Consider the following 54,389-nt stretch of genomic DNA (forward strand, 5'->3'; position numbering starts at 1 on the left):
ATATTTCTTTGGATTTGAGGGGGATAGAAGTCTCTCCAGGTAATAACGCAAACTCCCATTCTTGGATGGGCTTATCTGAGAATTTTACGCGTGCAAATGCGACCCTTCGATCCTTATTGGCATTAATATTGGCCATTGCCAATTCGACTGGAAACTCTCCAACAGGAAAATTTTCACTAAAAGCTGCCGCATCCCTTAAGGTAACGGGATCAGTTGCGATAATCTGGCCTGATGATACCTTTAGATTTCCTAAAGCTATCTTATCAAAAGTTATTTCCGTACCGAATTGCGCTACTTTTGTGGCCTTCGTGAAACTTCCCTCAAATATCTGTGGGAATGTGAGCGATGTATCCTTAATGGTTATTTTCGGTATGGTATCCGTCAGGTCAAATTTGGCTGTTTGTACAATGACATCGTTAGTATTACGTGGAACTTTGTTTCTTGAAATGTATAAAAATAGCACAACGGCCATCAGACATATTGTTATTGTTATTTTGTGCATGGGAAATAATTTTCTTTATTTAGTTCATATCTCTATAGGATGAGAAACATCCTGAAAAAACTTTCTGAGCATTTCATATGTGCTGCAATCAGCGACAACCTGATTGGAGCTATCTATTGCCATTGCTTCACAACTTAAACAGATATTCAGTGCTGATACAATTTCGCCCGAACTATTATAGAGTACGATAGCATCCCTGTAAATGGGGGCACACATCCAGTTGGGCACGTCAGTTGTTTTCGTAAGTAAAATATTCTTTAGTAGACCGACTACCTCATTATCATACTGAAAAGTATTGATTCTTTGACTCGAAAAATGAAACTGCCCTGTATCATCAATTAAATATTGTGTTACACCTAATAGCTTGTCCAATTCGCTCAGTCGAATTTCTTCGATTTCGGTCAGATTGTTTCGTTTCTCCTTTCTCACTTTTAACCCATTACGTTCTGGTTTTAGCATTTGGATCACCGCATTGTATTCCTCTCCGCGCTGGAGGGAATAGGTCTCAACCTGGTCAAATGCAAAACTCTGTATATAATGAGAAGATGTGATTGAATTCGTGATCCTTTTCATCTTTGAAAGTGAACGGTTATTTCTCTAAATCCTAACGATAAAAGTATAAAAAATAGATTGTAGTAGCTAATAAGAATCTTAATACGCTTCTTCAAATAGAACTTTTAAAAAATCGCTAAGAAATTTTCTGTCTTACTTTTGGTGCTATCCCAGATCATAACTCTTAGCGTTTTTTTAACTTATTTTCTCATTTAAAAAGAGATCGAGCTTATCAGTCATTTGCAATCAAATTTGCAGCGTCACTTTTTAGATTGGTGGATAAATTTAGCTCGAACCATCTAAGAGCTCAAAAGTAATCCCTCCAGCATGATGCTTTCTTAATTGGTCGATTAATGGAATACAAGACGCATCATAAGCAATATGAGTTAGGTTTTTGTAAGTTAATAGCTCAATTAGAAGGTTTGGAATATCAATAATATGAGCATTTTTAAGAACCAGTGTTTTTAGGTTTTTTATCCTTAGGTTGGTCAAACCAATTAAATCAAAATGATCCAAATACAACAAACTTATATTTTCAAGGTCATTTATCCATAACGGGATATCATATGGACTGTTTTCTTTTACCCTTCTACTGCTATAATCACCTGTTAGAAATAGTTTTTCAAGCTGGTCAAGGTGTTTAACATGTTCATTTGGCAAGGTATTTCTGTCAAACCGAGTTGTTGTGTATAAAGCAAAGGGAACATTACAAATTCCTAATAAGATCGTTTCCCCCTGAAAAAATAGTACTGATCCATTTTTTTCATCACCCCAATTGACATGGAGCATACCACTTCCTCTAATGATACTTCTTCCTTCATTGTTGTCTTTTTCCATGATGACTAAATGTGGGACCCTACAACTACCAGGTCACAGTTTAACTTTTCCTGCAATTCAACTATAAATTCAGGTTTCAATTCAGGCCAGTTCCAAAATGTAAATCCAAGATTGCTGAATCCCGACTGTGGTTCGAAAACATATTGATGGATGTCACTTTCAGTGCCGCATATCGGAGACACAACAAGTTATCGGTAAAACCCTGGTACCAGGGATCCAGATCCCATTCATTGTCTACAATATTTCCAGTACAATTGGGGCATACTATACGATCGATACCATTTTGTCCGGTATTAAATATAGTACGCTCAGTTGTTATTTCCAGACCATTTACATCAAGTTGGTGTGGAAGGAAATGAGGCTCAAATACAATGTATTGAGCACCGTCAGAAAATGCATATCCAAGGTTGCCCAGTGTGCATTCCGATAATTCAGCTTTGACGATATCTTTCGAAACTAACCACTTTAAAATATCATCTACAGCAATTTCAGCGAAAGCGTACCTGGACACTCTTGGCACAAGCGAAATAGTATAATCACTCATAGTCTAAAAATAAAGAATAATGGGAATATTGTTCCAACGGTTTTATACAAATTTTTACGAAATAACTGGATCTGTTCCAGTACTCGAAAAGCGTAGTAGGGATTAAGCAATGGATTTTGATTAATTCAAATTGAATTGGCGTCAGGAAATACTTTTCAGCAGACTTGGTGCAAATCCAAACTGCTTCTTAAAGGCGAATGAAAAATGGGAAAGGTTTTCAAAGCCTACCTCATAGCAAACTTCCAGAGGCTTTTTTTTCTTTGCTGTTAGTTGATAATAGGCAAGCTCCAAACGTTTATAAGTTAACCATCGTTGTGGGGTCATGGTAAATGCTTTTTTGAAATCCCGTTTAAATGTTGTGAGGCTTCTGCCAGTGAGGTAACCAAACTTTTCCAGCGGAAGATTGAACATAAAATTCTTCTCCATATAATCGACTAGGTTGATCTTTCCGGGTTCTTCAAAATTAGCAAGTAATTGATCGATCCTTTTATCCAGGGTTCTGAGAATGCTGATGGCTTCGGTAATTTTAATCGCAGCAATATCCTCAGGGATATCTTTCATGTCAAAATAAGGGATAAGCGAAGCTAGACAGCTTTCTAGGAGAGGATGATTATTGAAACAAAAAATCTTCGGTGAATTTTGTGCTTGGGGATCTATGGTCTTACCAGCATAAAAATTTTTTAATGTTTCTAATGATAAATGCATGACTACCGTCTTGTGAGGTTCGCCATCTTTAGGGTAATTAATTATTGTAGCCAATTGGTTTCTGGGAATTAAAAAGATATCCCCTTTTCCAAATAGATAGGTGGCATCAGCCTGTACAATCTTGGTTTCTCCGGAAAGAAACCAGACCAACATATGTTGGTCAAACATAATGTCCGATTTAAAAAATTGGTCTTCGTAGCTGGAAAGCTTTATATCTTCGGTGATGTATCGGGCTTGGTATTCCATGATTTTTGCTTTTTTATGAAAGAAATCAATGAGGTAAATATAAGAAATAACATAATTTACTTTGTTTAAAAGTTCATTGCTGAAAATAGAGAGGCAGAAGGGCCATCTTGCCTCTCTTTTATGCTTGAAAGTAATAAATGGATTTATGGATTGAAACGGATACCTGTCATCTCTTCGATGAGTTTCCAAAGTCTTTTGGCGTTAGTTTCATCCAGTGAATAGGGATGTACCCCTTTTTGGACAGTAATATCTGATGAGACTACTGCGATATCTCCGTCTTCACAATAAACGCCGCCAATATGATCAAGCATAGGGCTTGTTGCACACCATACCGTTGTGGCAGCTCCTTGTGGGATCGTTTTTAGCGATGCAGCTACTTCGGGTAACATATTACCGTCTGCATCCACAAACCCCATTTTGTGGAATAGCTCCAATGGGACTTCTCTGCCCAATTCTGTGTCGCCGATAGAACCGGGATGAACCGCATAACTTCTGATATGAACAGATTGTCCTCGAGCGTCCAATTCCATTGAAAAAAGATTGACTGCGGTCTTGGATTGTCCATAGCCCTGTAATGTTTCATATTCTCTGTGCAGGAAATTAGGATCATCAAAATTAAAAGGTGCGAAATAGTGGCCATGAGAGGAAACATTAACCACTCGCGCTCCGTTGGCTTTTTTAAGGGAAAGCCATAATCTGGAGCTGAGCTGAAACAAGGCTAAATAGTTGGTAGCGAGTTGTGATTCTATACCCCGTTCATCTCTACGCAAAGGGACCCACATAATACCTGCATTGTTAATGAGTAAATGTAAAGGTCTTCCTGAAGCGACAAAATTTTCTGCGAAAACATCAATAGAGGCGGGAGACATTAGATCCATTGCTGCAATTTCAATATTGGATATTCCTTCCAGATTTTTCTTTGCTTTGTCGATATCACGTGCAGCGACAATTACGGTAGCTCCGGCTGCGGCGAGTATTCTTGTGGTTTCCAGTCCAATCCCTGTGTTGCCGCCTGTTACGATAGCTGTTTTGCCGGTAAGATCGATGTTTTGAATCACATCATTAGCCGTTGATTTTACATTGAAGCCCGAACCTATAGGTTGTTGTTGAGCTCCCTGATAATTATTCTTTTCCATTTTGGATACATTTAATTGTTATTACTGAGACAAAATTAGGACGGATCAATGTGTTCTGTTTTGTTCAAAAGGCCTAATTAACTTTGTTCAAAAGGGCAGGGGATCTTGATCAGGATATAAGCAGAAAAAAGGCAGGATCTTCAAAATTCTGCCTTCTATTTCGATGTTTTGGGCAAGTGTTACATTACTCCCAAGCCATGAATCCTCATAAGCAAAATACATCAGTTTTAATGATTAGAAAGTTGAGGATCCATAATCGTATATACATTACTGATTGTAGCAAGCCACATTTCAACGACTTCAGGAGTGGCCCGGTCAGCTTTATCAAAAAAGAGATGCTCTTTGATCTGAAAACCGCAGTACGTATAGATACCTTTATCAGATGTCAGTAATAATGCTTTATCCATACCGATAGCGGTATATTCTTCGTGGGATTTTCCGTGGGTATTGAGAATTATAGCCTGTTTTCCGGCTAATAATCCTTTTTGTATTCCCTGATCATAACGATAGGCAAACCCGTAGCTGAATACCCTGTCGATATACCCTTTCATAATGGCCGGCATGCCGGTCCACCAAATCGGATAGATAAAGGTGACCACATCTGCCCAGGAAATATACTCCTGTTCTTGTCTGATAAGTTCATTAACGTAGCCTTTTCGTTGTCCGTCCATATCTTCCAATGATAATACAGGGTCAAATCCCAGTTGATACAGGTCTCTGGTAATTACTTTATGCTTCTGTTGTTGCAGAACGTTTTCAATAGATTGTTTAAACTGAGCATTCAGACTTTCCTGATTGGGATGGGCGTAAATAATAAGATGTTTCATACCGTTACTTTTAATTGATTGAACAGTACAAAAGTAAAATAGGGAACACCTCAAAAATTGTAAGAAAACGAAACGGGTTATTCATTAGCCCGGCAAATATCCTGCTGGAATTTTAGGTAATTCTTAGGCGAAAGATTAATGAAATGTTTAAAGTCGTGAATAAGCTGGCTTTGATCATAATAACCACATTGATCGATGATTTCAAACCAGTTGACTTTTTCTTTAGAAAAATCTGTCTGCTGAATCAATTCAATGGCTTTAACAAAACGATGGTATCGATTCACTTCCTTTGCACTGAAGCCAAAGTGCCTTTTATGGATCAATTGGATGTTTCTTTCACTTTGTCTAGCTTCTTCAGCAATGGATTTGATGGAGTTCATCGTATCCGATCTGAAATTAGCCAATAGCGTAGAGGTGGCATTCTGCTGATTAAGATAGGGTTTGCAGAAATTAAGAATATGGTCTACCTTTTCTTCTGTGGCGGAAATACTATCTAATTGAAACCATAAACGGGTAAAACAATTTTCTTCCATAGCTTCATCTGGGTGAACAGGCAAATGATCAGATAGAAATGCTTTGCCAAAAAAACGATAAAATGCATCAGCCTTGAAATTAGCAACTAGGATAATGGAATCGGGGGGAAGGCTGTATTCAAATGCTGATTTAATAGGTCCCAAAACGATACATTTGTCAACTTCAATTTTTGTTTTTTGCTTGGAAACCAAAAATGCCTGAACTCCGAAATTAAAAACCATAATGGTTTGAAAAGAAGGGAGAAGGGTTTTGGTTATGGTATGTTCAGACTTATTTTCAGCATAATAGAAATGAGAGAACACTGTTTCAAACTCTTTAGGAGCAGAAATTCTGAAACTACGATATGTTTCTTCCTTTGGTTTCATTTATAACTACCAATATAAGAAAAATCTATGTTTTTGATCCTCATAGTTTGGATTATTTAAAAGCTCTTTATTCCTTTATAACCCGCCCAGTATTTTTCCTACCACAGGGAGACAAAGCCGGAAACTCCACTTTTGACTATCTGAACAGTGCATTCTTATTTGTCCTTCACAGCGGCTTAATAATGATAAAAATCGACAAAAAATTGAGACAGAAAGGCTACTAAAATTTTTGCTTTTAATGTATTTTTCTATAATTGTAAAACTTTAAACGATATCTCAAAATATTTGAGAAAACATCAGATAACCAATGAAGATTTTAAAGCAAGCTGTTCCATTTTGTTACTTTCGCACATCAAAGTTTTTGTCTGCCACGTGGAAGGTCAATTAATCAAAAATACGTTAATTATGAAAAGGATGCACTTTATTTTAGTCATGCTAATATCCACAGCGGTTATTTTTCATGCGAAGGCTCAAACAAATAATAACAACAACAACAACAACAACAATTACGATTTTTTTGATACTGTTGTAAACAACCACAATCAAATCTTTCCGGCTTCAGGTATCCCTTCGGCGATCGAAATGGTGCTAAAGTATTGCAAAGTGGTGGATTTTAATTTTTATGACTTGCAAATTAAATGGCAAAATAAAACGGATGGTTCTTTTCGCGACTTTGATAAAAAGGAATTATACGGAATTACTTTTTCCCAGAAATTTAATTTGCCACGGGATGAAAGTTTTCCGGTGGACAGTCTTTTTCAAGCGATAGAGAATGAATTGAAATCTGGGAAAAAGGTAATTATCGCACTTCAGGTGGAAACAGGTTGGTCCATTTTTGTCGTCTATAAACAAACTCCGGATGGCGAATTTGTTTCTTACAGCAAGTACGGCAGCCATACAACGATATTTCGAAATACAAAAGAAATTGTGAAAAAGTCTAACGGTACAGAAATCATGACGTACAGCATTGCACCTCATTTGTAGTGAAGTATTATCTTATCTTACAATCAAAAGTAATTTAAATTATGAAAAAAGTTCTCTTAAGTTTAGTTGTGTTAATGTCCACATCTTTTGTTTTTCATTCGAACGCTCAAACACATAAAGACGATAATTTTGAGTTTTTTGATACTGTCATAAATAACCACAATCAACTCTTTCAAATGTCTTGCATTCCATCTGCTATCGAAATGATCTTAAAGTATTACAAAGTGGTGGATTTTGATTTTTACGGCTTACAAATTAAATGGCAAAACAAAGCAGATGGTTCTTTCCGGGATTTTGACAATAAAGAATTATACGGTATTACTTTTACTCAAAAATTTGTTTTACCCCGAGATTCTAGCTTTCCTGTGGACAGCCTTTTTCAAACGATAGAAAATGAATTGAAGTCTGGGAAAAAGGTTATTATCTCCCTTCCGGCAGATGGTGGCTGGCATATGTTTGTTATATGCAAACAAACTCCGGATGGAGACTTTGTATCATATAGCAAACTTGGAAGTCATACATTAATACTTAGAAATACAAAGGAGATTGTGAAAAAGTCTAATGGTACGGAAATCATGACCTATCGCACTCCTCCTGGTATGTAGCCTTTGCGAGAAAGCCCTTTTAAGAATAGTTCCCTATCATTTTGCCAAACTGTTATTTGGTCCCAATAAGTCTGGAAAAATCTACAGGATTCTGATCAGTCAAAATCAAATTTAAAGTTTATATCTAATAAACTATTTAGTTCATCCGCAAGTTGGATTTGCACTAGTTCCCTTAATTTTGGTCCCAACAAGCATTAAAATCAAGGTTAGTATTGACATCTCCTTATAGCGGATTGACAGAAATGAATCTGCACATTTTGAAGACTATCCTTAACAGATAACTTCCTTTCCAATTGTCCTCTTTTTTATCGTATTGAAGTAGCTAGGTTTCTGGAGAGATTTTCTCTCCTTTATCGGTTGAATGTTCACCAAGCGTAATCGTGATCTCTGAAGGAAGTGCGGGAATAATTTTGGCATAGGCTTTTTCGCCACCAAGGAATTCGATTATTGCTGACATCGCCTTGTAACCAATTCCCGGCTGAATAAGAACTCAGCTATGCCGCCATAATGAATCTCGGTGCCATGAAAAATAATACCATTCAGCAATAAAATTGTTTAAATCTGTAAAATACGCTACCCAGTGGATTTCGTTATTTTTTTTGCGTTTTTTGTAGGTTGAATACCGTCCCGGCTGGGTCAGTAATCCAATGCATATTTTCCGGTAATTCTTCAATTTCATCACAGGTTTCCACCCCGTTGGATAGTAAATATGCTGTCGCCATTTCTACGTCAGGAACCATAAGCTGTAACCAAGTTTCAGAATGTGTGTAATTGTCCACACAGTCAAGCCATATAATATTATTGCCGAATTTTACTTCACATGTCCTCGACACAGTTGGGTTGTTAATCGGCTTTTCCTCCACGTTAAACTTTAAAACATCCCTATAAAAAACGACTGTCTTTTCATATTTGCTTTTGGGAATTTTTAGGGCAATATTAATTCCTGCCTCAAATTTTGTGTTCATATTTTGTGACTTTAGGTACTATACAAAGTAATCAAAATGCTAAATCAATACTCTTATCTTATGGCAAGATTTGCACATTTTATACTGAACATTATCATTTTATTCTTTTTTAGTCGAAATGGCTTTTTATCTTTCCTTTTTTATAAATTTAAAAGATAATAAAAGGCTGTTGCTTAGGTTCTTGAAAGATTGAAGGATTTCTAATCCGCGGCTATCGCCAATACGCGACCCGTTGGCTGTAATTTTAAACCAAAGCTCAACCAAAATAAATAATATCTTCACAATTTAAATCTAAAAAACTATGGGACATTATTATAATTACGTCAATGTGCTTTCTTTAACAGAAAGAGAGTTTAGTGATAAATCAACCAAGAAGTTGATTTAAAGAATCTAGAAAATTTACTAAATCGAATTCTGATGAAATAGAATAGTATTGCCAAAAGCGGGGAGGACTTGGGGGCAGAAACTTTTCGGCTCTAAAAGAACTTATGTCGTAGCTTGACATGTTGGTGCTGCGAAAGGGCCGTCTTCACCAAGCTGCCGAACCGTTACAAGCAACCGTGAAAATGACGTCAAACAAATAACAGGACTGAAATGAAACTTTCACATAAATTAGAAAATATACTGACAAAGATCACTGAAAAGAACACGAAACTTGGAGACTTACGAATTGTTGCCAAGGATATTAAAAAAGACCACGAATTGGCAATGGAACTTTGGTCATCCAAGCTTTTTTTTGCTCGTCAATTGGCAATCTTGATTATGGACAAGAAACTTTTAACCGAAGAAGTGATTGATCAATTAATTGCGGACATTAAGCAACATAACGAAAACGAGAAACTTCAAATGATTGATTGGCTCATGGCGAACCAACTAACAAAAGACAAAAAGACAATTGCTTTAATAGAAAGTTGGGCAGATAACCAGTCCTCGCTAAAAAGACGAATTTATTGGTATTTTCAAGGCCGTTTGCGCTGGACTGGACAACCACAACCCAACAGCGAAGAATTACTTACTAAAATTGAAAGTAAAATTGAAAAAGAAGAGCCGGAAGTGCAATGGGCAATGAATTTCACAACAGGTTGGATTGGAGTTTATGAAAAAAAATATCGAAATCGTTGTATAGCACTTGGCGAAAAAACTGGACTTTATAAAGGGAAAATGGTTTCAAAAGGTTGTACACCTGAATATTTACCAGAATTTATTGTCATTGAAAGCGATAAACGAAAGCTATAAAAGCATTATTTTTCGAATATCCACAACTGACTGACCAAAAGCCTGTGATAATAGGCCTATTAGTAGAATACATATAAATGATAGCTTACAAATCGAGAAAATCCCCATTGTATTAATATATAGCTCAGTATCTAAATTACACATCTATTTTTTATAAAAAATGATTATCTAACTCTTTGTGAATTATGATCTAGTTTAAAAAAAGGGAATTCACTGTTTAACAATGTTAGACTGTAAAACTGAATTTCTTATAAGCATAAAAAGTTGATTAATGTCCAGGTTAGGGGATAAAACCGATTGGACATAATTTGTACATCGCTTTGCTTCCCCAAGAAAAGTTTGATGTACAATGAGTAAAACGACCGTGTCGGGATAAAAATAATTTACAAACGAAAAGAAAAGTGCTGTGTCTTTAAATACGAGGCGATAATCTATCAACAGCAATTCTGGCCTTTCATTGATGTAAGAATTGCTGCTGATAGAATCAATAGAAGTTGCTTCAAGTACAATATTTGCGGGACTTTGTATATGCTCAGAAAAAAGTATACGGTAGGCGAACAGTAGCTTTCTCAAATTCGTAATAATACCAATATTGATTTTTTCCATATCTAACGATATTATTGTTATTTACAAGCTTTCTACTTATCGCTACCGATATATTGACACCTTTAAAATTGAGGTATACGTTGATTTAGGGATAGCATGTCAGATTGTGCTGAAAAGCATTTTCTCCCTTTTTCGGCTTCTTTATCACTTACAGTTTTTCGAAGTGATTGGCTCGAGAACCTATTTTTGTTTTTGGTATAGCATATTTCGATTCCTTCCGAGATACAATAATCCTTTCCTGAAAAATCGACCAATTTATATTCTTCACCTATAAAATACTTGTGAATGGGCAGCGACTGAAGCATATCCGTGATGTCTTTATCCGATTCAAAAGGAATAATTTCATCAACAAATTGACAACCCTCCAATTTGATAAACCGTTCAACCATTGTTTGTGCTGCATCTTGGGATTCAGCATTCTGTATGTTTGAATCGGTTTTAAGTCCTACAACCAAATAATCACATTTGCTCTTAGCTTCCTGTAGTGCAACAATATGGCCCACATGTAACATGTCGAATACGCCGAAAATAATACCTACGTTCATATATTCATTATTAGTTTATGCATTTATACGTTTTAAGGCGTAGTTAACTCCCTCATTTATGTTCACGACAGAACCCGGACTGACTCTTTCTTTCGATGCAATTATTCGGCGTAAAGAAGAACTCGAAAACCTGTTTTCCCGTCTATTGAAATACAATTCTATTCCTTTTTCTTCGCAATATTGCCTTCCTGTAAATGCTTTATCCATATATTCATCGCCTAAAATCCGCACATGTATTTTGAACGAACGTAGTACATCTTCCAGATCCTGTTCTGTTGCATATGGAATAATCATATCTACATGTTTACATGCCTTTAATTGCATATAGCGTTCAAATACAGATTGTGTTGGTTTGTTTTTCTCTGGACGATCAAGTGTTGGATCGGTTTGTAGGCCGCAGATCAGAAAGTCGCAATGTTCTTTGGCATCTTCGAGCATTTTAATGTGACCTGCATGGAGCAGATCAAAAGCAGAAAACGTAATTCCTATTTTTTTCATTTTATATTATTTTATAAACTGCAATTATTGAAGAGGTATAGGTAGAACGTAGCTCAAAAAGATTCGTTTTAATTTTAAATTATTTTTTTTCTGCAGTATTTTCAGATTTCTTAGACCTTTTTCCATCTCTCTTTTTTGAAATTCGTATGAACTAAAATTGCTGGCCGACGTTCTGATCTAAAATGAAATTCAGCGAGCCATGCAGATGAATAGAAATGTATCTATAAATACACCAAAGACTACTTACAGAATTCAGTTTCACAAAGAATTTAACTTTTCCGACTTCAAAAGAATCATTCCTTACTTAAGAGACCTGGGCATCGATACAATTTATGCTGCACCTATTTTTCAGTCAACACCAGGGAGTATGCATGGTTATGACGGCACAAATTTGAATAAAATAAATAGTGAACTTGGTACGCTGGACGAGCTGAGATCCATTAAAAAAGAGTTAAGTGAATATCATATCAAATGGTTACAGGATATTGTTCCTAACCATATGGCGTTTCATCCCTCGAATGAATGGCTAATGAATCTGCTCGAATTTGGACAGACATCAAAATTTAGCCATTTTTTTGATACCTGCTATAGTTCCAATTTATTCGAGAAAGGAAAGTTAATGGTGCCTATCTTGTCTAAGACTTTAGACGAAGCGATTTCAAACCATGAAATTGCTGTCGTTTTCTCAGACGATAGTCTTCGGCTTTCTTATCAGGAAAACCTTTATCCACTTTCCCCTGAATCCTATTTTTTCGTCCTTAATGATTATTTAAAAGAGAGCCAATCGGATTTTAGTGGACTTCTGGTTCAAATAAATACGGTTCAAGCTAATGGAGATGTCGAGGAATGGAGACAGCTGCGTGTCCATATTTTTAAGAACCTTTCTAATGAGAAATTAAAGCATGTCCTTGATCAATTTAATAATAATCTGGAAAGTATTCACGAACTGGTAGCTAGTCAGATTTATGAGCTTTGTCCTTGGTGGTTTACAAATCAACGTATAAATTTTAGACGTTTTTTTACGGTCAATGAATTGATTTGTTTAAATGTACAAGACAAACATGTATTTGAGCAGTCTCATAAGCTGATAAAAAAACTTGTCGATGAAGAACTGTTTGATGGATTAAGGATTGATCATATTGATGGACTTTATAAACCTACTGACTATTTATTTAATTTGAGGAAATTAATCGGTCCACAAACTTATATCGTTGCTGAAAAAATACTTGAACAGAGGGAGAAACTTCCACTCGAATGGCCTATACAGGGAACAACAGGCTACGATTTTTTGTCGGTTTCCAATAATGTTTGCTCCTGTAAATCGGGAAAGAAAATATTGGATAAGTATTATAGAAAAGTCATTGGAGAAAATCTATCCATTAAAAAACAACAGTATATAAAAAAGAGCATAATTCTCGATGAATACATGCAGGGCGAGCTTAATAACCTGGCCCGGTCATTGGCATCACTTTTAGCCGTTAAAAGTCCGAATAAGCTAGGGCCTTTAAAAGATATTCTAACCTCTTTTCTAGGATTTTTCCCTGTTTATCGATTATATGACGAAAGCTTTCCACTGGTGGCAAACAATTTTGATCTGCTGTCTTCTCTTTTTAAAAAGTTGACCCGAAAGCCCGAGCTCGATCAAAAGCTGGTTAATCAATTTCGAGAACTGTTTGAGCAAGCACAGGCAGATTCAAAATCGCTGAGCCATACTGTTGTGGCTGATTTTTTTCTCCGATGTATGCAGTTGGCGGGCCCAGTAATGGCTAAGGGTGTGGAAGATACGTTAATGTATACATACAACCGTTTTATAGGACACAATGAAGTCGGCGATCATCCGGATAACTGGGGGCTAAGTAAAAAGAAATTCCACAGATTAATGCAGGAAAGGCAAAAATTTTGGCCACTGTCCATCAATGCAAGTTCTACACACGATACCAAACGTGGTGAGGATTCGCGAAGTCGCTTATTAGTCCTCACTGCTATGGCTCAGAAATGGGTTAAACAGGTTCAGATCTGGCAAGATGTGGTTTGGAATGAATATCGAAAAGACCTCCCACATCCGAATGATGAATATTTTATTTATCAGTCGCTGGTAGCCTCATATCCAATGGAAAAACAGCATGGAGAAGCATATGACGTATTTGAAAAACGTTTTTTGGACTACATGGTTAAATATCTACGCGAAGGGAAAGAGCGCTCGAGCTGGGAAAATCCAAATTTAACCTATGAAGACGCTGTTCGGGAATTTGCCTCTTTTTTGCTTGATAAAGATCGTCCATTTTTTACGAGCTTTTATCAATTTATTGAAGCGGTAGCTGATTTCGGGATTTTAAACTCGCTTACACAGCAAATCTTGAAATTTACTTGTCCCGGTGTACCTGATATTTACCAGGGGTCGGAACTCTGGAACCATAGTTTTGTTGATCCCGACAATCGACGACCGATAGATTATCAATTAAGTGAAAATCTGCTGAAGGCTATTGAAAATATGCCCAACGACAGTCGAATTAGACAATTATGGCAAAATAGATACGATGGGACAATTAAGCTATGGTTAGTTAGGGAATTGGTAAAACTCAGAAAGCATGATGCTGCACTTGCATCAGATAGCAGTTATATTCCATTAAAAGTAAGCGGTCGTTATCGTAAACATATTTTGGCATTCGCGCGTAGATCTGGCGATGATTGGATGATCGTAGTACTTCCGCTACACTTGGCTGCTATCGGTAAAATCTCCAAATTCGTACCTGGCTCATTTGACTGGGCAGATACGAGCGTTCATCTTTCCGTAAATCATTCCGTGACCTGGCATCACATGCTATTTGACATAGTGGGCGAAGGCACAGAAATTTCAGTGAATGCCATTTTTAGGGATCTTCCAATGGCTATTTTAAAATACAAAAGTGCCCCACCTAAGCGTAGTGCGGGTGTTTTGATGCATATCAGCTCATTGCCATCATCCTATGGAATTGGTGATTTGGGATCCGGAGCTCGTCGTTTTGTTAAACAGCTGCATTATAGCGGCCAAAGCTGGTGGCAGGTACTTCCTTTAGGGCCGACAGATGTTGAGCAAAACCATTCTCCTTACAGCACCCTAAGTAGTAGAGCAGGTAATCCGTTATTCATCGATTTAAACGAATTACTAGAATTTGGCTTATTGGAAAGAGGGGAACTAAAGACTTTAAAAAGAAATAGTTCTAAAACAATAGACTTTGCTGCTATAGTGTTCACAAAATACAAACTTTTGGAGAAGGCATTTAATAGTCTTTCTGTTCAACATGCGCTTGATTTCTCCGAATTTGTAGACCGTGAATCTTCGTGGCTTAAGGATTATGCGCTTTTCAAAGTTCTAAAAAACAGACATGGGAATCGTCCTTGGTACGATTGGCCAACACAATACAAACATCGCGACAGCGCCGCACTTAACGATTTTGCAATTGAATTCGCAGATGAATTGCGAAAGGAAAAATGGTTTCAATACCTATTTTTCAGACAATGGGATGCCATAAGAAAGTACGCATACGATTATGGCATAAGATTTATCGGTGATATCCCATTTTATGTTGCCTATGATTCTGCCGATGTTTGGGCCAATCCGCACTATTTTTCCATAGGAGCAAATGGTATTATTAAAAATGTTGCTGGGGTTCCGCCTGATTACTTTAATGCAGCGGGGCAATTATGGGGAATGCCGACTTATCATTGGGGATCGCTCAAAAAAGATGGCTACAAATGGTGGATTGAGCGACTGTCACACAATTGCGCGCTGTTTGATAGGTTACGGCTCGATCATTTTAGGGCATTTTCTTCCTATTGGGAAGTTCCCTTTGAAGAAACTTCCGCCAAGAATGGACGTTGGTCAACAGGTCCTGGTTCGGATTTTTTTGATCAAGTAAAAGTTCATTTAGATGACATGCCTTTTATCGCTGAAAATCTTGGAGATATCGATGCGAAGGTATATGATCTGCGCGATCAATACAACTTTCCGGGCATGGCGGTTTTACAGTTCGCTTTTGATAACGATATGGCACATTCACCACATATTCCACATCATTATTGCAGAAATTCTGTTGCCTATCCTGGAACACACGATAATAATACGACACTTTCTTGGTATGGTGAAGATCTTAAATCATCGAGTAAAATAAATATCAATACCTATTTTGGACAAATTGTTGACAGTGGAAATGTAAATGAGGTCCTCATACGATCACTTTACGCTTCTGTCGCAGATACAGTCATTGTTGCGATGCAAGATATCCTCAATCTTGATGGATCGTGTCGTATGAACCGACCTGCCAGTACGACCGGAAATTGGCTGTGGCGCATGCAGAAAAGGGCTTTTTCTCCAAAACTTCAGGCGAGATTAAATGATTATACAAAATTATACAACCGTTAAACATAAAGATGGAAACAAAAATCAATACTGGAAGCCCTTATCCTTTAGGCGCAACTTACGATGGAGAAGGGGTTAACTTTGCCCTTTTCTCCGAAAATGCCGAAGCTGTCGAACTTTATCTCTATGATAGTTCGAACCAACAAGAAATCGAGAAATTTAAAATAACGGAGAAGACGCATCAAGTTTGGCATATTTATGTTTCGGGAATTAAACCAGGACAACTATACGGTTATCGTGTGCATGGTCCTTACGATCCGGCCCAGGGGCATCGTTTTAACCCGCATAAATTACTGATTGATCCCTATGCAAAAGCAATTTCGGGTGTCGTACAATGGAATGATGCTTTATTTGCGTACAATATAGGAGAGGACGATTTGAGTTTGGATACAACTGATAGCGCTCCTTTCGTCCCGAAATCCGTAGTTATAGACGGTCATTTTGATTGGGGGGACGACCATCCTCCGCGTATACCGATGCACCAAAGTGTGATTTATGAAACACATGTAAAAGGTTTTACAGCAACTCATCCGGAGATTCCCGAAGAAATAAGAGGAACATACGCTGCCTTGGCGCATCCTGTCACCATAAATTACTTAAAGGAATTGGGGATCACTGCAATAGAATTATTGCCTATACACCATTTTATTACAGACCGTCACCTACAGGATAAAGGACTAACTAACTATTGGGGATATAACAGTGTTGGTTTTTTTGCCCCTGATGTACGCTACTCTGCTTCAGGTACCCATGGAGAACAGGTCGTGGAATTCAAGGAAATGGTAAAGGCACTTCATGGGGCAGGGATAGAAGTTATCCTTGATGTCGTTTACAATCATACTGGAGAAGGAAATGAAATGGGGCCAACACTCTCTTTTAGAGGAATTGACAATGCTTCATATTATCGTTTGGCTGAAGATCCACGTTATTATATGGATTTTACTGGAACAGGCAATACATTGAATACCCGCCAGCCTAACGTACTACGGTTGATCATGGATAGTTTACGCTATTGGGTGCAGGAAATGCACGTTGATGGATTCCGTTTTGATCTGGCATCAGCATTAGCGCGGGAGCTCCATGACGTAGATAAATTGAGCTCTTTCTTTGACGTTATCCATCAGGATCCCGTGATCTCACAGGTTAAACTAATTGCCGAACCATGGGATATTGGAGAAGGAGGGTATCAGGTCGGCGAGTTCCCCGCCGGTTGGGCCGAATGGAATGGAAAGTATCGTGACTGTATCCGCGATTATTGGATCGGAGCGGACAGTATGATCGCTGAATTTGCTAATCGCCTGACTGGATCGTCCGATTTATACCGGGGAGACAATCGTACACCTTCCGCCAGTATAAATTTCATTACTGCTCATGACGGATTTACGCTCCACGATCTGGTATCGTACAACGAAAAGCACAATGAAGCTAATGGTGAGGATAATAAAGATGGAGAAAGCCACAACCGCTCCTGGAACTGTGGGGCAGAAGGACCTACAGATGATTCTACGGTAAATAACCTAAGAGAAAAACAAAAAAGAAACATGCTCGTCACATTATTTCTTTCCCAGGGAGTACCTATGCTTGTCGCTGGCGATGAACATGGGCGAACACAGCAGGGCAATAATAACGCCTATTGTCAGGACAATGAGATTTCATGGCTCAACTGGGACAATGTGGACGTATCTTTATTGGACTTCACTAAAAAATTGATCCATTTTAGGCGAGAACATCCGGTATTCTGTCGTCGCAAATGGTTTCAAGGATTGCCTATCCGCGGTACAGGTGTTGAAGATATCGTATGGTTTCTTCCAGATGCATCTGAGATGGATGATCATCACTGGCAGGAAGACTATGCGCGCTCACTCGCTGTGTTTTTAAACGGTGCGGGAATTAGATCAGTAGATACCGATGGAAAGAAAATCGTGGATGCTAATTTTTACCTGTTATTTAATGCGTATTGGGAAGATGTAACCTACACGCTCCCCGGTGAAAATTATGGGGCTGGTTGGTTTAAGATCTTAGATACGAATAATGATACGATAGAAAGCTTTGGAAACTATTCAGCAGGAGATGCTATTTTAGTGCCCTCACGTTCTATACTTTTATTTCAGTCACAATAAAGTGGGGATATATATGAGCAAGACAGGAATTCAACAATTGGGTATTCGTCGCAATGGTGACCTTTGGCAGATTCGCGTATGGGCTCCAATGGCAAAGAATGTGCTTTGCCGATTTTATCAAAAAGATATGGAGATCGCGCTTAAGCCCCAACAATATGGTTATTGGTACGCGGAGACTGATTTGTTAACAGCTGGAGATTTATACTGGATCAGTGTCGATGGCAACGAATTGCCGGATCCGATTTCGCTCTCCCAGCCAGAAGGTGTACATGGTCCCTCAAAAGTCGTTGATCTTACTTTTTCTTGGACCGATAATGACTATCGGCCTCCAGCATTGTCTGATTTTATTATTTACGAGCTTCATGTAGGAACATTTACCTCATCCCATGATTTTGATGGTGTTATCAAAAAGATTCCCTATCTGAAAGATTTGGGGATCACTGCTATTGAAATTATGCCTGTTGCACAGTTTCCTGGTGAAAGAAATTGGGGCTACGATGGTGTTTTTCCTTTTGCAGTGCAGCATTCCTATGGTGGCGCTTCGGAATTTCAAAGGCTTGTGAATTCCTGTCATGAGGCCAATATTGCGGTAATTTTGGATGTTGTCTATAATCACCTCGGGCCAGAGGGAAACTATTTCTCGAATTATGGCCCATATTTTACCGACAAATACCATACGCCCTGGGGTAATGCGCTGAATTATGACGATAGCTATTGTCATGGACAGCGGGATTTGGTACTGAACAATGTACGCATGTGGTTTGAAGACTTTCATATCGATGCGCTGCGTTTGGATGCGGTACATGCAATCAAGGATTTTAACGCTGTTCATATCCTTCAGCAAATTCGTAAGGAAACGGATGAAATTATTGCTAAATCCGAAAAAAGCCATTTTCTTTTTATTGAATGCGATCTCAACGATAGACGATTTTTAGACCCATTAGCGAAAAATGGTTTCGGGATGGACGCACAATGGCTAGATGAATTTCACCACTCTTTAAGAGTAAGCGTGGGCGAACCCAAAAAAGGGTACTATGAGGAATTTAGTGGATTGGCCGATCTCGCAAAAGCTTATGAAAAAGCATATGTATTCGATGGTAACTATTCTCCCCATCGGGAAAAATTCTTTGGAACGGACACTCTCGGTATCAAAGGGGATCATTTTATAGTTTTCTGCCAGAATCATGATCAAGTCGGCAATAGGATGATGGGCGATCGCGCGGCTTCACTCTATCCTGTAGAAACAACGCGACTTATGGCCTTTGCCGTGTTCATATCCCCGTATCTTCCTTTACTATTCATGGGAGAAGAATGGGGTACAGAAAGAGCTTTTCCCTATTTTACCAGTCATAGTGACCCCAAACTTGTAGAGCAGGTGAGACAGGGAAGAAAAAAAGAGTTTGAAGATTTTTTTGAAGATTCAGAATTTCTCGATCCGCAGGACGAGACGATATTTAGGAATACCGTTTTGAATTGGGACGAACAGGATAGCGAGGTCCATCAGAAACATTTATCTTATTATAGATCCCTGATAGCATTCCGTAAAACCAATCCTGTGCTGAAAAATATACAGCGCGATGAAATGACGGCCAAATGCCTCCCGGAGCAAAAAGTACTTATCTTAGCGATGAAGAAAAGCGATAGTTCTTTATTTGCAATGATGAATTTTTCTGCCACTGTACAACAGGTAACGCTGCCTGAAGATCTGCAATGGAAAATTATATTTAATACGAATGAAATGGATGCCGCGGTTTTGTCAGATACTGATTATGCTCAAATCACTGTCGCATCGCTAAAGCCTTGGTCAGGTCAGGTCTATATTTCTATCTAGATGTATGGTATATAAAAATTTTTATATACCATACATCAGATTTTTATCTCTCGTTAAGCAGCCCCTCGGATGACACGTAACAGAACGACAATAATGGCGATAACTAATAAAACGTGAATTATATTACCTGTAGCATAACCTCCAAAGAAACTAAACGCCCAAATAATGACTAAAATAACAGCAATGATATATAATAAATTTCCCATAATATATTTGTTTTTGCAGTAGAACAGCCTTCGATGGATTATGGTTTGAATGGATAAAATTTAAACGTTAGTTGTTCGTTATCAATCGTCAGTTGTTAGTTATTAATAAGGTGTACAGTTGTCAGCGGCCGACTACCAAACTGGTTTGCAAATAACACTTTAGAATCAACGTATTTATAACATTTCCCATATATAAATACCCTATTGTCTTTTTTTATTATTTGCTTATTTTTTTATCTGTATTTAAAATTAAGGGCAAAAATCCATTAAAATTTGCTTAATAGGCTTTGTAAATAAGGACAACGTATTTTTACCGCTAACGATGCAATTTATTTTACGGGCAAATTGGCCCTCAAAATTAGCACTCTTCTTGTTATCCTTTTCTTGTAAAATCATTTTAAACAATCAGTTGAATAAAGAAAGAGGATAAGTTATGAACAACCACAATTTAAATGTACTCATCAACGAAAAAAGAAGTTTACTTCATCATTTTGCTGCTAAATTTACTGCTGATCCGGATGAAAAGGAAGACCTGATCCAAGAAACTTGGATACGCGCATTGAAGTCCATAGACAATTTTGTTCAGCATCCGAAGCTAATGAGCTGGTTATATGTAATTATGAAACATACTTACATCAATAAGTATAGAAAAGCAAAGCGTACCACCGAAATTCAAGATCAATATGTGGTCTTGGAAAGTACAAATACAATAGAACTCAACAAAGGGATCAATAAGTTTATGGCCGAAGATATCGAACGGGCGATGAACAGCTTAACGGCGGAAAACTATGAAATTTTTCGTTTGTTTTTAGATGGTTATAAATACCATGAAATTGCATCCTATTTTGATATGCCAGAAGGTACAATAAAAACTCGAATCCATATGGTAAGAAAAAAGCTGCAAAAACAGCTTAAGGTCTACCGGTTAAATTGACAATCCCTACAAATAAAACAAGAGCTAACGTTTCAGTTTAGTTTGATATTTGCGAAAGGCTGACCTTTTAAGGTCAGCCTTTCTTTCGTATACTTTCAAAACAATAGTCCTTTGCGGAAATCGTATGTTCATCAACTGAACATGATTGCACTCCGACGAAGGTTCATCCTGGCTGCAGCTTTTCAACTATTTTCCAATTGTCCTCTTTTTTATCATAGCGAAGTAGCCAGGTTTCCTGGGGGACTTTCTCTTCCTTCCCGGTTGAATGTTCACCCACCGTAATCGTGATCTCTAAAGGAAGAGCATGCATAATTTCGGCATAGGCTTTTTCGCCGCCAAGGAATTCGATAATTGCTGGCATCGCATTATAACCAATTTCCGGGCTGAATAAGAACTCAGCTATGCCGCCATAATGAATCTCAGTACCATGAAAAATAATACCATTCATAATCTTACAAATTGAAAGTTAAAGTTATAGTGATCTTATCTCAGGTCATAAATTTTGGAATTTTGATCTGCGATAATTCTAACAGTCGTATGCCATTTTTGTTTTTTTAGCAATCCAATAATTTATTTTACAAAAGCAATCTATTTGTTTTTGAGACGTGTTATATCAGTAATTAAAAGCAGGAGCTTGAGGGTGAAATAGAAAAATTTTCAGGCAAAAAGGATTCAAAAAAATAATATATTCATCATGAACGTAAAAAGAATATTTGGAACTATTCTCACAGTATTGGGTATTGTAGGACTAATCTATACCGGCTATGAACTGATCATGAAAAGTAATGCCTATACGAATTTGGCAGTAGTCGGCATTTTGGCGCTTATTTTCTTCTCATCAGGAATAAGTCTTGTGAAGAACACTAAAGACGAGTCTTAAAGGCGGTTCATTTTGGCAAGTCTAATTTTCGGCGTTTGCTAAACATTAATGAAGGTCGGATTATCAAGTCCGACCTTCATACATGAATTTTACTTAATATAGTTGAGAATATATATAACAACTATATACCTCGCATTGTTTTCGTAAAAAGCCTTTAGCTGTTGGCCAAGGTTTTTGCTGTATTTCAACTATTCTTGGACAGCCTTGTCGTTTACGAAACCGCCTGCTATCCCTGTTAATGCTTCGTCGGTATCCTTCTCATTGTCTAAGGTATTTTGGAGCAGTGAAGCTACATCGTCGTGTCCCATCGTTTCTGCAAATGTGCGAAGAGTACCGTAAGTAGCGATCTCGTAGTGTTCTACTTTCTGTGCAGCAAGGATGAGGCCTGCATCTCTGGTAAAAGTATCCTTTTCTGTGTCAGAAATGATCGAATCGGCTTCATCAAGCAGACCCTGCATAGCGTCACATTTTTTAGCAACAGCTTTTTCTCCCAATTGCTCAAATACCTGTTCAAGAGTTTCTATATGTTTCTGAGTTTCCTTGGTATGCTTTTCAAAAGCAGCGGCGAGTTTTTCGCTAGTTGCAGCTTTCTGCATTTTGGGTAAAGCTTTCACTAAGTGTTTCTCGGCCCAATAAATGTCTTTTAGTTCATCGACAAAAAACTCGTGGAATTCACTGTCTTTCATTTTTCCGGTATTACCAGAAGGTTTTTTTGTGGCATTTTTTGCCGGTACAGATTTCGTAGTTGCCATAATAAAAATTTTAAGTGTTATTGCATAGATAACCCAGCCCAAACCACTTTAGTTCAATAAAAGATATTTAACTGTTACCATATAAAAGCGAAAGCGATATTCTCTTCTTAGGTTTGGTATAATCCTGTTAGCGTAACCTTTCGCACACCAATATTGTTCAGATTAGTATTTATCAGGCCATAAAAAGCAATTTGCTAAATGAGAGAAAACCATTTCGTATTGAGTTTTGTGCTATATCAAAATCGAATTAACTGGTAGCGTAATATGCATTTTATTATTTACCAATATATTAATTTTTAAAATACCGATCATGGCCGATAATAAATCAAAAAAGGGAAAAACAGCTAGAAACAGATCATCTAAAGATACAGTTACGGGATTAACTAAATATCGGCAAAAGCGTACCGAAGAGAAAACCCCGGAACCCTTTGGCGGGAAACCAAGTGGAACAGAATTACGCTTTGTGGTTCAGAAACACGATGCTTCACATCTGCATTATGATTTTCGTCTTGAAATGGATGGTGTTTTAAAAAGCTGGGCGGTACCTAAGGGGCCTTCAGTTGATCCAGGTGTAAAACGTCTTGCTATGATGGTTGAAGACCACCCCTATGATTATCGGAATTTTGAAGGAATCATCCCAAAAGGGCAATACGGCGGCGGTACAGTTATTGTCTGGGACGAAGGAACCTATGAACCTGCTGAGGGCGATTTTAAGGACGTTCCGAAACAAGAAAAAGAACTTTTACATCAGCTGTATTCTGGTAAGCTAAAATTCAAACTCAATGGCAAAAAACTCAAAGGCGAATTTGCTCTTGTTAAAGCCCACGGCAGGGGAGATAACGGCTGGCTGCTGATGAAACTGGATGATAAATATGCTAGTGAAGAAGACATTACGATGAAAGATAAGTCGGTGCTATCTGGCAAATCCATTGCGCAGATGGAGCAATCTCCAGATCATGTATATGGAGAACGTATCATTAAAAAAGACAGTACCGTTAAAGATAAACGCTCCGTAAAAGCCAAAGCATCTGAGCTTATCAATGATCAGCTTGATGCAGTTCCTAAAAATAAATCTCCGAAGAAAACAGATCTTCAAGATTTATTAAAAAATACACCAAAGCAAAAATTCTATTCCCACATTGAGCCCATGTTTGCCACATTGGTCGATAAGCCTTTTGATGATGAAGACTGGATCTATGAAGTAAAATGGGATGGGTATCGGGCGGTAGCTTTTATGAACAAAGGGGAAGTGGAATTGAATTCCCGCAACGATAAAAGCTATAATGAAAAATTCTATCCCATTTATGAGAATTTAAAGGAGCTTGGATTAAATGCTATATTGGACGGGGAAGTAGTGGTGCTTGGTGAAAACGGAAAGGCCAATTTCGGGTCTTTACAAAATTGGCGCAGTGAAGCAGATGGCGATCTAGTTTATTACGTATTTGATATCCTTTGGTGCAATGGGCAAGATTTAAAAGATCTTACGCTGCTTGAACGTAAAACTATATTAAAGGAAATCTTACCAGAACAGAAAAGCATTCTAGTCAGTGAACATTTTGAAACTTCGGGAACCCAGTTCCTCGAAGAAGCCAGGAAACTGGGCCTTGAAGGAATTATGGCCAAACGAAAAGATAGTATATACCATGTTCATAACCGTTCAAAGGACTGGCTAAAGATCAAGGCGAATAAAAGGCAGGAGGTCGTGATAGGCGGATACACGCTGAATGATAACTCCAGTAAGTTATTCAGTAGTATTCTTGTAGGTGTCTATGAAGGAAAAAAATTAGTCTATACAGGTAAAGTCGGTACAGGTTTCAATGAAAAATTACAGAAGCAGATGATGCAGCGTTTTAAACCGCTGATCATTTCTAAAACGCCTTTCAGTGAAGAACCAGATTTAAACAAACCATCACGCTTTAGACCCAATCCACCACACGCCTCGGTGACCTGGCTTAAACCCGAGCTCGTCTGTGAGGTTAGTTTTACGGAATTGACAAGTGATGGCGTAATGCGGCATCCTTCTTTTGATGGAATACGCGAGGACAAAAGTCCTAAGAAAGTTATTTTGGAGGAGGAATCTCCTATAGCAGAATTCGTTAATGACATGGAAGATAAAATGATTACTCCACGAAGTAAAGGTGAGCGTAAGACCCTATTGAATCCGAAAGATAATACGCAGGTCAAAAAGATCAATGGGCATGAGTTAAAATTCACGAACCTAGATAAGATCTTTTGGCCAAAAGAGGGAATAACAAAAAGAGATCTTATCAATTATTATTATCAGGCAGCTCCATTTATATTGCCTTATCTAAAAGATCGTCCCCAAAGCATGAACAGATTTCCCGATGGTATTGAAGGTGAAGGTTTCTATTTCAAGAACGTAACGGATACTGCTCCGGACTGGGCGGAGACATATCTTTACCATAGCGAGACTGATAACAAGGATAAGCATTATTTGGTCGGAAAAGATGAAGCGACACTGCTTTACATGGTCAATCTTGGCTGCATTGAGATGAACCCCTGGAGTAGTACGGTCAAAAAGCCCGAAAATCCATCATTCTGTATTATCGATTTAGACCCGGATAAAAATTCCTTTAATCAGGTCGTTGAGGCAGCACAGGTAACGAAGAGCATCCTAGATGATATGGGCGTTCCAAGTTATTGTAAGACCAGCGGTTCTACTGGCCTTCACATCTATATTCCGCTCGGGGGGAAATACACCTATGATCAGTCCAAGGAATTTGCCAGGGTGATTGTCACATTAGTTCATAATGAGTTGCCCAAGTTCACCAGTTTAGAACGGTCCATTAAGGATCGGAAAGGAAAAATGTATCTGGATTTTTTACAGAATAGACCCCATGCAACCATTGCTGCAGCCTACGCTGTCCGTCCTAAACCCGGTGCAACGGTATCTATGCCGCTTCATTGGGATGAAGTTAAGAAGGGGCTGAAAATAAGTGATTTTCATCTCTTGAATGCCATAGAAAGGATGAATAGTGAAGGTGATATTTTTAAGCCTGTCCTTGGTAAAGGTATTGATCTCAAAAAAGTAATTGAAAAATATACGAAATAAACGCATCAAAACCTCCATGGATAATCCGGAATTAAAAACCAGTAATAAAAAATCAATATACAGTGCACTCGCGGCGAATGTATTAATTGCATTAACTAAATTCATTGCAGGAGCATTTACAAATAGTTCCTCCATGATTTCAGAGGGTATTCACTCAACGGTAGATACAGCAAATCAATTGCTCATACTTTATGGCTTGAAAAGAAGTAAGAGGTCACCCGACCAGTCTCATCCTTTTGGTTATGGCAAAGAACTATACTTTTGGTCTTTTGTTGTTTCCATTCTGATTTTTGGGCTTGGTGGTACATTATCTATTTACCAGGGTGTAGCTCATATCATGGAACCCGAATTAATGAGCGATCCTTTTTGGAATTATATTGTACTCATACTCTCCTTAATTTTTGAAGGAACTTCTTTTTTTATTGCTTTAAAAGAATTCAATAAAACCCGCAATGGTATGGGGTGGTGGGATGCAATTATTAAGAGTAAAGATCCTTCCAGTTTCCTTGTGGTCTTTGAAGATGGTGCAGCTGTGGCAGGGCTAATAATCGTTATGGTACTCATGGGACTAAGTCATTACTTGCAGATTCCTGAATTAGATGGCCTAGCTTCAGTAATCGTAGGCTTGTTGTTGGTTTTTGTATCCTTTATATTGGCTAGAGAAAGCAGAAGCTTATTAATGGGAGAGGGAATTGCTTCAGAAACAAGATTGAAAATTGCCCAGCTTGCTGAAAAGGATTCGGCTGTTATAAAAACTAAAAACATACTATCCACTTATCAATCGCCAGAGTACGTTGTATTGATGCTTATTATTGATTTTGAAGATCATCTTGAAACAGAGGAAATCACCGAGGCGATACGCCGGATTCGTGAGGATATAAAAAATGAATTTAAGTTTGTACACTTTGTGATTATTCAACCAGAATAATCAAATACAAGCCCATTTAACACGCAATCAATACATCATCTTCAGGCCAATAGCGTCAGAATTGTCGGTAATCCTGGCAAATGTAAATACCTGCCAAACCTTTCAGACTTTGGTTTTGTTCACCTGATGGATCAAACCAGAAGAGCATTAGATATGAAAAAAGAAAAGAATTTAAAAACTGCTGAGATAGATCAGCATTTAGTGGATAATTCCGAGCAGATTATGACCACCAATGATGGTGTGCCTATTTCCGACAACAACAATACATTAAAGGCGGGTGAGCGGGGGCCATCATTACAACAGGATCATATTTATTTTGATAAGCTGATGCATTTTGACCGCGAACGTATACCAGAACGTGTCGTTCACGCGCGTGGATCAGGAGCTCATGGAATTTTCGAAGCGACCGCTGACCTATCTCAATATACAAGCGCAGCATTTTTAAAAAAAGGAACGGTAACGCCTCTTTTTACTAGATTTTCCACAGTAGCAGGTTTCAAAGGCTCTACCGACCTTGCTAGAGATGTACGAGGTTTCTCTGTTAAATTCTATACCGAAGAAGGTAACTACGATCTTGTGGGAAACAATATCCCAGTTTTTTTTATTCAGGATGCGATGAATTTTCCAGATCTCATCCATGCCGTAAAACCAGAGCCGAACAACGAAATGCCTCAGGCGGCATCTGCACATGACACCTTTTGGGATTTTGTATCACTGATGCCCGAATCTGCACACATGATCATGTGGACGATGTCAGATCGTGCAATACCCCGAAGTTTAAGGATGATGGAAGGTTTTGGTGTCCATACATTTAAATTTGTGAATGCCCAAGGAAAAGGCACATTCGTTAAATTTCATTGGAAACCCAGATTAGGAGTACATTCAGTCGCTTGGAACGAAGCCCAAAAGATCTCAGGATTTGATGCTGATTTTCATCGAAGAGATCTCTATGAAGCTATTGAAAGGGGCGATTTTCCGCAGTGGGATCTCGGCGTTCAATTGATTCCTGAAGCGGATGAATTTAAATATTCGTTTGACATTCTGGATGCGACAAAGATTATCCCAGAGGAACTGGTGCCTGTTCAGATTGTCGGAACGATGACACTAAATCGAAATCCAGAGAATTTTTTTGCAGAGACCGAACAAGCCGCTTTCGATCCCGGAAGGTTAGTGCCAGGTATAGATGTTTCGGATGATCCGCTTTTGCAAGGGCGAATATTTTCGTATATGGATACCCAAAATTATCGATTAGGTGGTCCGAATTTCCATGAGCTTCCTATCAATCGTCCCGTAACCGGCAAACATAATAACCAAAAAGATGGTTTTGCGCGGTCTGAGATTCCTACAGGTGCCGTGAGTTATTTCCCTAATAGTAAAGCTGCAGGCTGTCCTTATCATGCAATGCTCAATGATGGAGTAGGATTTGAATCCCATAAGCAACCTTTTGATGGCTCGAAAATTAGGGCCCGCTCAGATTCCTTCGCAGACCACTTTACACAAGCAAGACTATTTTTTAATTCACAGAGCCCAGAAGAACAGGATCACATGGTCAATGCCCTGAGTTTTGAGCTTTCGAAAGTAAATGATGTCAATATACGAAAGCGAGAACTGGCTATTTTGAACCAGATAGACCAAGGATTAGCAAAAAATGTTGGTTCAAACCTCGGGCTTACACCGCCAAAAGAACTTGATCCTTTAACCCTCAAATTTGCACGTCAGAACCATCCCGAATATCCGCTTAAACCAGTCAAACCCGAAGTTGAAAAGTCTGCTGCTTTGAGTATGAAAGTAAAAGACGGCGAGGGTACGATCAAGAGTAGAAAGGTTGCTTTTCTTGTTGATCATGGAGCTAGCAAATCCTCCATAGATAAAATGAAAACAGCACTCGAAAGGGAAGGGGCGCAAGCAGTGCTAATCGCATCTCATGTAGGAAAGATCCGGTTCAAGGAAGGGACAGAAGAAGATATCCAACATTCCTATCTTACGGAGGCATCAGTTTGTTACGATGCATTCTACACAGCAGCAGGCGAATCGGTCAAAACTCTTGCGGAAAATGCCGATTACCTTCATTTTATCAATGAAGGTTACCGACACTGTAAGGCCTTGGCATTTGCACAAGGTGCTGAAGAGTTAGCTGAAAGATCATTTATTAAAAAAGATAAAGGCGTTATTTTCGAAAGCAAGGACAATTTAACAGAAGATTTTATAGCGGTAATGAAAGGCCACCGTGTTTGGGAGAGAGAAAAATCCAGAAAGGTACCTTCTTGATTTCTTGATATACAACAAATAGTCCTTCGGTAGAACGACTATTTGTTGTAGTCGAATAGAAGGAGGACCGGAAATCAGAAATTGCTTATAATTATTTACAAGAAGTAGCATGAAAAAAGAAGCAAGTAAAAAGATTCGACCGCTGCAAAAGCAAAAGCGACCGGGATTGGAAATAAATATGGTACCAATTCCTGACACGTCTCCAATACAGTATCCTGCAGAAGGAAAATTAAAAAATAAGGTCGCATTGATTACGGGCGGAGATAGCGGTATCGGCAAAGCTGTCGCTCTGTTATTTGCGAAGGAGGGTGCTGATATTGTTATAGCCTATCTTAGTGAAACAAAAGATGCAAAACAAACCAAAAAAGAGGTTGAATCCTTCTCTCGAAAATGTGCGCTGATTAAAGGTGATTTGCGAAAAGAAAATCACTGTAAAAAAGTCATTGAAATTGCAATAAAAGCGCATAAGAAAATTGATATTATAGTTAATAATGCGGGGCTTCACTGGGAAACAGAATCAATTGAGAAAATTTCCACTGAGCAGTTAATCAATACTTTTCAGAATAATTTCTTTTCCTATTTCTGGGTTACGAAGTATGCCATACCTTATCTTAAGAAGGGAGCAAGCATAATTAATACATCCTCGGTCACTGCCTATCGAGGCAGTCCAAAGTTGATCGATTATTCTGCAACAAAAGGTGCAATAATTTCGTTCACACGGAGTTTGTCAGCAAATCTTATAGCTAAAGGAATTCGGGTCAATGCTGTTGCTCCAGGTCCGGTATGGACACCATTGATAGCATCATCTTTTGATCCTAAAAAGAACTCCGAATTTGGAAGCGACTCTCCAATGAACAGGGCAGGAATGCCTAATGAAATTGCGCCAAGCTTTCTATTTCTAGCCAGCGAAGATTCACATTTTATGAGCGGTCAAGTTTTACATCCCAATGGAGGAGAAGTCGTAAATGGTTAGTAAACGTATAACTCATAATCAGCCCAGGAAGTCGTCTACCGGGCGATCTTTGAAAACCGAGAGGTAACACGCTTCGGCTAATTGCGCATTTTCGTCAAACTAATTGCTTCTTAACAATCAATAATTTATATATATTGTTTTTGCTGAGTAAGGAACTATTGCAACCGGAGGAATGTTTTAGGATTGAATGTGCGGAGGCCACATTAAGATTTTTGGTTTTAAAAGGTTATGATTGATATACAAAAAATATTTGCTGAGGGGGTGGAAATCTCCTTTCTTGTTGAAATAGGAGCGAGAACAGTAATAATGTTTCTTCTAATATTGATAATTCTAAGGCTCTCGGGTAGAAGGGGAGTTCGACAGTTAACTCTTTTTGAGGTTGCGATTATTATCAGTTTGGGCTCAGCTGCGGGAGATCCAATGTTTCAAGAAGACATACCGATTTTTCATGCGATTGTTGTTTTTATAGGTGTAATTTTCGTCTATAGGTTGATCACCTGGCTCGCCTCCCGATCAGAGAAGATTGCCCATTTATTGGAAGGTAAAGTTTTACCTGTAGTAAAAGATGGTGTCTTTGATATAAAACATGAAAAGGATAATAACTTTTCACATATGGAATTTTTTTCTGAACTGAGAAATTTAAATGTAGAACATTTGGGACAGGTTAAGGAAGGGATTCTAGAAGTCGATGGAACCTTAAGCGTTTTATTTTATGCGGATAATGATGTGAGATATGGGCTACCATTATTCCCATCATCTTACAAAATGGTTGATGTATCGAGTTCCGAAGGGCCATTTGCATGCATGTATTGCGGTCATGTTTTATTTAGTTTTGAGAATGATTCCCAGTCATGTCCAAGGTGCAATAAAACACAATGGAGCATAGCCTTGAATTCACGAAGAGTTTAGAATAAATAATACCATGTATTATTTGAACATATCATAGGATGGTGCAGTAAGACCGTTTTTATTCGAAGGATTAAGGGTTGATCAGATGAAAATACCATTTGGGAAGAAGTTTGTGACATATAGACTCTTCAATCTGAATCGCCGAATCTACACTGTACTTTTGAAAATATATCCTGTTGATATAGTGAAAACTATTTACGATATGGAATGTATGATGTCAGGCCTCTAAATGCCGGCAAAGAAGGCCCGTATGCTAAACTATGGGAAACCAATTTAGCCGGTCTTTTGATAGCTGCCCAGCGGCAATAAGATTGAAACCACCGGGCAAGCTTAGGTTTATCGCAACAAAGGAGCTACTGTTGGGAACGGGGGGCCATCGCGCCGAGCAGCCGCAGGTCGTCCGATGCAGGCAGTTCAAATACCTGCAGGTGAAAGTGCTTAATGGCAGCTAGTAGATGGTCAAATATATCGGCCATCGTATCTTCGAAATAGGCCCATTGTGTCCCCTTGGTAAACATGTAGAGTTCCAGCGGAATACCGTATTCACTAGGGGCTAACTGACGGACCAATAAAGTAAGTTCCTGATGGATATTGGGGTTATGTTTGGCATAGGCGAGTACATAGGCCCTGAACAGGCCGATATTGGTCATCCTGCGACCATTGACGGGCGAGGAGCTGTCTGTACGCCAGGTTTTATTGTACTCGGCAATCTCGCGCTCTCTTTTTTCGATATAGGGAGCTAGCAGCCGGATCGTTTTTAATGCCGTGACTTCCTCCTCACTGAGGTAGCGTACCGAAGACATTTTAATGTTCAATGCCCGCTTTATCCGACGGCCACCGGTCTCCTGCATCCCACGATAGTTTTTAAATGAATCGCTCAGTAGGGTATAGGTCGGAATGGTGACAATGGTCTTATCCCAATTTTGTATCTTCACATTGTTGAGGTTAATCTGCAGCACGTCGCCGTCTACACCGTATTTAGGCATTTCTATCCAGTCTCCTACGCGGACCGAGTCATTTGCCGACACCTGAATACTGGCCACAAAGCCCAGGATTGTATCCTTAAATACGAGCATGAGGATGGCGGATGCCGCCCCTAGCGAAACCAGAAAAGACCAGGGCGAATTGCCGGTCAGCAGGGAAACGACCAGTGTACCGATCACAAATATTAAAAAGATCTGTACCACTTGCAGGTAGCTGTCGATGGGTTTGTCCTTAAACACATTTGTACCACGAAAAATATCGCGGCAGGTTTTTAACAAGCTATTGGCCAGATAGTAGATGGTGAACAATACCACGATATCCAGAAACTTGACAATAGCGGCTGTAAGCACCGGAAAACCAACGAAGATCACTGGTAGCAGCTGCCGTGTAAGCAGCACGAGCAGGGTGCGGCTCACGCGTACATGCACCTTGTTTTCCAAAAGATAATCATCCCATTTGGTCGAGGTTCGCTGGGCAATCCGGTTCAATGCGGAATAAAATACTTTGCGCATGATATAATCGAGCGCATAGAGCATCACCGCAAAAGCAAAAAGTAATCCGGCGGCCGTAACAATATGTGCCTGCTGCTCGGGTAAATCCAATTTGGCAAAGAAATTAAAAATGTACTGATAAATTGAACTTGGTGATTGTTCATTGAAGTTAAGCATGATTAAATTTTTCATATGAACGAACAAATTTACGAAGAAATATAAACACGGATTTTGGCGTGGAAAATACCCCTTTAACCCTGTTTTTACGCGTAAAGTTTGCTTATTGATTAATTTTTACGTATATTGGTGAATTAATAGATAACCCGACGGCGAAAATTTTCTGTTTCGCGTCTTTAAAACCCCCAACGATTTGAATGAGATTAGTGTGATAGGTGGTGGGAGTTGGGCCACGGCCCTGGTTAAAATTTTGACAGAAAATAGCATTTATACCAACTGGTACATGCGGCGTTCCGAGCAGGTGCGCGCGATAAACCAGGATGCTATTAACCCTGACTACCTATCGTTTTTAAAACTTGACAATACAAAAATTTATGCGTCCGATCAGCTGGACGAGATCGTGGCTCGATCGAAAGTAATTCTTTTCGTCGTGCCCAGTGCGCATCTGGACAGTGTTTGCGCCGCAATCCCCAAAGAGGACCTTGCTGAAAAATTTATCATCACCGCCATCAAAGGGACCGTCGGCCCTGACAATCTGCTCCCAAGTGCTTATCTCGCCCGGTATTTTGAACTGAAAGATTTTCAGCAGGCGATCATTGCAGGGCCTTGTCATGCCGAAGAAATCGCGCGGAACAAGAAAACCTATATGACGCTGTGCGGTCCGAATGAAACCTTTATCAGTAAGATTTCCAACGGGTTTGCTTCAAGCTATATGCAGGTGAATTATAGTCCCGACACCCTGGGTGTGGAGTACGCAGCCATTTACAAAAATGTGGTCGGTATTGTCTGTGGCATGGCCGAAGGACTGCATTATGGTGATAATTTTATGGCGGTGCTGGTTGCCAATGCCATTGACGAACTGGGACTGCTACTGCGTGCCGTCGGTGCACCCCATGTCCGGCTGGGCAGCTCTACCTATTTGGGAGACTTATTGGTGACGGGTTACTCCGCACATAGCCGCAACCGGACTTTTGGTAAATACCTTGGCCTGGGGTATTCGGTTTTCGAAGCCCGTCAGCTCATGGGCATGGTCGCCGAAGGATATGTTGCAACCAAGGGGCTGATGGCGACGGTCACGAGCCTTGGACTCAATTTACCCTTGTTACAGACAGCCTACCGTGTGCTATACAACCATATGGCTGCAATTGATGAATTTAAACTTTTAGAAAGGAATATAAGATAATATGCTATTAGCAACAGATTTAGACGGAACTTTTTTAGGCGGAAAGATGGAAGACCGCCTCAGATTATATAGACTGATCAAGGCCAGCCCGAATATGCAGCTGGTTTTTGTAACCGGAAGAGGACTGGAGTCGGTATTGCCGCTACTGAGCGATCCGCTCATTCCGGTGCCGGACTTTATTATTGCGGATGTGGGCGCCACAGTCGTTAACGGCCATAGCCTGGAAGCGATTGAGCCGCTGCAGAGTGAGATTGAGGAAAAATGGCCGCAGACTTATGCAATCCGGGCAGCGCTGGAGGAAATACCGCAGTTGAATTATCAACATGTGCCGCAGCAGCGCCGCAGCTCCTTTTATTATGAAGCAGGGGTTGACCATAGTCTGGTGCAGCAGGTGGCTGACAGGTATGACTGTGATATTATTACTTCGGCCGATAAATACCTGGACTTGCTCCCCAGAGGTGTCAATAAGGGGACAACATTAAAGAAGCTGGTTGAATTTCTGGCCGTTGACCCAGATGATGTGATGGTAGCTGGCGATACACTGAATGATCTGGCCTTGTTTGAGATCGGCTTTCGTGGTGTTGCTGTCGGAAAATCTGAGCCGGGGCTGCTGCAGGCCATTGATCAGTTGGATACAGCGTACAGTGCAGAGGCCGCTGGGGCGGGCGGTATACTGGAATATATGGGCAAATACCGCCCGTTTCAGCAGCTGATCCGCGGGGAACAAAAATCGTTGCCTCAAAAAAGAAAATCCAAAAAATCAGACCAGCTGGTGATGGTGTACCATCGGCTGCCTTTTGAAAAGGAGTCGGTAAACGGTAAGACGGTAAGGGTACCGCCCAGAAGCCCGAACGGCATCATTCCTTCGCTGCTGGGCTTATTTGAAAAGGGACGCTCCGGTCTTTGGATCGGGGAGGAAGTCATCCAGCAGGACGGAAAGCCGGTTCCAAATCAGTTGGTGGACGAAAGCCGATATCCTAATCTGGTCGCTTCCACCCTATCGCTGTCTAAAGAGGATATCGATAAGTTCTATCGTGTATTCTCCAAAGAGGCGTTCTGGCCGACGATCTTTTCCTTTGTTGACCGGGCAAAATTCAACCACGAGGACTGGGAACATTACCTGATGATCAACAAGCGCTTTGCCGAGCGGATTGCCCGCGAGGCCGACGAGGAGGCGCTGGTCTGGATCCATGAGTATAATCTGTGGATGGTACCTTCTTTTTTAAAGACCATGCGCCCCGATCTGAAAATTGGCTTTTTTCACCATACGGCTTTTCCGGCAGCAGATATTTTCAATATTATTCCCTGGCGCAAAGAGATTATCGGCAGCCTGCTGCTCTGTGATTTTATCAGTTTTCATATCCCCCGTTATGTCGAGAATTTTGTGGATGTGATCCGTAGCCATACACCATTTAAAGTGGTCAAAAAAGTTGATGTCGCCAATCAGTTCCTGACCTATAGCTGTGCGCTCGGCGTCGATCAGATGACCAAGATCATAGAGGTAGATGGCCGGCAGATTAGGCTTGGCGCACAGCCGGTGGGGGTCAACAGGGATCATATCGAACAGATTTTGACAGATGATAAGGTTAAGACCGAGATCAATGCCCTCAAAGAAAACAAAGCCGGATCGGGAATAACGCGTATCATATCCATCGAGCGTCTGGATTACGTCAAAGGTCCCTTGGAAAAAATCCAGGCTTTTGGTGAATTTCTGGCCGAATACCCAGAATTTAGGGGCAAGATCGAACTGGTCAATGTCTGTACGCCGCCATCGCAGGGGATGACGATCTATGACGAAATTCGGGATCAGGTGAATCAGGCCGTGGGTGAGATCAACGGTAAATATGCAACGATGAACTGGACCCCGATCCAATATTTTTACAGGGCCTTACCTTTTGAGGAAGTGGTCAAACACTATGCGCTGAGTGATATTGCCTGGATCACGCCTCTACGGGACGGACTGAATCTAGTCGCAAAGGAATACATTGCGACCCATGGGTTATTGGAGACTCCTGGGATTCTTGTGCTCTCAGAATTTGCAGGTGCCTCGGTCGAATTGCCTTATGCCATATTGACCAATCCCTACGACCGTAAGAGCATGAAAGATGCACTGTTGAAAGCCTTGGTCATGGAACCCGGAGAGGCTCAGGTCAGGGCGCGCAGGCTGTACGAGCATATTGAGCACTACGATATCCATTACTGGGGGCGGGATTTTGTGAAAGAGCTCGAAAAATCGGGTAAAGCAATTGTTCCTGAAAAGAAGTAACTGCTAGTCTTAGGTGTCAAACGTGCTTTTTTAGCCATCTTAGAAAAAAAGAGTTAGAAATAACGTTGAAAACGAAGCTGCTGGATGTATCCTTTAGGAAATCCCTCTATTTTACAAACAATATTGTTTTAAAGAGGGTTTTTCTTGAGGGAATAATTCAATAAAAAAATAACGCGCAAAGTCTCGAAGAAAAAATAAAATATGATAAATACAGGTAATAATAATGAATTTCAAAATGCTTTCAGTGCAAGCTTCAGTTATTATTTTGACAATTTTAGAAATGAGGAGCAATTTTTTGATTCTGCCAAAAGATGGATTGATGATAAATATTTCTTGATTGTGTTTGGATGTTCAACTAAGGATCATCGTGGACAACATATCTTATTATTTTTCAGCAGCCAGTATTTTCCGGTTCAAGAACTAAGAGGATATTTTAAAGAAGGGGCTTATTTTGCATTCCGTTCAGATCTATTTACAGGATATAGTCTGCGAAATAAATTGAAAGAATTTGGGTTTCTAGAATACTCCATTCAGGAATCGATGATCTTATCGAATAACGATTATAGACTTATAAAAAATATCTTTGAACTGATAGACCTCGAGACTAAGATGCCCATGAGTGAAACGCAGTCTAAAATACTTATTTCTTATCTTGATTTGCTTTTACAACATATGCAAAGGTTTTATCAACAGTTAATGGAAGATAAGCTGAATGAGTTTAGCGCGTTACAAAAAGATTTCATAAGCGAGCTGCACACTCTTTTTGATAACAAAAGAAAATGCTTGTTTTTACTTCCTAGTTTAACATTATTGTCCAAGAAACTAAATTGTACAACACGATTTCTCAATGATGTTTCTTTAAAAACTTCTAAAAATACAGCACAGTATCATATTGACAATTTTATTGTTAAAATAGCAAAGGAATTACTTGCTGAAACTGATTTATCAGTAGCTGAAATCGCTAAAAAAATGCAATTTGATCAACCTCAGTCATTAACCAGACTGTTTAAAAAGAAAACAAGAATTAGTCCACTCGACTATCGTATATCAATTATATGACAAATTTATTCCTAGAGGAATCAGCATTAGACTAGCCAAATCAGGTCATTGGTCAAGCCAATGAACTATATTGAGCAAAAATTGAGCATTCTGTTTTGCGGCCGGATGGTTCATTCCTCTTTTTTCACTTTTGATGCCATGGAGTTGTGCCGAAAAAGGAGCACCATCTCCGAATACCACAATTCTCCCTTTCCCAAATTGCAGGTAAGCGCCGTTTGCAAACCCTTTGCCCGACAATCGGGGAATATTGTCTGGAATAGGTCTTTTTATCTGATTCGCATCATTGGGTAGGTAGATATCATATTCTTCATTTAATAAAGAAATAATATGTGCCTTAGTTGGTACGATAAAGCCAGTTCCACCCCAGCACATGATACTGTCTATTTCTTTACCTGATCCAGTGGTTATTTCATTGGATAACAGTGTGCCTCTATCCTTTGAGAAGATCTCGGGACGTCCATTCTTAGGTAAGGCAAAACCGTTCACGATATGAATCCCAAATGCCGCACCAAGCGTTTGTACAGATCCGGCACAAGGCATGTGGTCGGTCACTAAAAATAGGCTTCCGCCATCAAATACCCATTGACTGAGTGTTTCTATCTCCTGATCGGTAAAGGCTGAATAGGTGGGTAATTTCCAGTTTTCCGGATTATATAAGGCATTTATACTGATATAGATTTTTACTTCTTTTAATTGATCGTAAGAGATTTTTTCTTTAGCACTTCGGAGGCGATATCCATCCGCCAAAAGGAGATCTGAAAAAGGAGCGTAGGCTCCTCTCAAAGTAACCGGATTGTTGTGTGCCTCGTCAAATAGGAGTAGCGGTCCATCACCGATCCGGTGGTGCGGATCGGTGATGGGATAATGAAACTGTTCATCCGCCACCTGTTGGGCGCTAAGCTGAGCTATACCCAACAGCAGGAATAAGCTGGCAATAAATCTGTTCATAGTATTTTTTTTAATAGGATTATTGGTCCGTCTTTATCCAAACATCATTTTCGAAACACTGCATTTGCTCCACCTTTCCATTGGCAACAGAAAATGTCAATGGAAAGGTGCCATCATCATTGAGGAAGAAAAATTCCGATCGTGGGGTAAATGAAATTGTTTCGTTATCCCACAATTGAGTAAGCGTTAGGCCTGTTGAGGAGGGATCTATTTGAATTTTAAAGTTGTTGTCATTTACCTTGAGGTAAGTTCCTGCAAGTTGTTTCAGTTGAGATGCGGTTAAACTCGCGATTTTAGTGGGGTCAAATGGCACGCGCTCACATAAAATCCTACCCAGTATCTTGGTTTGGCTAAAATCGCCGGAATCATCCTTTAAAAATTCTATGGCGTAGCCTTCATTTTTGGATTCAAAATGCGTATCATCTTTACGGACCAGCTGATATCTTTTTTTCTGATCCCACAGCTGTGTCGCATACAGGTTGTTATCTTGCTCCTCGAAAGCAATGAAAGCTACTTTATTGGGTAGCTGGTAGTAACCTTGAAATGATTTTAGCGGAACCAACTGTTGTTGCTGGGGGCTATCTTTAGAGGCGGACTGGGCAAATGTATCAATCGAAGCAAAAAGACAACATGCTCCCACCAGAAGACCATATGTTGCTTTGGAAAATTGGCGGATCGCTCTCGAGTACCCGCTTGGTTTGGTGTATTGTATCATAATTTCTTTTGTTGATATGATACAAGAGTAGGTCTTTTTGATAGGCTAACCGTCCGAATGGATGCAATCGAACAAACTTCATTGTGTCGAGTTAGTTTGATTGTTTACTATTGACTTTCATATATTCTGTCGGCGTAATACCTGTAGCTTTTTTGAAGCTGGCATAAAAAGTTGTTCTTGAATTGAAGCCTGCCCTTATTGCGATTCCAAACATATCAAGTTGCTTGACTTCTTTGGATAATAAAAGTTTTTTCGCTTCCTCCGTTCTAAGCTCGTTGATAAACTGGTAAAAATTTTTTTCCAACCCATTGTTTATGATATAGGAAAGATCATGCGGATTGATCCCGATATGCTCAGCGAGAGACGATAGTGTTAAAGCCGGGTCGAGATATAGCTTTTCAGCTGTAGTTTTCTGTAATAGTTTTTCTTTTAATGTGTCTACCTGTTGTACTGTAAGCCGATCCTCGGCTTTAACCTTTTTATGCTGCGCTTCGTTGATGAGGTTTTTTGTAGACTCAATTGTGTAAATTGACCGTTGTGTTAGCGTTGCGTACCCAAGTGCCACTGTGCCCATAAAATATAAAATTGGGGCGACAGCACTAAAAACTAAATGAACCATAGCGAGTAGACGGACAACAATCATCAATAACAGCGCAATCAATAGGTACTTTAACCAAGCCATGTTTATCTTTTCCGTATAGGAAGATAGCTGGCGAATGTTTTTCTGGTGTATTTTAAAGAGGTTATAACAGGCAATCCAATAAAAGATACATTGTGCAAAAAAGAAATATTTAATAGCAAAGATGATCCATTGCGGTAATTGAGGCGGATGGATGTGTCTATTAGAAAGTCCGGGTATTAAATAAATGATGGAGAAGAAAACGAAAGCGAGGAATGGAAAAAAATGTAGTCCCCAATACCGAATTTTTGCTGTTGGTTTGACCATGTAGTGAACGGCCAGGTAGAAGCAGGGGAGTGTAGCCCATCGCGGGAGTTCCAGCGTATGGATCAATCCATTGCTCTCGATATGAAAACCTTCCAGAAAAAGCTGGGTAAATAAGCATGCCATCAAATAATACCAAGTCCCAAGCCACCGGTCTGCGTGGGAACAACTGTGGTTGACACCCATAACGATTAAGGTGCCGAGCAACAGAAATGCACCCGCTGAAAAAGCATGAAAGGTATAGAGTATATTGATCATGGGCCGTAGCAAGTTATCATTGTAACGTGAATTTAAACATAATTGATCAAATGGTGCTACATCATCCATATAAGTACCCCGATCCAACCATTTACGGACAGCGGGGCGACGAGTAAGCTTTTTTTTACAAATTAGCAATGATCTTTACTGGTCTTGTCCGTGTCCATCCAAACGGATAAATCTGTTAGGGTTCCATGCGATACAATATCAAACTGCTGTCGAATGAGATTACTGATATAGGTTGCTTTTTCGTTTTTCGGTTTATGCTTCGATCGCTTAAGCGGAGATAGTGATTTTATCAATGACAGCACAGTTCTCGATTATAGCTTATTGTTTCCATTTCACTTTTCCCTTATCGTCCAACATTTCGATAGAAGGGTTACCCAGACTGTCCACCTTTAAAATAATTCTCGGTATCTCATTGTTATCTTTCATCACCAAAGAAGCGTTCCCATTCTCTGTTAGTAGGTTTATCCGGTTAATATTATGCCCCGGCTTACCGGATAGATCTTTATCATTAATCAATAGACCAGCCCTGAAATAATTGTCGTGTTTATTATCCTGTGCCAGGATACCAATGGCATCGGCATTCTGATAATCAAATGCAAGTGCATTCAGGTTAGTCTCTTCATTATCGGTAATTGCCAAACCACCTCTTTCGTCTCCATTTTTATCATAGAAAATCAGGCCCGCGGGAGCGTAAGCCCTTTTATATGTTTTCCCTTTGATAATAGGTTGCGGAATGTTATCTGTGTTTGCAATAACGACACGATTATTTCCAGATCTGTCCTTGATATCTATTCTTTCAGCACTTAAACTGTGCTTGTTGTTCAGAAAAAAGTAGACCACACAAGCCATCAGTACGATATTGGAAAGAATAAGTGCGGTTAGAAATATTTTTAGTGTTTTGGAAATTGTTTGCATAATTTAATTTCAATTGTTAATTATTACGGTCTCCTATTCCAAACTTCAATTAATAGTACGATGCGTTCTATTTCAAAGAGTTTAATAGTATCCTTTATTATTGTTTGATAATAAGCAAAAATAAAGTGTGATTTCGAAAACGCACTCTATATAGGTTGAGCGTAATGATTTTTTTATTTGGTTAGCCCTTTACGTATTCGGCTCAACTGTGTTGGGGTAATGCTCAGGTGCGAAGCAATATATTGTAGTGGAATTCTGCTGTCAATTCCCGCGTGTGCCGCCAGCAATTTGAGATATCTTGTGGTTGCACTTTCGGTCAGTAAAGAAATTTCTCTTTCTTCATTAATGACGATCCATTTTTTCTCCAAATAGGCAATGTAAAGGTTTTTTAGTTCATCATTTTGATTGATAGCTGCTCTTGTTTGATGATAAGGCATACATACCACAGTAGTGTTTTCAATAGCTTGCAGTTTAAAATCGTTGGGCGTTTTTATGATTGCCGAAAATCTTGTGCTCGCAAAATCCCTCTCCAAATAAATCCATTTATTCCAGATAGCTCCTTTTTCATCAATAAAATAAGAGTTTAAGGCTCCTTTACAGACAAAGAAAATGTCATTGGCGACACGCCCTTCCCTAAGTAAAACTTCATTTTTCTTAAACTGCTGAACGTAGGCCGTTTCAGCCAATAAATCAAATGCCTTATCCGAAATGGGATATACGCTTGTAACAGCTGTTTTAAAGTCAGCAAGATATTTTTCTGTTTCTGTCATTTGCTTTAGCGGGGCTATATTCGAATAAATATAACGTATATTTTAAATAGCTAAAATTGATTTTTCTTCTTCTTTGGATATTTCGATATCAATGACCACTAGATATATATGATAGATTTTATCTTGGTATTATTGTGCCTGAATTTGTAGCGGCAATAATAGTCGTCTGTATTTATTGTTCTGTTTCGTTTTTGAAACCGAAGCGTTATCCCAGTAGCTGCGGTGAGAATAATCTCTACCGATTCCGTATCGAGATCCCTGGCCGACCTCAACGAATAAAATTTCCAGATAAGTCCAAATCTGAGAATAAGTTATAAGTGTCGAAATAAAGGAACTATTTTGGCCACTTCATAAGTGGCTCCTTTGTAGGGGCTTATTGTTTTTTTGTCAATTTTTACCATCAACTCTCATCCTTTGCAGCATTTTCTTCGGCAAGCTTTCCTTTAAGTTATAGGACACCAGCTATCCCGATCACCCTTTGACTTTCTGATCCTGGCATAAAATTTTTTACGATCTTTAAAGAACCAATACGTCGCTATTATGATAAATATATTATTAAAAACGGTTACAGATGCAATAGACATTAATCAAGCAGATAGGGACCTGATTTCAAAACTTTTTAGGGAAAAGAAATATTGAGACTAAGCACAGCAGATAGAACATTAACCTGTTTTGTAAACAAAGGAAGCCTGTCCAAATTCATTTACAGAACTTTGACAGACTTCCATTTTAGAATAATTATGGTATGTTTATTTAGCGGCTAAAACGTCCAATTTCTCAATAGATGGCGGATTAGCTAACAATTCTGGTGCATTTTCCATAAGCGCCTTTGCTATCTTACCACCAAGATGTGCTTGTCTGCCTTCTTCATCTGAAAATGTGTCATAAATGCCAAATGTAGAAGAGTCAATACGAAACGCATACCAAGTAATAGTGCCGACTTCTTCATTAGCAAGTGGCAACGCACTTGTAATAAACTCTTCAACGTTTTTTTCTTTTCCAGCTTTTGCTTCTAGTCGAACTAATAATCCTAATTTTTTCATATATGTTTATCTTTTTTAAATTACACATTTTTATAACAAATGTAGCTCATTTAAGTTTTTTAGGATTTTTTATTTGGTTCAAAAACTTATGAAAAAAGATCAACTACCGTTATAACGTAGCCTTTGGGGATATCAATAAAACCATCTTAACTTACTGTAATAGAATGTTAGAATCCCTGCATCAAAATGCCTAAAATAACGCTATTGTATGGACCCTTTTTAATTCACCCCAAGATTCTTTATCAAATTCTTCGCTATCTTACCATTGTTGTTGATTAAACGTTCTAACATAGGCTTGGTTTAGTATGTTAAAAATGTGGAAAAGATCTAACCTAAACTATCGTCAAGCAATACATATTTGTAACCTCTCAGACATTAAAACGGAGGTTTATTGAGATTATTCGATATCCTTAATTAGCATGATTAATTTTAAAAGATGTTGTATCAAAAACTTGTATCAATAAACAAAGTTTCATGAATTTATATCACATGAGTTTAATGTAACTAAATATGAAAATTGGGTATGCAACTGGAAAACCACTTGAACGAAAAGAAAGCTTCGGGCAATAGCAATCGTCGAAATGGCAAGACAAAAAAGACAGTCCGAGGTCTCAATACCGGAACTTTTGAGCTGGAGACAGGCCGGGATAGATCGGTAAGGTTCGAGCCTAAAGTAGTACCTAACAGACAATTAATTATCACTGAACAGCTTGAGGGACACGTGTTGAGCATGTATGCCCATCTCCTGCTAGTTGAACTGAATTATTAAAAAACTCTTCAAATCCGAATTGACCTACTCCGTCAAATGTGATTTCTTCAATTCCAAAAAATTCAAAGGCGCTAGCAAATTTTAGTAATTCTCTTATCTCTGGCGGAATTTGTCCTGTTGGCAATCTTTGGCTAATTCGTCAATTTGTTGATTTGTCAAACCTTCTTTTAATTCTACTTTATATTCGTCGCCATCTTCTTAAATATATTGTTCGGTCGAAATGGAAGTTAGTTTTTCCGTAGGTGTCATAAATGCAATTGTGTTTTCTTGATGTGTCGTGTTATGCTTGTAGGTAACTGGCGCGGCGACTTGTCGTAGCTGTATCGAAGATACGAAAGTGGAGCTGTTTTGCCAAGTCACTTGTTATAATTTAGTGGATGCGCCATTAAATGAGGAATCTGGCTATCGGAATTTTTATGGAGATACCGCTAGCCCCAAATTACGAAGCATGGTGGTGCATTGAAAACTTTATCGATTTACCACAGGGACGGAATAGCGCTTTAGATTTCGGGGTACATGCAGGCGAAGTCAAAGTCCGACTGGAATTTTTGCCAAGGAATAGATGGTCTATCTAAAAGCAGTGAAGCATGAAGCCACTCGGTATGATATATCAGATATTTATATGCAGTGGTAAGGCTATTTTAATCAAGAGACAGAAGAGAAACTCCAGATAATAAATATACGCGTTAAGGAATTAAAGATTTTTTGGCGTATAGCCGGGGGCCTAGTTAAATAGTTTACAGAAGAAACTATTTTGGTAAATTCATAAGTAGTTCCTTTGCAGGTACTTCTTGTATTTTTCCGTCAACTTTTACCACCAAACTCTCACCCTTTGCTGCACTTTCTTCGGCTAGTTTTCGTAAAGCCTTTTGCACTCCTAAACGAATTCGTTCAGCAAGATTAATATTTTCAATATTTACCTTATCGTTCATTATAGTATTTCGATTTTAGTGTTGACCAAATTTCGCTATTTGAAACGAATTCTCCAAATTTATCACCCTGAGCAAGGAAGGGCTTCCCCCTAAGAAGGAATAGTCCCAGATTTCAGCAGACAGGTCGGTAAGGGACTCTTTTAATTGTTCCCATTGCCCGCGGTCTGACCAGGCTGATTCAATACATTGTTTCCGGTTATTGTAAGCTTCTGAAGCGGAATAAGCCATGATATCGTCGAGGGTAACACCCTCCGGATAATACTCTTTTAACTGCTCTGTTATTTGTTCCTTTCGCATCTGAATTTATTTACAATTAGTATCCCAGTTCTTCACTCCAGTCCCAGGATTAGTTCCTACCATATTGGCTCCTCTCGCAAGATTCGCTCCAAGCTGTGCATTGATTTAGACCTGCATTTCAGGAGGCCTTTTTTTTAATTTGTTAAAACTGCCGAACGAATCGACTGTTCTTCCGCGTAACCAACTCTTCTTTCGAACCCATACCGTAGCCTTAACAATGCGTCATCATCTTGAAATTAAGAGCTGTATATATTCTTTTTAACAACCTTTTGATGAAAAGGACGCGTACATATTTTAGGATATATTAAGGTTAATACGATTTATCCAAATTTGTTCTCGGTCTTGGTTGTTTTCAAAGTTCTGCAACATATATTCACGATTGTACTTTACTTTTCCATTGAAATACAATTTACCATTTACGTAAACCTTTACTTTCTTCTTCAGATTGACCATTTCAGGCGAAATATTGATTGAAAATGATTTAATAGATGAAGTTTTAATTCTGAAAATGTTGTTTTGATATTCAGCTTTTATTTTTCCTGATTTTCTTGGAAAATCAAAAGCTTTTTTATTAACCTCCTGCACAACTAAGCTATCGTTTTTGTCGTATTTCAACCATTGGTTGATTTTGAAATTTAACTCTTTGTGCCAATTTGATTTTCGGCTTAGGGTATCTAGTTTTATATCAGAAAACCAATCAATATTTCCGTATTTTTCATCATCAAATTCCCAAGATATTTCTTTCGAAAAAGGATTTCTCTTCCGGCTTATTAGGTCGTTAAAAAGAATCTGATAAGCTGGTTCAGATTCGTCAAATTGTGGAAACCAATGCGGAAATCCATTGTAGCGATAATCTTTGTAATCGGCATTTATTCCGTTCATTAATTTTGTTAAATCATCATTTGCGTTTGGTGGATAATAATAATCCTCATCTGTTGAAAAATTGATAAATGAACGGTTTTTAATATTTTCAACGAAAGTACCACCCGTAAATATTTTTGGATAAGTGTTAAATCCGTAAAAACCTGCAAATTGTGTAGGTTGTTTCATCAGATATGAAAACGACCCCGTTCCTCCGTTAGAATGTCCCGAAATGAAAACTTTATTGTCATCAACGTTGACTGCTTTCTTGATACTTTCAAGCATTTCGGGAATCATAAAAAAGCCCTCATTTGATGTCATCCAATTGTATTGCCTGCTCCCTTTTGGAAAAACTAAAATGACATCATTTTGCTCTGCATATTTTGTGTAATATCTATTCCAACCACCTAAATTCCAATCTGCAAACTGATAATCAATCAACGCATTACTTCTTACTGCACCATGAAGAAAGAAAAGCAGGGGATACTTCTTATGAGGATTGTAATTTTTTGGTAAATGAATAAAAAACGAAGTTTTGGTTGAATCGTTTATTTTGAATGAAATAGAATAATCCTGATTCTTTTTCGCTTTGTAGGGATTAAAGTTTTTTATTTTCTCATAAAGAGATTTTTCATCCTGAAATTTATCTAGGTTAGTTGGCTCTATGCTGAAAAATTCATCTTCCTTTACTTTTAATTGGATGTAAAAACGATCTTTATTTTTAATAGCATCACTTTTCAAAATTTGCCATCTTGGGTCACCTATTAGATCTTTATATTCTTCCGAAGCATAATCTCTAATGATATAATTCCAAGCGGGATAAGTTTTCCAGTCGGTTTCCTTCTTTGCCAGCGCAGATAAATAGGTAAATGCTTTATCTTTATTATTCAATTTATAGGCTAAGATTGAAGCGTTATAGCGGCTAAATTGATCTATACTATCCGGAAAGCGCGCAAATGCATCCTCGTATAATCCTAATGCATGCAGATACGCAATTGAATCTTTTGCTTTTTTTTTGTTTTCGACCGCTTTTCGAATCAAAGTTGAATAATTTTCCTGTGCTTGGGCAAATAAACTTAACAGAACTAAAAATAAAACAATACAATATCTCATAAATCAAAATTTAATCAGGCAAATCTACAGACAAACTATTTCGGAAACTTGTAAAAATGGAACTTTACTCGAACTTGTAAAAATGGAACTTTACTCGTTAAGGATCCAGATGCCAAAAAGTATCTTCTTTTCCTAAAATAGTTCCTTTGCTAAAAAAGTTTCTAGGTGAATTATCAACCAGATTTTTATAGATTTTATTAAGATGAGATTGGTCGCTGAAATTAAACTCATAAGCAATTTCAGTGAAGCTACTTTCAGGGTTCTCAAAAAGTTTCTTGTTGACGGACTGCCTAAAAAGAACTATTTCGTAAAATTTTTTTATGGAAACTCCCAAATGAAATTGAAATAATCTGTTTAAATGTTGTCTGCTGATTCCAATGTAAGTTGAAAGTTCTGTGACAGATATTTTCTCGTCATTACTGAAAATATATTGAATTGCTTGTTCTAAAATTGGGCTCTCAAATTTTTTAAAACGATGTAATAAAGCGTTGTCTAAAAAATCTGAAATATGTTTTGTTTGAGTTGTAGAAAAGATTTCTTTTAGTTCTTCTGGACTGAAAAACTCGTAATCTGTTATATAATCTGCAAAATTTAAATTTTCGTAAAATTGCTGGATACCTAAAGGATGAAATACAATGACGATTCTGTAAACTGTTCCAGATTGTTTTACATTAAGTACTTTTTGCCGAATAGGGGTGAAAATCTGAAATGGGTTTGCGTTATCATCAAATTTTATTTCTCCATTTTCCAATCTCACATGATATCTATAAATTGAAATTGTATTATTAAAATGGGGGAAACATAGGAATTTATTGATCACATTATTTGGTTTAATGTCCAAATAGTAATAATCAACATACTTTTTGACTATAGGATTTTTTGGTTTGAACGTTTGAAATAATTCCTTCATTTTTAACTTTCCACCTCGCAAATCTGCAATAATTTCAAAAATAAGAAAAAAAGTTAATGCTAAATCAACATATATCTGATCGTCTAAATAATAATGGAGATTGGAAAAAAACCTAAACAGCTTTGCTGGAGATTAGCGCTTAGCAAAGGGCTACTTTAGTCTAATATAATTCACTATCAAACGCTAAGAAAAGTGATTAAAAGTAATTTATACATAATCGATATTATTTACTAGGTTATTGTGCTAATTTATTACATACTAAATAACTCATAAAATTTGATAAAGAATAGTCTGTCTGTAATTTTTCAGCTCATGTGATTGACTATCCATATAATTTACTTGTTTTTTTACTAAATATGTTAGCAATAATCAATTTATTGTTATATATTTGTCTGATAATCAATTAATAAATATTATGGCTAGATCAAAAAAACATTTGGGTAGGTATGTAGATCCACGTACCGATTTCGGTTGGAAATTTTACTTTGGTAGGGAGGACAACAAAATCTTACTGATTGAGTTTCTCAATAGTCTGTTTCAGGGAGAGAAGATAATTTCGGATCTAAGATATAAGCCTGTAGAACATGATGGTGATTATGAGGGAATGCGTCGTGTTGTATTTGATTTACATTGTATCGGCAGCGATGGTGAGGTTTTCATCATTGAGATGCAGCAGCTCTTTCAAGAATTTTTTAAGGACCGTGCAGTGTACTATACCTCACGTCTCATCAATAAACAATTAGCGCGAGGTAAGAAGGGTAGTGATTATTACCTACCGGAGGTTTACTTTATTGGTATTTTGGAGTTTCACATGGATAGAAATGGTAGTACCGGTATATCTCGTGTCACAGAGCGGCCTTATTTCTATGATGTTGCGCTGTGTGACAAATTGACCAAAGAAATATTCTATGATAAATTGGGATATAAAATGATTTCGCTTCCATTATTTAATAAACAGCCAGAAGAACTAAAGACAGTTATGGATCAGTGGTTGTACTTACTTAAACACTTGAGTACCATGGATAGATTGCCAACATTTTTGGATAAAAGAATATTTGGTCTTATCTTTGAGATAGGAGAGATAGGTAAACTAACGGAGGAGGAGCTAATGTCATACGAAGCAAGTTTAAAACATAAGCGTGATGCTGAGAGCGTATTTAATTCGGCCAAGAAATCCGGAGAATCTTTAGGTCACGCTAAAGGCCTAGCAGAAGGTAAAGCTAAAGGTCTAGCAGAAGGTAAAGCCAAAGGTCTAGCAGAAGGTAAAGCCAAAGGACTAGCAGAAGGAGAGCGTAAAAAAGCTCTTGAGACTGCTAAAGCATTTAAGGAAATGGGGCTACCTATAGCTGATATTGCTAAGGGCACAGGGCTTTCTGTCGAAGAGGTCGAAAAACTCTAAGTTTCTTTATTTTGGATGACTGCTCCACCAATAGATGAATGGCACGAGCCGATTAAATTGGTTGACACAGTTTATGTTACAGTCTCCCGTTATATGCTGTGCTTCCTGTTATTCTGTTGTCGGTAATAGTTTGTCCGCTAAATATTGTTTCCATTTTGTCCCGGTAAACTCGCAATTTCCGCTTTTGATTTGAGCATTAGGAAATTCTGCAAGAATTGCTGTTAAGTCGTTCCAAACATTTTTCAATTTATCGTCCTTGTTTTCAAAATTCAAACTAAATTTTCCGTTTTCTACTTTAATATGCTTGAGAAAAATACCTTCTTGTGTCGAGCTAATTCTGTCCGCAAGTTGTATATAGTAACCTTGATAGTCTGGATAAGGAACTTGCTCTGGTTGTCTTTCTTCACCTGAATAATAACGAAACAGAATGTCGTGTCCGTATTTGCTTAATTTTTCTTTCCAAAATAAAGGTCTCGGAACTTCAGAAAGGTCAGCGGTCAAATATATTTCCTTCTCACTTGTCCAAGGCTTAAATGTTGTTTTTATTAGTTCTTGTTCTTCAATTTCAAGGCTGTTTGTAACAAGTCGAAAAATCGCAGGTGTAGCGAACTCTAAGCAAATTCCATTTTCAACTTCCCATGCTTCAATATATTCAATGTAATTGTCGTCACCAACATTTGTTACATCTATGTCAAAAGTCCATTCATAAATTTTTGATGGAATAATTTTGAAAGGCAAGATGTGTCTTTCTGAATTTGCCTTATAATTTGCTTTCACATTATAACCAACAATAATTTCAAGCGGATTTTCTTTTATTGCCAAAACGTGTCCGTCTTCAAAATAGAAGTTGTCGGACAACCATTTGTCAAGGTCGTTGAATGTATGTACGGTAGTTTTTAGCATTGTATATGTAGAGCGGCGACTTTGCGAAGTAACGTAGCCGTATCGAAGATACGAAAGTGGAGCTGTTTAACCAAGTCGCTTATGGTAAGCTGTCCGCGTAGCGACGGCTTACGTCAATTCCAATCTTAATATAGACTAAGGTTTCCCATAATGCTATTATCGGGCTAGGATAGGCTTAATACATCCGATTACATATAAAAAATGGGAAACCCTAAATATCTGTACGGTATACAATGTTGCTAATAATATTAGTAATATTGTGTAATGAAACCGCTAGAAATCTTTTGCCGAAATCGGGTAATGTACGCTCAAATTACCGTGCATGATAAAAGCATGGGCATGAAAGATTATCATCTTTACAACAAAAATGGTCTTGCTCATTATGTTTTCAGGAAATCTCAGGGAGAGTGGCAATTGGCATACGGTGTACTTGCCGATGACATCAAGGAAGCGTGCATTGACGCCCTTATACTTCGCTTTGATACTGATGTGCCTGAGTTGTTTTATCATCATGGAAAACGCCAGGTAGTGGAAGTTCGGGCCAAGAAATACAGCCTTTGGCATATATACCTCAATAATGCTTATGTAGGAAGTATTCATTATGACACCTTCACTAAACAGTTCAATTATCACCTTGACGACAATTGCTTATTGACCGATGATCACGTGCAAAAATATATAGCCATGATCCAGCGTGGAGAATTAAAGTGGATAAAGGACGATATTCGATGAAAAAGAATATAAAGTTCGAATGTGACGTGTGTGGTCAGAAGCAAGTGGTTGAGGTTTCTGTTTTGCATGGTGGTGGAACCTTGCAAATTATGATTGATCGGTTTTTTATAATGAATGTAGATTTTCGCAGTGGCGATTGGGTAATGCTATGTAACAATACGAGCTGGTTGACCACCGATGAACTTGTTATTATCCTCGATGAGTTGGGCTATGACGAATAAAAAAACCTTGAGTCTGGGCGGGGCGAATCCTGTTTGGTTTTAAAAACAAAAAAAGGCCGAGTTACTCCTCATCCTCATAAATGAATAAATATTATAAAGTCTTTTCCAAAATTAGAAATCACCCAAGTTGCAGCAATGATAACGGACGGTGCGACAGGTGTGGACGATCATGGAAAAACTTTTTGATAATAGAATGCTGTCATTACCGAGACAGGGGGTTGATCTGGAGTGTTCGTGAACATGATAATAATATTTGAAGCAATAAACTAGCATTCCGGAATGAAAGTATTATCAGGAAGGAACTTTTAAACAACATATTCAAATAAATGAATAATTACTATCTGTGGGATTTACATACAATTAAACCAAAGAATGAAAGCAATTCACAACCTATGTAAGCATCCATTAATATAAACACTATTATGAGTCCAGCCGTATATATCGACCGGACTTTAAGATTTATCTTTTCAAAGCCTTTTCCTTTTCTTTAAGCATCCAGTTTCGGAGCTTTTCCTCTCTTTCAGGGCTGATACGCTTTAGAACAATTACCCCCTTTAAATTTTGAGTGCTATTCCCTGTAAATCTGTCGAATTCAACCGTTATATCATATTCAAAGCGATTCCATTTGGGAGAAGTGAGACTGTCAAACGGCACAGTTGTTATGGAATCCCCCCGTTGAACATATACCAAATTTGCCCAAGTAGCAGATGTCCTACTTGGAACACCAGACATCATTGCAACATCACGGAGATCCAAATGTATTTTTTCGACCAAAGTCTGTAGTATCGATAAGTCCTTTTCTTTTTTTTGACTGTAGGCAGATGTTAAAAAACAAATACCCAAAATTTTTAAAATGTTATTCTTCATTTGTTATCAATTAATTGGGGCTAGAGGATACGCTATGGATCGGACAGTTTTTCCCATCGCCTAAGTTTGCGTATGGTTTGATCGTTTGTGGTTGACCATCGGCGCTCGTCACGGTGATAGTTGGGTTTTTTACCCAGGTTTCATTTATTTCAACAGGTGGATTACCAAAGGTTGCATAATTATTTGCAAATGCTAAAGCTTTTGAAAAGTACTATTAATACAATATCGAATCCTATTTGGTTTTTAAAAAATATTATTTCTAGCTGTTGAGCATGGAGTACTAGCTGTCAAAAAGTTTGCTGTTACCGGATTTTTGACTGTAAATGATCTAAGCACCAAAAATATTTTACGTTGACGGATCAGGTGTGGATGATCTTTAAAAGCTACACATTCAAAAAATAGATAACATCAACCTCCCCACTTGAAGTTAGTGAGTGGATAGATTGCAATTATTTACTGATGTTTTCGACTTGCTTTTTCAACTTCCTTTCTTAACTTTTTCTGATCTTTTCTTGGGCCCACTTCATTTATATAAGCAGGTTGCCTTGGTAATTTTATATCCAGATAGTAATCTTTAAAGTATGCATCTATTCTCACTTCATCAATTGTCAAATTCGATCCAAATTTTTCTATAATTACTTTTCCCCAAAAACCATCTGGAGAGATTTGTTTTGAAAATTCACCCTTTTCGTCTGTGGTAAGCGAAGCTATGGTGTCCCTGCCATTTTTAAGAAAAAAGACTCTCGCGTAAGGCACTATTTCATTATTATAGCATAATCTTACTTTTCCATGTATTAATGGAGCTACCTCGCTTTCCGTATATCCTTTGCCCATCTGATTAAAACTACTGCAATTGTTTCGATCAATTTCAGCAAAGTCGTCAAGATTCTTTTTCGTTGCACAACTTGCCAATGTCCAAAATAAAAGAATGCTAGCAACCCATGCGAACTCCTTTTTGTGTAACTCCTTTGTCTTTTCTAGTATCATATTGTTCAGCCATTATTCTATCTGTAATTCGAGATTTATCTACATCTGAAAGGTTTTTAAATGCATCCGTTTCTAATAAGCCCTTCCAGGCAATATCGTCATATATTTGCTTATCTAAATGATAGCCTTTTAATTCTCCGTAATTTTTAATGGATGCGGCTAGATCTGTAATAAAATCTCTAGCAATGGTCTCATGTTGAGCGCCATTTGAAAAAGCTTTTTTCTTTGTATACTTTTCAAATAATTGAGGATAAGTCATTGTTGCTGCCGTTGGATCATCATAAAAAAATGCAGTAAGGTAAGCATGAATAGATTCATGAAGCATTGTTGTTGCAAATGCTAAGTCGGAAACATTACCTATAACTAGTGGATTGGTATTGAAAGCTATAATTATTTCTCCTGTATTATTATTTCGATTTGTACCAGCCACTTTCATCGGATCGCTAAAATTTTCTGTAGTAAACTTAAGGTTATACCCTGGTATTTCTCCCGAAAACTTTTTGATTATATCAGCGACAGAATTTCCATTCAGCATTTTAAGTGTATCCGATACGCCTTTCATACAGTCTGGAAGATTTGTATCATCGATTTTAGCATTGAAGTTTGCAATATCACTTCCGTCCGAGCCACCTCCACCATCACCCGTACCAGGTGCATCTGGAACCCAAACATTTTCGCAGACGTACTCATCTCGGCTATCAATAAGCGACCAACCATATCCAGCACAAAATGAGGGGTAAGAACAATCTCTGCTATGATATATAGTAATACCACTACCACATCCATATCCTCCTGATTGATAGATACAATCCACCGTTTGATAGTTGCAATTTTGCTCCCATGCCATTTTCGTTGATGAAGCCCTCTTTTTCTGTACATTTTCATCTCCTTCAAAATAAGGCGAACCATTCCGGTATTTTATCAAATTTGCAGCGTTACTTTTTAGATTTGTGAATAACATTTTTCCAGTAAAGGAGCGGAGATCAGTAATTTCTTCCTTCGTATCATTGAAAAAAAAGCCTTTGTAAAATTCTTTGCCATTTTTTACGAGTAAGTATGTCTTACCACCTTTTTCAAACGTAATTTTCTTCTTATCTTCCTTGAGAAAAGGATGCAATGGAATGAACATATATTCAACTGAATCGTTTGCTTTACGGACAGTTACTTCATCCCATAAAGGTTCCCATTGAATTGGTAAGTTATCGTTTGGATTGATCTTTTTAAATATTCCTTCTTTGGCATAAAATTCTTTTATATCAGCCAAAGTCGGCTTATTTTCATTATCTAATACTTGGGACGAATCTTTCTGACAACTTACTACGATAAACAGCAAGATAAGGAGCCAGATAAAGTTTCTTGTAAAAAAATGGCTTTTCATTACTTCTATTTTACTTTTCACTTAACGATTTATAGGAATAAAGCTAAAGTTATTTATCGTGAAATTTTTACTAGATTAAAAAACTACACATTTGTGTGAAAGTTTGTAACTCGCTTATAATGTATAGATAATGCACAGGTAATATACAGGTAATAATAGAAAAGTAATTCGATTTTAAGAACCATTCTTCTGATTGAAATCACTTGTGTCCTAAATAAATTTTAGGATTGGATTTCTGTGGTACAGGCATAGCTTTTTTCATCATTTCGATATTGACCCCTATTTTTCAATCTGCGAAG

49 protein-coding genes and 1 pseudogene (1 of these 50 only partly in view) are annotated in these 54,389 nt (G+C 38.3%); 20 read left to right on the top strand and 30 right to left on the bottom strand.

All coding sequences use genetic code 11. The annotated features are described in order from the left end of the window. The 8 genes from L1283_RS17900 to L1283_RS17935 all read right to left on the bottom strand — a co-directional run. Positions 1 to 502, bottom strand: the 5' portion of a protein-coding gene (locus L1283_RS17900; protein WP_083663668.1) for a DUF4241 domain-containing protein. The gene continues 278 nt to the left of window position 1, outside the view; 502 of the gene's 780 nt are visible here — the first part of the coding sequence; it begins with the start codon at positions 500 to 502; the stop codon falls past the left edge of the window. Between the two features lie 24 nt (positions 503 to 526). Continuing rightward, complete coding sequence (locus L1283_RS17905; protein ID WP_075993125.1) at positions 527 to 1,075, bottom strand: hypothetical protein; 549 nt, start codon at positions 1,073 to 1,075, stop codon at positions 527 to 529. A gap of 264 nt (positions 1,076 to 1,339) precedes the next feature. Beyond that, positions 1,340 to 1,891, bottom strand: coding sequence for a hypothetical protein (locus L1283_RS17910; protein WP_075993124.1), 552 nt, complete (start codon positions 1,889 to 1,891; stop codon positions 1,340 to 1,342). 76 nt (positions 1,892 to 1,967) lie between these two features. After that, entirely contained in the window at positions 1,968 to 2,435 is a 468-nt protein-coding gene (locus L1283_RS17915; RefSeq protein ID WP_075993123.1) for a hypothetical protein, read from the bottom strand. Positions 2,436 to 2,576: 141 nt separating this feature from the next. Then, on the bottom strand, positions 2,577 to 3,386 hold the full coding sequence (locus L1283_RS17920) for a helix-turn-helix domain-containing protein (protein WP_075993122.1): 810 nt from the start codon (positions 3,384 to 3,386) through the stop codon (positions 2,577 to 2,579). Positions 3,387 to 3,529: 143 nt separating this feature from the next. After that, the gene (locus tag L1283_RS17925; protein ID WP_145327133.1) at positions 3,530 to 4,522 is read right to left on the bottom strand and encodes an SDR family NAD(P)-dependent oxidoreductase; all 993 of its coding nucleotides are present in this window, start codon (positions 4,520 to 4,522) and stop codon (positions 3,530 to 3,532) included. 227 nt (positions 4,523 to 4,749) lie between these two features. Beyond that, positions 4,750 to 5,349 carry an NAD(P)H-dependent oxidoreductase gene (locus L1283_RS17930; RefSeq protein WP_075993120.1) on the bottom strand — a complete coding sequence of 200 codons (600 nt, stop codon included), beginning with the start codon at positions 5,347 to 5,349 and terminating at the stop codon, positions 4,750 to 4,752. Positions 5,350 to 5,426: 77 nt separating this feature from the next. Then, complete coding sequence (locus tag L1283_RS17935) at positions 5,427 to 6,248, bottom strand: helix-turn-helix domain-containing protein (protein ID WP_145327134.1); 822 nt, start codon at positions 6,246 to 6,248, stop codon at positions 5,427 to 5,429. Positions 6,249 to 6,653: 405 nt separating this feature from the next. On the opposite strand from L1283_RS17935, the gene L1283_RS17940 reads away from it, so the two are divergent. Together L1283_RS17940 and L1283_RS17945 are read left to right on the top strand one after the other, a co-directional pair. Then, on the top strand, positions 6,654 to 7,232 hold the full coding sequence (locus tag L1283_RS17940) for a hypothetical protein (RefSeq protein ID WP_157626132.1): 579 nt from the start codon (positions 6,654 to 6,656) through the stop codon (positions 7,230 to 7,232). A 41-nt stretch (positions 7,233 to 7,273) separates the two neighbouring features. Continuing rightward, the gene (locus tag L1283_RS17945; RefSeq protein ID WP_145330731.1) at positions 7,274 to 7,837 is read left to right on the top strand and encodes a hypothetical protein; all 564 of its coding nucleotides are present in this window, start codon (positions 7,274 to 7,276) and stop codon (positions 7,835 to 7,837) included. Between the two features lie 322 nt (positions 7,838 to 8,159). On the opposite strand, the gene L1283_RS17950 is transcribed toward L1283_RS17945, so the two are convergent. Both L1283_RS17950 and L1283_RS17955 read right to left on the bottom strand, forming a co-directional pair. After that, positions 8,160 to 8,294, bottom strand: coding sequence for a hypothetical protein (locus tag L1283_RS17950; protein WP_257786995.1), 135 nt, complete (start codon positions 8,292 to 8,294; stop codon positions 8,160 to 8,162). 133 nt (positions 8,295 to 8,427) lie between these two features. Further along, the gene (locus L1283_RS17955; RefSeq protein ID WP_075993116.1) at positions 8,428 to 8,802 is read right to left on the bottom strand and encodes a VOC family protein; all 375 of its coding nucleotides are present in this window, start codon (positions 8,800 to 8,802) and stop codon (positions 8,428 to 8,430) included. Positions 8,803 to 9,396: 594 nt separating this feature from the next. Between L1283_RS17955 and L1283_RS17960 the strand changes: the two genes are divergently transcribed. Next, entirely contained in the window at positions 9,397 to 10,038 is a 642-nt protein-coding gene (locus tag L1283_RS17960) for a DNA alkylation repair protein (protein WP_075993115.1), read from the top strand. Positions 10,039 to 10,706: 668 nt separating this feature from the next. Here the strand turns inward: L1283_RS17960 and L1283_RS17965 are convergent. Both L1283_RS17965 and L1283_RS17970 read right to left on the bottom strand, forming a co-directional pair. Continuing rightward, positions 10,707 to 11,189 (bottom strand): adenylyltransferase/cytidyltransferase family protein, encoded by a 483-nt coding sequence (locus tag L1283_RS17965; protein WP_145330729.1) that lies wholly within the window; start codon positions 11,187 to 11,189, stop codon positions 10,707 to 10,709. Between the two features lie 15 nt (positions 11,190 to 11,204). Next, positions 11,205 to 11,687, bottom strand: coding sequence for an adenylyltransferase/cytidyltransferase family protein (locus tag L1283_RS17970; RefSeq protein ID WP_083663667.1), 483 nt, complete (start codon positions 11,685 to 11,687; stop codon positions 11,205 to 11,207). Positions 11,688 to 11,892: 205 nt separating this feature from the next. On the opposite strand from L1283_RS17970, the gene treY reads away from it, so the two are divergent. From treY to treZ, 3 genes are read left to right on the top strand one after another with little or no spacing between them, the layout of a single operon-like run. Then, positions 11,893 to 16,089, top strand: coding sequence for a malto-oligosyltrehalose synthase (gene treY / locus L1283_RS17975; protein ID WP_429626370.1), 4,197 nt, complete (start codon positions 11,893 to 11,895; stop codon positions 16,087 to 16,089). Between the two features lie 8 nt (positions 16,090 to 16,097). Further along, entirely contained in the window at positions 16,098 to 18,206 is a 2,109-nt protein-coding gene (gene glgX, locus L1283_RS17980; RefSeq protein WP_145330725.1) for a glycogen debranching protein GlgX, read from the top strand. Positions 18,207 to 18,219: 13 nt separating this feature from the next. After that, complete coding sequence (treZ, locus tag L1283_RS17985; RefSeq protein ID WP_088161926.1) at positions 18,220 to 20,037, top strand: malto-oligosyltrehalose trehalohydrolase; 1,818 nt, start codon at positions 18,220 to 18,222, stop codon at positions 20,035 to 20,037. 53 nt (positions 20,038 to 20,090) lie between these two features. Here treZ and L1283_RS17990 read toward each other — a convergent pair whose 3' ends face one another. Next, positions 20,091 to 20,243 (bottom strand): lmo0937 family membrane protein, encoded by a 153-nt coding sequence (locus tag L1283_RS17990; protein ID WP_120333750.1) that lies wholly within the window; start codon positions 20,241 to 20,243, stop codon positions 20,091 to 20,093. 433 nt (positions 20,244 to 20,676) lie between these two features. Here L1283_RS17990 and L1283_RS17995 point away from each other — a divergent pair, with 433 nt between their 5' ends. After that, positions 20,677 to 21,177: an RNA polymerase sigma factor gene (locus tag L1283_RS17995; protein WP_075993110.1), complete on the top strand. Its 501-nt coding sequence runs from the start codon at positions 20,677 to 20,679 to the stop codon at positions 21,175 to 21,177. Positions 21,178 to 21,340: 163 nt separating this feature from the next. Here L1283_RS17995 and L1283_RS18000 read toward each other — a convergent pair whose 3' ends face one another. Next, the gene (locus tag L1283_RS18000; protein WP_075993109.1) at positions 21,341 to 21,625 is read right to left on the bottom strand and encodes a hypothetical protein; all 285 of its coding nucleotides are present in this window, start codon (positions 21,623 to 21,625) and stop codon (positions 21,341 to 21,343) included. A gap of 246 nt (positions 21,626 to 21,871) precedes the next feature. Between L1283_RS18000 and L1283_RS18005 the strand changes: the two genes are divergently transcribed. Next, entirely contained in the window at positions 21,872 to 22,057 is a 186-nt protein-coding gene (locus L1283_RS18005; protein WP_075993108.1) for a hypothetical protein, read from the top strand. Between the two features lie 188 nt (positions 22,058 to 22,245). Here L1283_RS18005 and L1283_RS18010 read toward each other — a convergent pair whose 3' ends face one another. After that, positions 22,246 to 22,809: a ferritin-like domain-containing protein gene (locus tag L1283_RS18010; protein ID WP_075993107.1), complete on the bottom strand. Its 564-nt coding sequence runs from the start codon at positions 22,807 to 22,809 to the stop codon at positions 22,246 to 22,248. A 310-nt stretch (positions 22,810 to 23,119) separates the two neighbouring features. On the opposite strand from L1283_RS18010, the gene ligD reads away from it, so the two are divergent. The 5 genes from ligD to L1283_RS18035 all read left to right on the top strand — a co-directional run bounded on the left by ligD (position 23,120) and on the right by L1283_RS18035 (position 30,960). Continuing rightward, a complete protein-coding gene (gene ligD / locus L1283_RS18015) occupies positions 23,120 to 25,882 on the top strand; it encodes a DNA ligase D (RefSeq protein WP_145330721.1) in 2,763 nt (920 codons plus the stop codon). Positions 25,883 to 25,898: 16 nt separating this feature from the next. Then, positions 25,899 to 26,810 (top strand): cation diffusion facilitator family transporter, encoded by a 912-nt coding sequence (locus L1283_RS18020; protein ID WP_088163585.1) that lies wholly within the window; start codon positions 25,899 to 25,901, stop codon positions 26,808 to 26,810. A gap of 153 nt (positions 26,811 to 26,963) precedes the next feature. Continuing rightward, positions 26,964 to 29,078 (top strand): catalase, encoded by a 2,115-nt coding sequence (locus tag L1283_RS18025; protein ID WP_075994852.1) that lies wholly within the window; start codon positions 26,964 to 26,966, stop codon positions 29,076 to 29,078. A gap of 109 nt (positions 29,079 to 29,187) precedes the next feature. Continuing rightward, entirely contained in the window at positions 29,188 to 30,051 is an 864-nt protein-coding gene (locus L1283_RS18030; RefSeq protein WP_088161924.1) for an SDR family oxidoreductase, read from the top strand. A 228-nt stretch (positions 30,052 to 30,279) separates the two neighbouring features. After that, the gene (locus tag L1283_RS18035; RefSeq protein WP_075993105.1) at positions 30,280 to 30,960 is read left to right on the top strand and encodes a DUF421 domain-containing protein; all 681 of its coding nucleotides are present in this window, start codon (positions 30,280 to 30,282) and stop codon (positions 30,958 to 30,960) included. A gap of 353 nt (positions 30,961 to 31,313) precedes the next feature. Here the strand turns inward: L1283_RS18035 and L1283_RS18040 are convergent, their stop codons facing one another. Continuing rightward, entirely contained in the window at positions 31,314 to 32,627 is a 1,314-nt protein-coding gene (locus L1283_RS18040) for a mechanosensitive ion channel family protein (protein ID WP_286849849.1), read from the bottom strand. A gap of 178 nt (positions 32,628 to 32,805) precedes the next feature. Here L1283_RS18040 and L1283_RS18045 point away from each other — a divergent pair, with 178 nt between their 5' ends. From L1283_RS18045 to L1283_RS18055, 3 genes are all read left to right on the top strand, one after another. After that, on the top strand, positions 32,806 to 33,795 hold the full coding sequence (locus tag L1283_RS18045; protein ID WP_145330715.1) for an NAD(P)H-dependent glycerol-3-phosphate dehydrogenase: 990 nt from the start codon (positions 32,806 to 32,808) through the stop codon (positions 33,793 to 33,795). Between the two features lies 1 nt (position 33,796). Beyond that, a complete protein-coding gene (gene ggpS / locus L1283_RS18050; RefSeq protein ID WP_286849850.1) occupies positions 33,797 to 36,061 on the top strand; it encodes a glucosylglycerol-phosphate synthase in 2,265 nt (754 codons plus the stop codon). A gap of 201 nt (positions 36,062 to 36,262) precedes the next feature. After that, positions 36,263 to 37,120, top strand: a complete 858-nt coding sequence (locus tag L1283_RS18055) for a helix-turn-helix domain-containing protein (RefSeq protein WP_286849852.1) — start codon at positions 36,263 to 36,265, stop codon at positions 37,118 to 37,120. A 45-nt stretch (positions 37,121 to 37,165) separates the two neighbouring features. On the opposite strand, the gene L1283_RS18060 is transcribed toward L1283_RS18055, so the two are convergent. From L1283_RS18060 to L1283_RS18085, 6 genes are all read right to left on the bottom strand, one after another. Continuing rightward, on the bottom strand, positions 37,166 to 38,068 hold the full coding sequence (locus L1283_RS18060) for a hypothetical protein (RefSeq protein WP_286849854.1): 903 nt from the start codon (positions 38,066 to 38,068) through the stop codon (positions 37,166 to 37,168). 19 nt (positions 38,069 to 38,087) lie between these two features. Beyond that, the gene (locus L1283_RS18065) at positions 38,088 to 38,783 is read right to left on the bottom strand and encodes a hypothetical protein (RefSeq protein ID WP_286849856.1); all 696 of its coding nucleotides are present in this window, start codon (positions 38,781 to 38,783) and stop codon (positions 38,088 to 38,090) included. Positions 38,784 to 38,874: 91 nt separating this feature from the next. Beyond that, the gene (locus L1283_RS18070) at positions 38,875 to 40,122 is read right to left on the bottom strand and encodes a helix-turn-helix domain-containing protein (RefSeq protein WP_312352668.1); all 1,248 of its coding nucleotides are present in this window, start codon (positions 40,120 to 40,122) and stop codon (positions 38,875 to 38,877) included. A 189-nt stretch (positions 40,123 to 40,311) separates the two neighbouring features. Next, a complete protein-coding gene (locus L1283_RS18075; RefSeq protein WP_070565714.1) occupies positions 40,312 to 40,908 on the bottom strand; it encodes a hypothetical protein in 597 nt (198 codons plus the stop codon). A 173-nt stretch (positions 40,909 to 41,081) separates the two neighbouring features. Continuing rightward, positions 41,082 to 41,678 (bottom strand): Crp/Fnr family transcriptional regulator, encoded by a 597-nt coding sequence (locus L1283_RS18080; RefSeq protein WP_286847996.1) that lies wholly within the window; start codon positions 41,676 to 41,678, stop codon positions 41,082 to 41,084. 749 nt (positions 41,679 to 42,427) lie between these two features. Then, complete coding sequence (locus L1283_RS18085; RefSeq protein WP_070566204.1) at positions 42,428 to 42,721, bottom strand: putative quinol monooxygenase; 294 nt, start codon at positions 42,719 to 42,721, stop codon at positions 42,428 to 42,430. 526 nt (positions 42,722 to 43,247) lie between these two features. On the opposite strand from L1283_RS18085, the pseudogene L1283_RS18090 reads away from it, so the two are divergent. After that, positions 43,248 to 43,460: pseudogene (locus L1283_RS18090) on the top strand (transposase); the annotation flags it as partial. 779 nt (positions 43,461 to 44,239) lie between these two features. Here L1283_RS18090 and L1283_RS18095 read toward each other — a convergent pair. The 4 genes from L1283_RS18095 to L1283_RS18110 form a co-directional block, all read right to left on the bottom strand. Continuing rightward, entirely contained in the window at positions 44,240 to 44,422 is a 183-nt protein-coding gene (locus tag L1283_RS18095) for a hypothetical protein (RefSeq protein WP_028069684.1), read from the bottom strand. 15 nt (positions 44,423 to 44,437) lie between these two features. Continuing rightward, on the bottom strand, positions 44,438 to 44,719 hold the full coding sequence (locus L1283_RS18100; protein ID WP_286847997.1) for a hypothetical protein: 282 nt from the start codon (positions 44,717 to 44,719) through the stop codon (positions 44,438 to 44,440). Positions 44,720 to 45,013: 294 nt separating this feature from the next. After that, positions 45,014 to 46,693, bottom strand: a complete 1,680-nt coding sequence (locus L1283_RS18105; RefSeq protein WP_286766863.1) for an alpha/beta hydrolase-fold protein — start codon at positions 46,691 to 46,693, stop codon at positions 45,014 to 45,016. Between the two features lie 97 nt (positions 46,694 to 46,790). Then, positions 46,791 to 47,603: a helix-turn-helix domain-containing protein gene (locus tag L1283_RS18110; protein WP_070565939.1), complete on the bottom strand. Its 813-nt coding sequence runs from the start codon at positions 47,601 to 47,603 to the stop codon at positions 46,791 to 46,793. Between the two features lie 415 nt (positions 47,604 to 48,018). On the opposite strand from L1283_RS18110, the gene L1283_RS18115 reads away from it, so the two are divergent. Beyond that, complete coding sequence (locus L1283_RS18115; protein ID WP_070565937.1) at positions 48,019 to 49,002, top strand: Rpn family recombination-promoting nuclease/putative transposase; 984 nt, start codon at positions 48,019 to 48,021, stop codon at positions 49,000 to 49,002. 108 nt (positions 49,003 to 49,110) lie between these two features. Here L1283_RS18115 and L1283_RS18120 read toward each other — a convergent pair whose 3' ends face one another. Further along, positions 49,111 to 49,824, bottom strand: a complete 714-nt coding sequence (locus L1283_RS18120) for a metallophosphoesterase (protein WP_139144988.1) — start codon at positions 49,822 to 49,824, stop codon at positions 49,111 to 49,113. A 345-nt stretch (positions 49,825 to 50,169) separates the two neighbouring features. On the opposite strand from L1283_RS18120, the gene L1283_RS18125 reads away from it, so the two are divergent. Together L1283_RS18125 and L1283_RS18130 are read left to right on the top strand one after the other, a co-directional pair. Beyond that, positions 50,170 to 50,637: a hypothetical protein gene (locus L1283_RS18125; protein WP_159333010.1), complete on the top strand. Its 468-nt coding sequence runs from the start codon at positions 50,170 to 50,172 to the stop codon at positions 50,635 to 50,637. Next, positions 50,634 to 50,858 carry a hypothetical protein gene (locus L1283_RS18130; protein WP_115049171.1) on the top strand — a complete coding sequence of 75 codons (225 nt, stop codon included), beginning with the start codon at positions 50,634 to 50,636 and terminating at the stop codon, positions 50,856 to 50,858. Before L1283_RS18125 ends, L1283_RS18130 begins: the two co-directional genes overlap by 4 nt. 459 nt (positions 50,859 to 51,317) lie before the next feature. On the opposite strand, the gene L1283_RS18135 is transcribed toward L1283_RS18130, so the two are convergent. The 3 genes from L1283_RS18135 to L1283_RS18145 all read right to left on the bottom strand — a co-directional run bounded on the left by L1283_RS18135 (position 51,318) and on the right by L1283_RS18145 (position 54,111). Further along, positions 51,318 to 51,725, bottom strand: coding sequence for a hypothetical protein (locus tag L1283_RS18135; protein ID WP_286847999.1), 408 nt, complete (start codon positions 51,723 to 51,725; stop codon positions 51,318 to 51,320). Between the two features lie 453 nt (positions 51,726 to 52,178). After that, entirely contained in the window at positions 52,179 to 52,712 is a 534-nt protein-coding gene (locus L1283_RS18140) for a hypothetical protein (protein ID WP_070564584.1), read from the bottom strand. Then, positions 52,657 to 54,111, bottom strand: coding sequence for a hypothetical protein (locus tag L1283_RS18145; protein WP_139144948.1), 1,455 nt, complete (start codon positions 54,109 to 54,111; stop codon positions 52,657 to 52,659). The genes L1283_RS18140 and L1283_RS18145 overlap by 56 nt, the downstream gene beginning before the upstream one ends. Between the last annotated feature and the right edge of the window lie 278 nt (positions 54,112 to 54,389).

It is taken from the genome of Sphingobacterium sp. HSC-15S19 (genome assembly GCF_050433745.1).
In the GTDB taxonomy this organism is placed as follows: Bacteria; Bacteroidota; Bacteroidia; order Sphingobacteriales; family Sphingobacteriaceae; genus Sphingobacterium; species Sphingobacterium siyangense.

Bases quoted from the DNA above. Each gene is read 5' to 3' on its own strand.
- L1283_RS17905 (WP_075993125.1), bottom strand. From the start codon at position 1,075: ATGAAAAGGATCACGAATTCAATCACATCTTCTCATTATATACAGAGT.
- L1283_RS17910 (WP_075993124.1), bottom strand. From the start codon at position 1,891: ATGGAAAAAGACAACAATGAAGGAAGAAGTATCATTAGAGGAAGTGGT.
- L1283_RS17915 (WP_075993123.1), bottom strand. From the start codon at position 2,435: ATGAGTGATTATACTATTTCGCTTGTGCCAAGAGTGTCCAGGTACGCT.
- L1283_RS17920 (WP_075993122.1), bottom strand. From the start codon at position 3,386: ATGGAATACCAAGCCCGATACATCACCGAAGATATAAAGCTTTCCAGC.
- L1283_RS17925 (WP_145327133.1), bottom strand. From the start codon at position 4,522: ATGGAAAAGAATAATTATCAGGGAGCTCAACAACAACCTATAGGTTCG.
- L1283_RS17930 (WP_075993120.1), bottom strand. From the start codon at position 5,349: ATGAAACATCTTATTATTTACGCCCATCCCAATCAGGAAAGTCTGAAT.
- L1283_RS17935 (WP_145327134.1), bottom strand. From the start codon at position 6,248: ATGAAACCAAAGGAAGAAACATATCGTAGTTTCAGAATTTCTGCTCCT.
- L1283_RS17940 (WP_157626132.1), top strand. From the start codon at position 6,654: ATGAAAAGGATGCACTTTATTTTAGTCATGCTAATATCCACAGCGGTT.
- L1283_RS17945 (WP_145330731.1), top strand. From the start codon at position 7,274: ATGAAAAAAGTTCTCTTAAGTTTAGTTGTGTTAATGTCCACATCTTTT.
- L1283_RS17950 (WP_257786995.1), bottom strand. From the start codon at position 8,294: ATGTCAGCAATAATCGAATTCCTTGGTGGCGAAAAAGCCTATGCCAAA.
- L1283_RS17955 (WP_075993116.1), bottom strand. From the start codon at position 8,802: ATGAACACAAAATTTGAGGCAGGAATTAATATTGCCCTAAAAATTCCC.
- L1283_RS17960 (WP_075993115.1), top strand. From the start codon at position 9,397: ATGAAACTTTCACATAAATTAGAAAATATACTGACAAAGATCACTGAA.
- L1283_RS17965 (WP_145330729.1), bottom strand. From the start codon at position 11,189: ATGAACGTAGGTATTATTTTCGGCGTATTCGACATGTTACATGTGGGC.
- L1283_RS17970 (WP_083663667.1), bottom strand. From the start codon at position 11,687: ATGAAAAAAATAGGAATTACGTTTTCTGCTTTTGATCTGCTCCATGCA.
- treY (WP_429626370.1), top strand. From the start codon at position 11,893: ATGAATAGAAATGTATCTATAAATACACCAAAGACTACTTACAGAATT.
- glgX (WP_145330725.1), top strand. From the start codon at position 16,098: ATGGAAACAAAAATCAATACTGGAAGCCCTTATCCTTTAGGCGCAACT.
- treZ (WP_088161926.1), top strand. From the start codon at position 18,220: ATGAGCAAGACAGGAATTCAACAATTGGGTATTCGTCGCAATGGTGAC.
- L1283_RS17990 (WP_120333750.1), bottom strand. From the start codon at position 20,243: ATGGGAAATTTATTATATATCATTGCTGTTATTTTAGTCATTATTTGG.
- L1283_RS17995 (WP_075993110.1), top strand. From the start codon at position 20,677: ATGAACAACCACAATTTAAATGTACTCATCAACGAAAAAAGAAGTTTA.
- L1283_RS18000 (WP_075993109.1), bottom strand. From the start codon at position 21,625: ATGAATGGTATTATTTTTCATGGTACTGAGATTCATTATGGCGGCATA.
- L1283_RS18005 (WP_075993108.1), top strand. From the start codon at position 21,872: ATGAACGTAAAAAGAATATTTGGAACTATTCTCACAGTATTGGGTATT.
- L1283_RS18010 (WP_075993107.1), bottom strand. From the start codon at position 22,809: ATGGCAACTACGAAATCTGTACCGGCAAAAAATGCCACAAAAAAACCT.
- ligD (WP_145330721.1), top strand. From the start codon at position 23,120: ATGGCCGATAATAAATCAAAAAAGGGAAAAACAGCTAGAAACAGATCA.
- L1283_RS18020 (WP_088163585.1), top strand. From the start codon at position 25,899: ATGGATAATCCGGAATTAAAAACCAGTAATAAAAAATCAATATACAGT.
- L1283_RS18025 (WP_075994852.1), top strand. From the start codon at position 26,964: ATGAAAAAAGAAAAGAATTTAAAAACTGCTGAGATAGATCAGCATTTA.
- L1283_RS18030 (WP_088161924.1), top strand. From the start codon at position 29,188: ATGAAAAAAGAAGCAAGTAAAAAGATTCGACCGCTGCAAAAGCAAAAG.
- L1283_RS18035 (WP_075993105.1), top strand. From the start codon at position 30,280: ATGATTGATATACAAAAAATATTTGCTGAGGGGGTGGAAATCTCCTTT.
- L1283_RS18040 (WP_286849849.1), bottom strand. From the start codon at position 32,627: ATGAAAAATTTAATCATGCTTAACTTCAATGAACAATCACCAAGTTCA.
- ggpS (WP_286849850.1), top strand. From the start codon at position 33,797: ATGCTATTAGCAACAGATTTAGACGGAACTTTTTTAGGCGGAAAGATG.
- L1283_RS18055 (WP_286849852.1), top strand. From the start codon at position 36,263: ATGATAAATACAGGTAATAATAATGAATTTCAAAATGCTTTCAGTGCA.
- L1283_RS18060 (WP_286849854.1), bottom strand. From the start codon at position 38,068: ATGAACAGATTTATTGCCAGCTTATTCCTGCTGTTGGGTATAGCTCAG.
- L1283_RS18065 (WP_286849856.1), bottom strand. From the start codon at position 38,783: ATGATACAATACACCAAACCAAGCGGGTACTCGAGAGCGATCCGCCAA.
- L1283_RS18075 (WP_070565714.1), bottom strand. From the start codon at position 40,908: ATGCAAACAATTTCCAAAACACTAAAAATATTTCTAACCGCACTTATT.
- L1283_RS18080 (WP_286847996.1), bottom strand. From the start codon at position 41,678: ATGACAGAAACAGAAAAATATCTTGCTGACTTTAAAACAGCTGTTACA.
- L1283_RS18085 (WP_070566204.1), bottom strand. From the start codon at position 42,721: ATGAAAAAATTAGGATTATTAGTTCGACTAGAAGCAAAAGCTGGAAAA.
- L1283_RS18095 (WP_028069684.1), bottom strand. From the start codon at position 44,422: ATGAACGATAAGGTAAATATTGAAAATATTAATCTTGCTGAACGAATT.
- L1283_RS18100 (WP_286847997.1), bottom strand. From the start codon at position 44,719: ATGCGAAAGGAACAAATAACAGAGCAGTTAAAAGAGTATTATCCGGAG.
- L1283_RS18105 (WP_286766863.1), bottom strand. From the start codon at position 46,693: ATGAGATATTGTATTGTTTTATTTTTAGTTCTGTTAAGTTTATTTGCC.
- L1283_RS18110 (WP_070565939.1), bottom strand. From the start codon at position 47,603: ATGAAGGAATTATTTCAAACGTTCAAACCAAAAAATCCTATAGTCAAA.
- L1283_RS18115 (WP_070565937.1), top strand. From the start codon at position 48,019: ATGGCTAGATCAAAAAAACATTTGGGTAGGTATGTAGATCCACGTACC.
- L1283_RS18125 (WP_159333010.1), top strand. From the start codon at position 50,170: ATGAAACCGCTAGAAATCTTTTGCCGAAATCGGGTAATGTACGCTCAA.
- L1283_RS18130 (WP_115049171.1), top strand. From the start codon at position 50,634: ATGAAAAAGAATATAAAGTTCGAATGTGACGTGTGTGGTCAGAAGCAA.
- L1283_RS18135 (WP_286847999.1), bottom strand. From the start codon at position 51,725: ATGAAGAATAACATTTTAAAAATTTTGGGTATTTGTTTTTTAACATCT.
- L1283_RS18140 (WP_070564584.1), bottom strand. From the start codon at position 52,712: ATGATACTAGAAAAGACAAAGGAGTTACACAAAAAGGAGTTCGCATGG.